Source organism: Bradyrhizobium sp. SZCCHNPS1003, from assembly GCF_032381555.1.
Taxonomy (GTDB): Bacteria; Pseudomonadota; Alphaproteobacteria; order Rhizobiales; family Xanthobacteraceae; genus Bradyrhizobium.
The window spans coordinates 220,001-276,959 of the sequence record NZ_JAUHIU010000011.1 but is presented as its reverse complement, the minus strand read 5'-3'; the positions used below and the strand labels follow the sequence as shown (position 1 = coordinate 276,959).

Here is a 56,959-nt window from a genome sequence, read left to right as displayed (position 1 = left end):
GGCTGCTCGGTATGGCGCCGCCTTTGATCAGTACTCCTGCCTCCATGTTCTTCTCCATGGCGTGGCCTGTGAGGTTGGCGCTCGAAATGAAGCAGAAGCTTTCGTCCGCGACGGCAATTTTCGCGTGGACGCTTCCGCCCGCAAACTCATCTGCCTTCTGCGCCCATGAGTAAATGCGGGCAGTCGGTAAAGCAGTCTTCATTTTTCCGATCGCATCGAAACTTAGGTTACCGCCGTGCAAGCTGCTCGCCTCAAGCAGCATCGATATGGCCACGCCCCGCGCTGCCGCATGGCCTAACGCTTTCATGATCAAAACGACATCATAGGCGACGAAGCTCGTCATGAAGAGCTTCTGCTCGGCCACCTCTATGACCTGAAGCAGTGCTTGTTCCGTCTTGCGGGTCGCGACGAGCTTGCTCGACGGACCCGTCCAGACAAGTTCGATCTCCTGCTCGGCTTTGGCCTGGTGATATGCGGTGCTCGCTCCGGCCAGCATACCGGACAGTTCTGCCGGCGGTATCGGGGCGCCCGTCCAGGCCGCGAGGAGTTTTGCTAGCCGTGCCTGCGCATTCTGGTTCGGCGCCCAGCCCGACAGCGAACTCGCTTTTTCGGATGAAGCCAGCTTGCCGATCGCCGCCGCGAGCTGCTTCGCCTTGGCGGGCGGTGTGTTGGAGACGAGGTCGATGACCGCTTCAATAAGCCGTTCCATGCAGGCCTCAATCGAAGAAGGCCGCGTCTGCCACTTCCAAAGTCGGAACGACGAGCGCACGGTCAATGTAGCGGTTGCCCTTCTCGCACGAAGTTTCCGAGACGAAGGAGCAGGCGTGGCAGGCGGCGGCGTGCAGCGAACGGTCCGCTTCCGGATTGTGCTCCGAGCAGAGCGGATCGGACGAGCAAATGCCCGCGCGGCCCAAAGCTTGCTTGAGAAGCCGACCCAGATTGTCGGGTTTTCCGAGTTCGACGAGGCCACCGAGCGTACCGTCGGAATCTGCGGCCGCCGTATATATCAGGATTCCCGCCTGCGGGCTGTCGCCTTCGGTATTGGCGTAGATGCGCTCCCTGATGCTGGCGGCGTTGTAACCGCACTCCAGGGCGAGCTCGCGGATCAGGAGGTGTGACAGCGTATGGAGCATGGCATAGCGAATGCCCGGGAAGCCTTCGGCCGGATCGAGCTTGCGCGCGTTGCGCCAGCCGCGATGACCGGCTTCGATCTTGGCAAGACGCGACACAACCGCTGGCTCGATTTCCCACGCCTTTACGGCAGCTTCATCGAACCTGATGAAAATGCCCTCGCCGTGAACTTCCGTGGCAGGCACCCATTCGGGGACGCTTCTGGACAAGGCAGCGCGCGGAGGCCGCTTATTGACGTCGGTCGCCTCCTCTGGCGCTTCGACGCGGGTGAAGCCAATCAGGGCGTTCACTTCGCGCAGGCGCTCAAGAAGCAGGATGCTCGCGATCTTTTTCTCGAAGTCCTTGGGAGCGGCCGCGGTCTTGCTCAGAAAGTGTGGCCAGTCGGTCGGAGGATTGGGATGAGTGAGAACGGTCCACTCCGGCCCTTTGATGTCGGCATCGGTTACGCCTCCTCCCGTATTGCCGGCCTTGATCTGCTGGATGACTTGCCAGATCGCCTTCGGCGAATGTTTGTCGATACCGGATAGCGCGCCCGTCTTCTTGAGGGTCTTCACGGTGACGACGGCCTGCTCCTCGGACTCGAGATCGCTGAAGTAATCCCAGCCGTCTTGAACGAGCTGAACGATGGGATCGGATGTCAGCGGAATCGCCAGAGCCGAAAGCGTGATCGGGAACCAGCTGTTTGTTGCCCCTAACAGTACGGCCCGCGCTTCTTCCGTGCAGCCGGTGTCGAAGTGATCGACATGCGGGTGACGGCCGCGGCAGCCGGGTAGGTTCTCGCGGCCGACTTTCCCGAAGGCCTGCGCCATACTGCGGGCGGCGCCGCACTCGTCGCACTTGACCCAAAGATTTTCGGTCTGGAGCGATGCGTCGCTTTCATAAAAGCGCAGCGTGCCTTTGCAGCCGGACGGACCGTTGTGAACGAAATAGTGCCACGGGAAATCGTCGAGGTGGCCGCGGCGGCAGGCGAGCAGGAAGCGAGCAGGCACGGCATCGACGTCCCTTGCCGGCTGGTCGTTCTTCGAACCCCTGCAGTCTTTGTGAACGAAGCGCGTTCGCTCGGGGCGGAAACGATGCTCTTTGCACTCAAAGAGTCCCGTATCGTAGGCGGACAAGAGCCCGCATTTCACACATCGCAGCCATCGCGGAAAGGGCCGGACCGGAACGCCGATGAAGGCTTCGGCGGAGAACGGATCGACATTCTCGCTGCGCTGGAACGGCGGCATGCGAAGGCTTTGGACCTGTGGTCCCAGCTCGCGGCGCACGGCGGCCAGCAGGCGCGCCTCCTCCAGCGGAGGGCAACGGCTCAGTTCCCACTTGTCGATGCCGAGCGTAACGACGGATAGGCTCGGCAGATCGACGAGAGCGCCGGGCCCGTAGGTCCAAAGAAGCTGACTCGGCCTGACCTGGCCGACGGGAGTCTTGTCGCTGGTCATGCGTCGCCTCCTGCATCGTCTTTCCCGGCGGGCCGCGGATTCCATCCCGGATCGGAGCCGCCGATCCTGACGGTGCTCATGATGAGGCTCACGCCGGGTTCGACCTCTCGCATGGACATGGGAACAGTGAAATTGTCCCACGCCTGAATGCCGGGCCGCTTCAAGAGCGCGACGGTCGTGGACACATTCGGGCCCTTTTTCTCATAGGCGAGAGTCCGGCCACCCTTACCTGCTTCTCCTGCCCACTCGTCGAGACGCTCCTTGAGCTCGGTGGAGGCGAGATTCTTGATGTCTGCCTGATGCGAGATTTGCCACGCCCTGTCCACGAGCAGATCGTGCGCTTCGATCGCTTCCGTTCGATCGGGCTTATCGAGAGCCCCCGCTCCGGCGTTCGGGTTGAAGAGAGGATTCTCGAGGCGCATGACGCTCAGCATCGTTCCGGTGAGCCCGCGATCCATCGCGCGCGGGGAGAACGGCGTGACGGATTGCGCCTCGACGTGCTTGTAGAAGGTCGCGTGATAGTGCTCGAACGTCTCGTAGTGCGAAAGGTCGCGCGGACGCGCCCATGTGAGCACGGTGCAAACGATGCCCGGAAAGGAGCGGCCGACGCGGCTTGTCGCCTGAATGTATTCGGCCGTTCCCTTGGGCTGGCCGTTCACGACCATGAGCCCGAGACGGTTCACGTCGACGCCGACGGAGAGCATGTTCGTCGCCAGCACGACATCAATCGATCGCGGTTCGCTCTCGTCCCATACGGTGACGTAGCGTCCGAGCGCGGCGTCATAGGACGCCTTGAACTTGATCTCGAGCTGGTCGAGGTTCTTCGGAATATCGCGGCTCGAAACGCGCGAGGTGAGCTCGCGAATGTTGCTCACGGCGCGCTGCTCGAGGCCCGGCCGGTCAACGTCGCTCATCTGCACGCGATAGGATCGCGTCTGCACGTCGTCTTCGGCGAGGCGGCGCATGCCGCCGAGTTCGCGCAGGGAATTGAAGTAGCCAACCGTGGTCAGATACGGATCGGCCGCTTGCCCGAAGCGGTTGAACAGCGCCTGTGAGGCGGTCAAGAAGGCCGTATACACGCGGATCAGCATGGCGGGGCGCGAGCTGCCCGGCGAGCAGATCCCGAGATAGCGCCGTCCCGGCATCGAAGCGACCGGGCGCTGGATCGAGAAGAAGTTGTCCTCGACGTCGAGGCCGTGCGGCGGGAACACAGCGACGCGACGCATGAACACATTGTTGACCTGCTCCGCCGCCTTCCGCACCGTCGCGGTCGAGGCGACGATCTTGGGCTGGACCGTCTTGCCGCCGAGCTGCCAACTGCAAAGCTCGTCGATCGCGGTTTCGTACAGGCCGACCATTGTGCCGAGCGGGCCGCTGATGAGATGGAATTCGTCCTGGATGATGACGTCGGGCGGCCTCAGGCGAGTGATGTTGCGAACGGCCGTATTCGGCAGCCCCTTGTATGTCTTGTGATTGCCGGTGCAATCGGCCTCGGGCCAGAGAAGGCCGTGCCGCGGGCATTCCGTCGCGGCCATACCGAAGAGCGTCCGCACCTCGCCTTTCCACGCCATGAGGGCGAACTTGTCGACCGTCGCGATCATCATCGACGGCGGGCGATGATAGATCTCCTCGTCCACGACGAGGACGGGAATGCCGGGCTGCGCCTTCTTGCTCGACTTGCCCTTTGAGAACTCGCACCCGCCCTTCTTGTCACCGCAAAAAAGGATGGTCCGCTTGCGCGCGGTATCGACCTCGATGTCCTGTTTCGGATCGACCTCGCATCCGCACCACGGACAGCTCGTGAGCTGCGCGGGAGACGTGCCGCCGGCGTCGAACTTTTCCGGGTCGCGGATGTTGCGGATAACCTGGTTGCTTTCGGCTGTCGTGCCGGGCGTCACCTTGTTGCCGACCCATAGCCCTATCGTGAACGGCTCCCCGCCCCACGATTTGTCGCCATTTGCCAAAGCTTCCTGCCGCAGAAGCTCCATCGCGCAGATCAAGGTCGAGGCGCGCTGGAATTGCTGGAGCGTCAGCAGGCGCAGCGTATAGCGCATGATGACAGTGAGACCACGGGTCCCATCGTAGCCGCCGAGCACGCCTTGCAGCCGTCGTATCGCCATCGCGAACGCGGCGACGCCGAGATACGCTTCGGTCTTGCCGCCGCCCGTCGGGAACCAGAGAAGGTCAGCATAGGCGTCGAGCGGCGCGGTCCGGTCCTTGTGTGCGGGATCGGCGAGCGACGGGATCGACAAGAGGATGAACGCTAACTGGAACGGCCGCCACGACCTGTTGCGGCGCTGCTCGAAATCGGCGAGAGCCTTGCCTTCGCCACGGCGCTGCGAGAGCGCATAGAGGCTGTGAATGCGCTGCCTCGCCATGGCGAGGTTCGCGAAGCGGAATGCCGCAAGGGCCTTTTCGTTCTTCGCATCGGCGAGGACGGCGATGCCTTCGTCCAGCCGTTTGCGGATTTCATCGCAGCGATCCAGCGCGGCCTTGGCCTGTGCGTCGTGACCGGTGACATCCTTGCCGATGCGGGCGCGCTGCTCCGCGATCCAGTCTCCATAGTCGCCCGGGAGCACCGATAGCGCGGCGACGAGGTCTTTCCGTTCGAGCCCGGCCAAGACTTCCATGTCGAGATGGCCCTTTTCGACCATGTCGCGCATGGCGGATCGGTCTTGCGGTCGCAGGCCCGGCGTCTCTGTGACGGGCACCTCGTACTGGGGCATGACGACGGTGCGCACCTCGTCGGCCTTCTCCGAATTATCAGCTACCGTATTCGCGTGGACCGAGACGCCGTGGCCGACCGCGAATTCGACCTGCTTGCGGTAGATCATCTCAAGCGCCTTGCGCTCTTCGTCATCGTCCTTCGTGGCCAGCGCCGCGCGCCGCCTGAAGATCGCCTTGCCGTCCTGCGAGCGGACGATCAGTTCGGGCTGAAAGAGCCAGGCTGCGTCTTTGTTTTCGCCGGGCTCGGTCTGCGCGTTGACAAGGAACAGCGTGATCAGCCGGTCGCCATTGGCATTCTTCGGCCGCACCGTGCCCTGAACCCTGACATCCGGACGATCCTTGTCGGGCGGGCGGTGGGAGATCACGCCATCTGTGAGGTCAAACGTCAGCTTGCCGCCGCAGGGCATGCGCTGCCAGACCTTCGATTTGACTTCGGTCGTTTCTTTCCGGATGACGTTGCCTTCCGCGTCCTTGATCTTCTTGTTGATCGCCTTCGTATGTTCGTGATCGTAGAGGCGCTCGTATTGGCCCCATCGGGCTTCGATTTCGATTTGATTCACGTCACCGTCGACGCAGAAAGTCAGGCCGAGGCTCGACGGCACAAGCGACTGGTTGCTCGTCGCATCGATCTCGTCGGCAGACTCTGCTTCGGCGTCGACGCGGCCTGTCGTGCTGTCGAACTCCGCCCCCGGCTCGTGACGGCCCGTGTGAACGCCGAGGTCGCCCGGCTCTTCGTCTGCATCTTCCGCGGTGGTCAGGCCTCCCTCGACGGCGTCCTTCTCGACTTCGCGCGGCGCGAGCTTGCCCACGAGGTAGCGGTCCCGCACGCTCATATCGATGATGCGCTCGTGCGGGCCGTTCGCGGGCCCGAGAAGGTCGTCCATCACCGCGAACTGCAGGAGCTCCCGGATATAGGAGATGTCTTCGTTCTCCTTGCCCTTGCGCGAGCCGATCAGCGGAACGTCATCGGGCGTCCCCCCGGTCAGTTTCTTTACAGCGGCGAGGAAATCGTTCCACTGCAACCGCGCTGTCTTTCCCGTGGGCATGGACAGTCCAGTCGAAGCGATGGTCGCGTTTCCGCCGATCTCGAGCACGCTCTCGAGATAAAGAACCGTGCTCTCTAGATCGGAGCGCACGCGCATCACGCGCCCGACGCGCGTCGCCATACCGGACGGGTCGGCGATCAAAAGCCAGTCGCTATGGGCGATCGCGGCGTGCAGCTTGCGTTCACCCGCAAGCGTGAGAGTGAACCCCGGAAGCAGCTTCCCGCCTTTGTCGACGGCGAGCCACGCGTTCTTGCCTGCCGTACCGTTACCCGCTGCTGCTTCCGCCATGTTTCCCTCCCGGGAATTCTCGTTCCAGGAGCGCACTCAATAGCTCCGGTGTGTTGAAACCGTTCGACGTCACTATGTCCGAGATATCCTTGCCGCAGAGAAATATGATCGGATGTTTGTCTTCGCGCACTTCCTCGTATGCCTGGCGTCCCACGACGGATGTCGTGACGAGCACTCCGAACTGCCTGTGCTTAATCCGCGAGATCAGGCGCGAGACTTCCCGTACGCCGACCGTGCTTGCCCCTTCTCCGCTCGACGCTGGCCGATAGCACTTGGCTTCGAGTGAGAACTCCGCGTAGACGGGATCGTCGCTCAAGCCCAGCAAATAGCGCCCGATGGCATCGCGCCCGCCGTCGGCCGACGCCCGTGTGATCTCATCTATGATGACACGCTGATCATGCATTTGAAAGACCCGCGCCGCGAACGCCTCGAAGGCGACCGGCGCTTCCTTGAAGTGCTCGTAGATGACACCGAGCAGCTCCCGCTTCAACGGTGTATCGGGCAGCTGTTCCTCTGCACTGCGGATGACGGTCGTGCTCTCGGATGCGAGCGGCCGGTAGCTCCCGCTCTGCACCCAATCGATCCAAGCCTTTGGAGCAAGAGGACCGAGCGTCCGCCCTGCCGCGATGTCTTGAAGCCAAGCGCGAGGCACTACAGGCACATCAAGCACCGTGAACACGGCGCGATAGTTCTGAAACCGCTGACCGCCGGTCGTCTTCCAGACAGCAACCAGATCACTCGTTGCGGGCAGGCCAGGAAAGCCCGGAACAGCCAAGCCCTTGAACTGCACCGACCGGGCACTCGCCGGCGTCGGGTGCTTCTTGAAGACAAAGAATGGAGGGATGAGCCCGCGCTGGCTGGGGTTCGCGTGCAATAAATCGAAGACACGGCGCAGGATGCGGTTGCCGCTGCGCGGCGTCTCGTGGAGCTCGTGTCCCGGCGTCTTGTTGTCGCCAAAGTAAGAGAACTGACCCGTACTCAGCTCCAGATGATCTGGCCAATCGCGATCCTCGCCGCTCGTATAGAGGACAACGAACTTCTTGTCTTCGCCCGCTCCAGCGGCCCGGAATCCACCTTGGTTTCCGCTGCCGGGCATTGTCTTGGCAATAGCATCACTGCCGGAGTCCCTGGTCTGCCCACCTTCGTAGATGGCATCCACGATCAGATCGGAGGAAGGGCAATCTTGATGCGCGACCACCTTAGGCACCGTCTATATGCCCCTTCTTATTTCACGAGGAGCGAATAAGCCTTCCTCCAATGGTTCGTCCTGGTCGCCTTGGGTGATGGACCCAGGCGCTTCCTCCTGCTTTTCCGAACGCTCTCGGTTCAGCATTGCGAGGCGCTTCAATATTTCGAGCCTCGCTGTCTCGCTGACCGTGAACCGCACGTTGCTGCCTGCGGGAAGATAGGCCACCTCTTGAAATGCTTCTTCCGTGCGGACATCATCCCAGCCGTATCGCGCAAGAACTGTTCTGTTGATCTCAGCCTGCTGTCGCCGGAGTTCGAGCAGCCGCGCGTCGTTCCGAGTTTGGTCGTGGAAGGCGTTGTAAACACCCGTAAGCCCGGCACCCAGCTCCTCCATCAAAGATTGCCGGGACTTGAAGAATTTCTCCCCGAGCCGATCGAGAGCTGCGTCTCCGTCAGACATCATCCCGTCAGCGAAGGGAAACGTCTCGAAGATCTCACCGTTTGTATAGGAGAGACTGTGAAGGTCCGCCCCCATCGAGGTCTTCTGATGCCATGCCCAGACAGCATGGATGTCCGAAGACAATAGGGCGAAGACCGAAAACCTATCATCGGCGAGGACGTAAAGCTGATCGGAGAATAGAAAATTGTTGTCCAAGAACGTGAAGGCGCAATACTTCGTCACTCTTCGCGATATTGCGAGAACGCGAGCGTAGCGCCTGACATCACCTTGCCATCCCCTGGGGTGCCGTATGAAATGATGACCGCGCCCAATTGCATGGTGAAGGTCTGGTCGAGGACGTAGTGGGCGCCACCAGTTCCCGCTCTTGCGCGTCGCCCTTGCGTCTATGAGAGAAAAGGGCGCCTCGTGTTTTTGCGCCTTATTCAGCGGCCAATCCCAGAAGTTCACTACCCAGTATGCTGGCCGCTGATCTGGAAATGAATTGATCTCGTTTCCGCCAATGAACGGAAACACGACTTCCTTGTTGCTTGTGTCTTTCTCTAGGAGTGCTTGTGCTTCACCGTCTCGAAGTTTGAACGCCTCATTGTTCAGAATGATGCCTTGGAACATCTTGCGAGTGTTTTCGGACAACGTCCGGGGCGTAGGAAGCGCGACATCGCCGAGATGAGAGTCAATGCGAGCGACAGCCTTGTCGTCGAGACGGAGCGGGCCAGCCCAAGGACTCTTCGCAATGTGGATCTGGTGCACAACAACCGCGGCCTTGCCTGGCCAAGGTATGTTTGTGCGTGCCGCGTGAACCGTGGCTCCCGCATTGATTATTTGCTCAAGCCCGATTTCTCGATTCTTGCCTTCGGAGAAATTGCGACGAGCAAGAAATCCGAGATACCCGCGAGTTGACAAAAGACGAAATGCTCGCAGAAAAAAATAAACCACTAAATCTGCTGTCGCGGGATCACCGAAACTCAGTCTATGAGCAAGATACTCCTTATAGGATACGCCAAGGACCCCAGAAATACGTTGACCACCGAGAAAGGGAGGATTGCCTACGAAAGCATCGAAGCCGCCTCGTTTGGATGCAAACACCTCCGGGAATGAAAGCGGCCAATGAAACGGAGTGCTAGCCGATGCTAGATCGAGCGCTCGTCGTCGCAATGCTTCGAGCGCGGTAGGTGACCCGGCGACCGCCTCGCCAGCTTCAACAGAGAGGTCTACGACATCGATCGGGCGACCTTCGGCCTTGAGCACTTGGGCAAACAGCGCGTCGGCGATCGCATGTGGCAGCGTCAGGCGCTTGGTCGCTTCTTCATTGAGGTCCGCCATGGCTGCAATATCGCGGATGTCACGTATCGGACGCGTCCGCAGCGCCGCGCGAAGTGCAAGAGCCTCTTCGATAGCCTTGTCAATGTTCGAGGCGAAAAGGCGTTTGGAACTGGAGTGCCCAGGCTTTAACTCGAGGTATTTTAACTGATCGAGCGACTGCAGTCCGAGCAGGCTGTCTCCGCTGCGAAGATTGTGGTCCAAAAAGCCAAACGGGCGGCCCTTGGCCAAAGTGACTAGCCAGATCGACAGCTTCGCAAGTTCGACGGCCAGCGGGTTCATGTCGACGCCATAGAGGCATCGTTCCGCTATCGCGCGCTTGGCAATCAATAGTCGCTCGGCGGGATCGGGACGAAGAGGCTCGTTCGCCCCGAGCGCATCCAGCACGTCGCCCTCGGCTGTGATGGCTTTGCCTTGCGCCTCCGCCGCCTGCCAGGATTCGACAAGACGCTCAGACAGCCATCGGCAGACTTGGACAAGGAACGCTCCCGAACCCATGGCCGGGTCGCAAATCTTCAGATCGAGCAGCTCCGACGGCGTCTTGAGCTTCCACTCGTCGCGCGGCTCGCCTTCGGAGGGGCCAATATAAACGAGGGGCTCCAATGTCTCCGTTACGATGGCCTCTGTCAGAGGCTTGGGCGTATAGTGCGTGCCCGTTTCCCGCCGGTCGGAACTTGTTCTGACCATAAACGTGCCCTTGGGGTACACGAGCGGATAGCCCCACGGATCGGTTCGAAGCAGATGGAAGTACGGCTTTATCCGATCGCGCAGATCGCGGTCGCCGTGGCACGCGGCCAGAAGCCTTTCGGTGGACGCGTCGTCGACTTGCCGGCCCAGATCATTGCGCACGCGACTCGCAGCACTGCCCGTCCGCTCTTTGAGCAAGTCTTCTAATGCCTTGCCACCCTTGGCAGCAGCGGCGTCGAGCTCGGGCAATGAGACCCACGGATTGTCGGCACTCTTGGTCGCAGCAAGATCGAGCGTAACTTCGGCAGCGCGGACGGCCGTGCGCTCAAGGAGGCCTTCGTACACGTAGCCGATCTGTTCGACGTCGAGAGCGAGGTATGAAAGTGTCCGGCCCTGAAAGAGCTGCACTGCTTCGAGCAGCAGCAAGACTGTTCTATTGTCGATCGGCAGCGGCTTCGCAGGATCGGATTTCCAGTTCGAACCTTTGGTGCGGCCCTCCAGAAACGGGTATCGGTCGGGATCGAAAAGCGATCCGCCCAAGGCAGGCAGACGCATGGAATCATGATCGATGCCGCCGTACACGGCGCGGAACATCGAGAGGAGCCGAGACCACGCATCCCAACGGCGTTCGAGGATTTCATCCGAACTCGCGCGCAATTGCAGGCGCAGCGTCGATATTGCGTAGTTGGCCTCGTAACGAGGGTCGCCCATCAGCAATAGGCCGCGCTCTTCCGCCGATAGCAGGAAGACGATGCGCATCATGACGGTGAGGCCGGCCTCGTAGAGTTCCGTAGGCTCGATTCCTTCGAGCAGCTCGCGCTTGCGGTCGACATCCGCCCGTTCGAGTCCCTGGATCAAAACTTCGACCGCGCGCCGGACTTGCTCGCCGAGTGCGTCGGTGACTTCGTCCTGATGTTCCAGCGACTTGTCGAGGAGCGCGGGCAGTTGCTCGCTTCGGTCGACGAAGAAGCGCCTGATGCCGAGCAGATTAACGAAGGCCTGCAGGGTGAGCGGCTCCTGCCCCCAGAGCCGCGCATACCAGTTCGCCATTGTCGTCGCGGCATTTACCGGCGCGTCGACGAACATCCAGTGCTCACCGTTGGTAACTAGACCGAGGCGCGCTCCGGTGGCCCTGCACAGCTCGACCATGCGTTCGGCGGGCGAGGCGGCCCAGGCATCGCCCTTCCTTGCATCGCTCAGCGAGATGTCCGGGTCGTACGCGGCCACCAGCATAAGCGGCTTGTCTTCGGCATCGACGACCGCATAGTCGGGACGGAGGGTGACGCCGTGTTCGGGCAGCGCGTACGCCAGCGTCTCGGGCAAGGCAGCACGAGGCTTGAGCACGTCGCCCTTGCCTTGTTCGTCGAGTTCCAGGCCCTGCTTCAGGACGAGATCGATCCAGGCCGGGTGAATCTTCGGGAGCAGCGGATCGTCGAGGTCGCGCGCTTCGCGCCACTCGTCGTATGCTTGGCGAAGCATCGTCTTCTTCGCCGAATCCAGTCCGCCGAGCCCCTGAGGAAAGGCCTCCTTCAAGACCGGTTCGGCGAGAAACGGCCCGGACACATCGATCAGTGACAGCCATTCGGAGTGGTGCGTGCGATCGCTCATGCGGCGCGCCTCCACGGGTGATCTTCGGGGACGAGCAGGATGACGGCGACAGGGAAGGTGTTGACCTGATATCGGGCGAAGCGCTTGCGGATCGCCTCGATCTCCTCCTGCTTTTCGGCGGGGATGCGGGCAAGCCGATGCTTCAAGCCGTCGATATCGCGCCGGACCTGCAAGCGCTCGTCTTCATGAAGCGTCTTGATCCAGTCGAGCTGCTCGGGCTCGTCTTCCTTGCGAAGCTCGGCGGTGATGGCGCGCTCAAGCTCGTCCAGCACCGCGGTTATGTTGGCGATCTCCTGCTGCTCTCGGGCTTCGAGGGAATTTTCGAGATTCCGAAGTCGCTCTCGCGAACGCGCCTCTATAGCCAGCTGGATGCCTTCCAGCGACCTCTCGAAACGCTGCTTCAATCCTTCGAACAAGCGATCGGTGGCCTCGATCGAAACCGCCTTGTCCAACCAGTCATTGACCTGCGTGACGCGCGTTTCGCGGCCGAACGCATTGTCCTTCAGGAAACCGCCAGCAACCGTGAGCTCCTCGTGCAGACGGTGGTGGTTGCCGCCGGTCACGACGAGGCGCGATATCACCGCGACCGCGAGATCATCGACCATCGATGACGGCAGCGCGCGAACATCGACGCGGTGGAGTTTCTTGACGTCATTCTGAGCCCAGACTTCGGCACGAAGTAGCCGAAGGCACATTTGCACGAGGCGGTGATTGAGGTGAACGAGAACGACATCGTCTCGGCCCTTGGCAACGGCATGATCGAAGGTGATCGGACGTATCTTGCCGGTGTGAGGATGATGGAGGCCCTCGCCGCAGCGCGACCACGAACCGGTGAGAGACGGCATTTCGAACACCGTGCCCGCCGGTGCGCCCGCAAGGTCGACCGGCTTGAGCGGCGGCCTCTTGTCGAGAGCGAGCGCGGTCTTCACTGCCGCACAGATGCGCGCAGGGGTCAGGTGGAAATCCTTCGAGGTTTCCTGAAGCCGTTCATGCAGTTTGGTTATGCGCTCCTTGAGCTTCTGCTCAGCTCTCACAAAGCGCCTTACTTTCGCGGCGCGCGCTTCGGCTTCGCGCGTGTCGAGTTCGCGGCGGCTGCCTTCGATCAGGCCAGCCATCTGCGGCGCGATCACCGGGTTGACGCTGCCCATGTCCTCGCGCATCGCCTCGAGTTTTTTCAACGCGCGAATGATGTCCTCGCTGTGCCCGCCGAAAGAGCCGTCGGCCGCCGCGCCGCCGTCCACGGGATGCCAAATCAGCACCTCCGCTTCCTTTTGACCGTGGCGGTCGATGCGGCCGTTGCGCTGCTCCATTACGTTGGGATTGTACGGAATCTCCACGTGGATAAGGCAATTGCAGTAATTTTGGAGATCGATGCCTTCCGAGGCCGCGTCGGTCGCGAGCAAGATGCGCACGGGAGCATCTTCGGGATTGGTTTGGAACGCGGCTTTGACCCGTTCACGTTCCTCGTGATCCATGCCGCCGTGAATCAGGGAAAGGCCGTCCCCGCCAAAGCCGTGGGACGCGAGGATTTGCTGCAGCCACTGATGCGTCGTCCGGTACTCGGTGAACAGAATGACCCTTCGGCCGTTCCAGTCACCTGAGGTCTTGAGGTTGGCCTCCAACCAATCGATGATCGCCCTGGCCTTGGAGTCGATGCGGCGGCTTGCTTCCTGCGCCCACTCTCGCATTTCATCGATCATGCGCTCTTCATTAGCCGTCAGCGGTGCGCTGCGCTTGGTGGCTTCGTCAACCGCTTCGGCTTGAGCGGCCTCCACTTCGGCGTCGTCGGCATAATCCTCCTCCGCCTTGAGGATCGCTTTGCGCAAGATGCGATCCGACAGCTCGTCAGCTTTCCCAGCAGCTTTGCCGCTCGTGAGTGTCGCGTAGTGCCGCTCCAAGGTCGATGCAAAGGCGGCTGGAGACGAAAAGAGGCGCTTCTTGAGAAGGTTGTTGATGAAGCTGGTAGCGGCTGTCCCTGCTTGTGCGCACGTCTTTTCACGGCTGGCGCAGTAGGCCTCAAGCAGCTTTTGCATCCGGCGCTCGTCCGCGGTGAACGGCACGGCCAGCGCCTGCAAGTTTCGTTTCGGGTAGAGCGGCTTGCCGGCCTTGTCCAAGAGGTCCGTCTTGAGGCGCCGAACCATGACCTGCGAGAGCTGTTTGTCGTCGGGCAGGATGTTCCTCGAGAAGCGTTGATCGTCGAGGAGTTCGAGCAGTGACGTGAACGACTCCGTGTAACCGTTATGCGGCGTCGCAGTCAGAAACAGGCGATGTTGGAAGTGAGGCGCGATTTTTCGGATGAGCTGCGTGCGCTGACTCGCGAGCACGTAGTGAGCTGAGCCGGCAGGCGCGACGTTGTGCGCCTCGTCGACGACCAAGATATCGAACTTGCGTGGATAGCTGGATCTGACGGGCAGGACATCGCGCAGCATGCGCAGCGCTTCGCCGGACTTGATCCAATCGATGGAAGTGATCAGCCGCGGAAACGAGGTCCAGGGATTGGCGTGGATGCCACGGCCGCGCCGAAGCTCCTTGACGTATGCGGGGTCGACGATCTTGAACTCCAGACCGAACTTCTCCTGCATCTCGACGCGCCACTTCTCTTGGAGCGACGCCGGACATACGACGAAAACGGTACGGGCGCGGTGCCGTAGAAGTAGTTCTTGTATGACGAGGCCCGCCTCTATCGTCTTTCCGAGACCGACGTCATCCGCGATCAGAAGATTGGCGCGAGCCATATCGATCGCCCGAACGAGCGGGTCGAGCTGAAAATCTTCGATGCTGACGCCACTGCGGAACGGGGCCTGGAGGAAACCTCTGTCGGCGTTGGTTGCCGCACCCCATCTGACGGCGTCGAGGAACGCCTCTAGCCTTTCTGTATCGTCTCGGCCCGTGATCGAAGGCAGGCCAGCGCGCTCGATAACGTGAGCGCCCGGCTCGATCTCCCAAATAACCTCAAGCTGCTCGCCCAGGCAGTCCTCGTCTATCGAGGTGAGTGTAAGACGGTTCTGCGGGGCGGTGAGCTGTTTGCTTCCGTTTAATGCATCAGTCTCGGCGACAATCCATTGACGCCTTCGGACCTCGACGAGTTGACCCGGCTCGGGAGCGGACCGGACAATGGCGCTCTCGGCGACCGGACGCTTCTGAGCTGCGTCGCTCATTCGACGGCCCTTCTAGCGGGTGATCTGTAGTCGTTTACGTGTTGGATGATTGACTCGCCGATGGCTTCAGCGAGCTTGACCGGAACTGCATTGCCGATCAGTCGGCCGATCGTCTTGCAGTGTACCGGCTCCCCTTTGGCAACGAATTTGTAGCCCTTGGGGAAGCTCTGAAGGATCGCGCCTTCGCGCAGAGAGATTGCCCTGTCCTGTTCGGGATGGCCGAAGCGGCCACTGCCGAAGCCGTAAAACTGAGTGGTCATGGTGGGTGCAGGCTCATCCCATGACATCCTGCCGTAGACACTGAAATACGATTTGCCGGTCTTTCGCTTATGGCACTCCGCTATCAAGTCGCGCTTCCAGTCGTGCCAGGTGCCGCCCGGCGTCGAGGCACGGATTCGCTTCATGTTGAGCGGGGAAAGGGTGGCCGCTTGATGAAGCGGGTCGCGCTCGCATGTTTCACCAGCTTCGATCGGCGGCAGCTCTGCGATAGCATCACCAACGGTTTTGACTTGCTTGATCTTGGGACGGGCGAACTCGATCGGTCCAAGCCTCGAAGCCAGCAGCACGAGCCTTTGCCTTAGTTGCGGGACACCGTAGTCGACGCAGTTGACGACCTGGTGGCTGACATGGAAGCCGAGCTGCGCGAGAGCAGAAACGAAGTCACGGAAAACCTGCTGCTTGCGAAGATTCGGAACGTTTTCCATCGTTATCAGATCGGGCTCGACCTTTTGGGCGAGGCGTCCGAAGTGCGCGAGCAAATGCCATCGCCCGTCGGATGGGCCCAGCTTCTGCTTGTATGTCGAGAAGGGCTGGCAGGGCGCACATCCGGCAAGCAGCGTGAATTGCGCTCCACCGATGGCCTCGATTAGACGTGACGGTGAGAGACTCACGACAGACTCGAGCAGAAACTCGGCGTCGTTGTTGGCGGTGAACGGATATTCGCAGGCAGGGTCAATGTCGACGCCCAAACGGACGTTGATGCCCGCCTTCTCGAGGCCTCTCGTGAGACCTCCGACGCCACAGAACAAATCGACGGCACGGATCAGTGGTTTGCCGACTCCACGCTTGCTCTTATTATGGCCCCCGCTCAGTCTCATCGCTTTTTTGCAATCACTCTATCTATTGCCACACGCCGCTGCGGCCCCTGCCTTACCTGGCGCGGCAGAAAGGTGCGCGAACTCTTCCACGGAAATCACAACGACCGCCGGACCAGTGCTCTTCTATAGATCACGATGCGATCAAAAAGAATCCCATCGGCGTCCGCGTCTAGCAGCAAGCCGAAGCCATTCTTAGCGGCCGGGCAGCATAGTCTTCATGCTGTGTCCCGAAAGCTTCGAAGAGTGGGCATAGAGGACAGAGTGGTCGCAATTTTCAAGCGTGGACCGCCTTGTCCACAGGGCTTGCGTGCAGATCGTCACGAGGCAGAAAAGGCGTTCGCACGATGCCGGAGTGTCTTGAGCGGCAGGGAAGCCCCCGGCCGGGGTGCCCGGCCTTGTTCGTAGGTGGCGGGCCCGAACAATTCTAACGCCCGCCCCGGACTAGCATTATGAGGACGCCTACGCGCCACAAACTCATCATACCATAGCACGCAATCAGACAGGCGTGGCTCGGATTGTCGCTGCCGTCCGCGGACACTTATTCAACGAATATTCGACGGTTTCGGCCGCACGCAGCTAAGTATCTGATTTTATTGGCGCTCCCTAGGGGAATCGAACCCCTGTTTCAGCCTTGAGAGGGCCGCGTCCTAACCGCTAGACGAAGGGAGCGTGAGGTGAACCGCATAGCCTCGAAATCGCCGCGCCGCAAGACGGGGGATAGGAAATTTCGTGGGGTGAGTGCCTCGAGGGTCTTTCCCTGTGGAGACCCCCACCCCCGACCCCTCCCCGCAAGGGGGAGGGGAGTGGACTGCCCGGGTGGCGAAGGGATCGGCCATCGATGGAGAGAGCCCGCCACGCCGGCGGTGCGCTCCCTCTCCCGCTTGCGGGGGAGGGTTGGGGTGGGGGCGCGGCGGGCGGCGGTGCGTGTGGAGAGAGTTCCCCCACCCGCATCGCATCTTTCGATGCGCTGCGAGCTCTCAGAGCGAGCTTCGCTCGTCTCGCCCCGCAGGCGGGGGAGGCGCTGACTGCCCGTGTCGAGAGAGATGGGCCGAAATGGGCGGGCGAAACCGCCCCTGCCCTTACGGCTCCACCGCGAAGCGGAGGCGGCCGGTGGGTTTGAGGGTCTTGGCGTCGAAAGTGCGGATCTCGGTGATGCCGGAGATGTCCAGCGTCACGGCCAAGCGGTCGCCGGCGGTGCCGGTGGCGACGATGCGGGCGCCCTTGGGCAGCATGGCGGTGAGGTCGGGGCCCGAAGCTGTGCTTCCATCGCCGCGGAAAAGGCGGTAGCCGATGGCGACCAGAAGCACTGCGATCGCGATCGAGGTGGTCACGCCCGCGATCATCATCATGCGCCGCAGCCGCGCCATCAGCTGGGCCTGCTCGGGCGATGACGGCTCGGGCGCAACGGTGGAATTCATGGACATCTCGACTTCACAATCCCACGGTCTGATGACGGTCACGGTCGCCGGCGACGAAGGCTCGCCACGGCTCGATCGCGTGCTCGCGGCCCGGCTGCCGGAGCTGTCGCGGTCGCGGCTGAAGGCGCTGATCCTGGCCGGTCAGGTCAGCCTCCGCGCCGAGGCGGTGCGGGACCCCGCTTATCACGTCACAGCCGGCGACACGATCACAATCGACGTGCCGGAAGCGGTGCCGGCCGAGCCCGCGGCCGAGGCGATCCCGCTGAAAATCATCTACGAGGACGACGACATCGTCGTCATCGACAAGCCGGCCGGCCTCGTCGTGCATCCCGCGGCCGGGCACGAGACCGGCACCCTGGTGAACGCGCTGATCGCGCATTGCGGCGCCAGTCTTTCCGGGATCGGCGGGGTGAAGCGGCCCGGCATCGTGCACCGGCTGGACAAGGACACCACCGGGCTGATGGTGGTCGCGAAGAACGATCGGGCGCACGCCTCGCTCAGCGCGCAGTTCGCCGACCACGGCCGCACCGGCGCGATGGAGCGCGGCTATCTGGCGTTTGCGTGGGGGGTGCCGCACCGGCCGCATGGCACCATCAACGCAGCCATCGACCGGCATCCGCATGCGCGCGACAAGATGGCGGTGCGCCCGCGGGGGCGCGAGGCCATCACCCATTACGAGGTGCAGGAGAGCTTTCTCGGCCGCGACGGCAAGCCGGTGGCGTCGCTGATCGCCTGCCATCTCGAGACCGGGCGCACCCACCAGATCCGGGTGCATCTGTCTCACCTCGGCCATCCGCTGCTCGGCGATGCCGTCTATGGCCCGCATTTCAAGACCAAGGCGAACCAGCTCGCGCCGGCCGCGCGGGACGCGCTCGCGGCGCTCGGACGGCAGGCGCTGCACGCCTATCTGCTGGTCATCGAGCACCCGCGGACGGGAGAAACAATGCACTGGGAATCGGAGCTGCCGGAGGATCTCATGCTGTTGAGGAGCGCCCTGCGAGCGGCGCTATGACGCAGCGCCTTCAGAAAAACGCAAGCATGCCAGCAGGTTATGGCAGCCACACGGGGACGTGACCCCCGGAATCCTTCCACCGGGGGGCGAAAATGGTGTATGTTGCGCCTGCGTCGAATGGTCGACGCATGGAACGTCGCAAACCGGCCGGCTTTAACCAAGCGACCGCTTTGCCTGGCCCGCCGCTATCGGGGGCCTGAACCAACTGGAGGGCGCTCGATGGCCCGTACAGCTACACTGCCGGTTCTCAATGGAGAATCCGGACTTTCACGCTACCTCGCCGAGATCCGCAAGTTCCCGATGCTGGAACCGCAGGAGGAGTACATGCTCGCCAAGCGTTGGCGCGAGCATGACGACAGCGACGCAGCGCATAAACTCGTGACCAGCCACCTCAGGCTCGTGGCCAAGATCGCCATGGGCTATCGCGGCTACGGCCTGCCGATATCCGAAGTCGTTTCGGAAGGCAATGTCGGCCTGATGCAGGCGGTGAAAAGGTTCGAGCCCGAGAAGGGCTTTCGCCTCGCCACCTACGCCATGTGGTGGATCAAGGCGTCGATACAAGAGTACATCCTGCGTTCCTGGTCGCTCGTGAAGATGGGCACCACCGCGAACCAGAAGAAGCTGTTCTTCAACCTGCGCAAGGCCAAGAGCAAGATCTCCGCGCTGGATGAAGGCGATCTGCATCCGGATCAGGTCAAGCTGATCGCGAAGCGCCTCGGCGTGACCGATCAGGACGTGGTCGACATGAACCGCCGCCTCGGCGGCGACGCCTCGCTGAACGCGCCGATCCGCGACGACGGCGAAGCGGGCGAATGGCAGGACTGGCTGGTCGATACCTCGCCCAACCAGGAAGCCATCATGGCCGAGCACGAGGAATATGACCACCGCAGGCAGGCGCTGAACGGCGCGATCGGCGTGCTCAACGCGCGCGAGCGCCGCATCTTCGAGGCGCGGCGCCTGGCCGACGAGCCGATGACGCTCGAGGACCTGGCGGCCGAGTTCGGCGTGTCGCGCGAGCGCGTGCGCCAGATCGAGGTGCGCGCGTTCGAGAAGGTGCAGTCCGCCGTCAAGGGCGCCATCGCCAAGCAGGAGGCGGCGGCCCTGGAGGCCGCGCATTAGCGGCGCGGCTTGCGGCTTGAAGGTGGTCTTTGGATGCGATCGGAGCCGGCGGAGACGCCGGCTTCTTGTTATGTGATCAGTTTGTTATGTGATCAGTCCGGCGCAGCGCGGGCGAGCCCGGCGAGCGCACAGCCCTCGCAATAGCGGGCATCCTTGTAGTCGATCCAGTTGTGCGCATAGATCCGCTCCCGCGGGATCTGATAGCGCAGCCGGAGCAGCTTCGAGAGAATGCGCCACGCGGCGATCTGGGCTTCGGTGGCGGGCCGGGTGACGTCGGGATAGTTGCCGGCGAACTCCACGCCGATGGAATTATCGCGGACGACCTTGCGATAGGTCGGGCCGTTGTCGATATAGCGGTTGTCGTTGCGGTTGGCGCCGTCGCCATGCAGCGTCACCAGGGTTTCCGGCACCGCCCAATACACCGTGCCGTCGGTTTCCACCCACACGGTGACGCCGCGCCGTTTCGGGTTCTTGGCTTGCGCCAGCGCCCCTGATCGCGCCGATCCCGCCGGCCCTTCGGTCTGGTGGACGATGATGTTGGTCCAGGGATGGGCCTGGGCCGGATCGCCCCACGGCGCCAGCCAGACCATCTTCAGCCCGGGGATGACCGGCGTGCCGGACGAGCGGGCGAGCGACGTGAGATCCTCGGCCGAGACCGGCGCAGGAAGAAGAAGCAGCGCGAGCGCTGCGCGGAGGAAGAACAGAACCGGCCTCATGGCCGGCAACGATAGCACCGGCTACCCGGCGGTGGCATCCTGCCGGCGCGGCGGCGCCATCATCGGCTCGATCTGGTCCGGCGCCAATGCCGGCGTCTCATGGTCACTGGCGAAGACGGCATAGCGGTTCTTGCCCTCCTTCTTGGCGGCATAGAGCGCCTGGTCCGCCCGCGCCATCAGCCGGTCGGGGAAGGCGCCGACATCCTCGGTCCATTCGGCGATGCCGATCGAGACCTCGATCGGCACCTCGGCGCCGGCACAGGCCTCCGCATCGTCGCGGCAGACCTGCAGGATGCGCCGCGCGATCATCGCGCCTTCGCGCAGGGCGGACGCCGGCAGCACGATGCAGAATTCGTCGCCGCCGGTGCGCGCCAGCATGTCGCCGGGGCGCAGCCGGGTCTGGGCCATCAGCGTGAAGTGCTGCAGGCAGGCATCGCCGGCGGCATGGCCATGGGTGTCGTTGATGGTCTTGAAGCCGTCGAGGTCGATCACCAGCAGCGCGAACGGCCGCCGCGAGCGCTCGGCGCGCGCGCATTCCTCGCTCAGGCGCTGCATCAGGTGACGGCGGTTGGCGACGCCGGTGAGATCGTCGAGCAGCGCGAGATCGGCGACCTCGTTGCGCAGCCGGTCCACCGCCATCAGCAGGAAGCCGAAGTTGAGCGACATCGACAGGAAGATCAGCAGCAGCACCGCGGCGGCCTGGCCGCTGGTGGAGTGGCTGAAATTGAAATCGGCGCCGACGAACGCCCCGATCGACCGCGCGGCAAACACCGCGATGATCAGAACCGACAGCAGGCCGGCCAGCCGCGCTCCCGGATTGACGGGCCCGCGCCTCGCATCCAGCACCAGCCGCGCGATGATCGCCATGGGGACCGCCTGCCCGATCGAGTAGCACAGGATCCTCAGCGGGCCGTGGTCGTACACGTATTGAAAGAATGCGATCGACGCACAGGTCATCGCGACGACGATCAAGCTCAGCCGCCACGACGCCCTGTAGCCATAGAAGCGCTCGACGCCCATCGCCGCGAGGCAGATCGCGAAGGTCATCAGCGAGCCGCCGGCCAGCAGCGGAACGAACGAGCCGAAATAGAACCGCGTCAGCGCGAACGTCGCCGCCGGCGCGCACATGAACGCAGACGCCGTCCAGTACCGCGCCGAATCCAGATTGGGATAGCTGCGCATCACGTAGGCCCAGATCAGGCCCAGCGCGAGGAAATTGACCACGAAGGCGGTCCATAGCGTCGGAACGTTCAGCATCCCGACAGCAGGACGCCGCAGCTCCTGTCCTCGATGTTCAATAGCGCCGCGCTCATGAGCTACCCTGTTGTTCGCGGCAACATGGGCGCGGCGCAGTTAACGGTTCCTCAAGGTCGCAACCAAGATTGCGCCTTGGTTTTGAATCAATGAAGACACCTTTTACGATCCGCTAACCTTGTCACGACCTGCGTGCCAGCGGCGCAACTGGCCGGCGAATGCATCGAGCTGTGGATAAGCGCAACCGCGCTGGTGACAGCGTGAGGCAGAGCTTCGCGAATCTGCTGGGATCGACACCCGAGGCTAATGCATGGCTGGCGTGCGCCAGCGAAGCCTCGAAGTCGCGTTGCAATCCATCAACTCCTGACGAGGATGCCATGGCGAAGAAGGCGAAGAAGGCCGCGAAGGCCACCAAGAAAGCTGCGAAGAAGACCAAGAAGGCTGCCAAGAAGAAGTAGTTGCACTTCCGGGTGGGAGCGCGGCTTCCACCCGGCTCTCAGTCGGCTCGGCCGCTAGCCAATCCCACGTCTCCACCGGTCGGCATTTGCCACGCATCACCCTTTGAGCGACGCTGGCGGAGCAAGACCTTGGCCTCACCCGATATCGGGCGCGCGCTCGAGCGTCACCTCAGCCTCGCGCAGCACATCGAGCGGCGCCCACGGCTTGCTCCAGAACTTCGTGCCGCCCGGCAGCGGCTGCGACAGCGGCCGGCCAGAAGTGACGACCACATTGATGTGGGGGTGACGCGCCTTGGCGAGATGGGCAAGCTCGACCCCGTTCATGCGGCCCGCCAGATTGACGTCGGTCATCAGCAGCACGATGCGATGACCCGGCTTGTTCAGGACGAGTTCGGCGGCCTCCGCGCTCTCACACGCGATCACGTCGTACTCGCTCTCTTCGAGCAGCAGCGTGATCATCTCGCGCTGCGCCAGATCGTCTTCCACGATCAGTGCGGTGGCACGGAAAGGTTGCGACTGTCCCATGCAGGTCCTCCACGAATGTGTGCTCGTAAAGTAATGTGAGTTAAAAGCTGAACAGCCGGATGGTTCGGTTCCAATCAGAAAAAGTGGCAGAAAACCCAGCTGCAATTGGAACAGGCACGTAGATCCGGTCGATCAGGGGAGTGAAGCGACAATGACGATCATTCGAGGCGCATCTGCCGCCGTGACAGGCGCAGCCAGCGGCATTGGCCGTGCGCTGGCGCAGGAGCTGGCGGCGCGCGGTTGCGATCTCGCGCTCGCCGACCGCGACGAGGCGGGCCTCGCAAGCCTCGCCGCCGAGCTCGCCGCGAGCGGTCGCAAGGTGACCACGCACCGGCTGGACGTCAGCGACGTCGCTGCAGTCAACCAGTTCGCGGAGGACGCGGCCCGCGCGCATCCCGGCCTCAACATCGTCGTCAACAATGCCGGCGTGGCACTGTTCGGCAGCTTCGCCGAGATCGATCAGGCGGAGATGGAGTGGCTGTTCAACATCAATTTCTGGGGCGTCGTGCACGGCACGCGCGCGTTCCTGCCGCATCTTTCGCGCCAGCGCGAAGCGCATGTCGTCAACCTGTCCTCGATCTTCGGCATCATCGCTCCGCCCGGCCAATCGGCCTACGCCGCGGCAAAGTTCGCGGTGCGGGGATTTTCCGAGAGCCTGCGTCACGAACTCACAGCCGCCGGCAGTCCCGTGCGGCTGTCGGTCGTGCATCCCGGCGGCATCGCCACGGCGATTGCGCGCAATGCCCGCGCCGGCCAGGGCATGACCGACAATGCGCGCCGCGTGCAGGCCATCGAGCGGTTCGAGCGGCTTGCCAGGACCAGCCCGCGCGACGCCGCGTTGCGGATCATCGAGGGCGTCGAGCGCAATGAGCCCCGCATCCTGATCGGCGGCGATGCGCGCTTCATGGATCTCCTGCAGCGGTTCATGCCGGGCACCTATTGGCGCGTGATGGCGAAGCGGCTCGAGAAGGCGGCCGCGAAGCAGGCGTGAGCCACGGGACAGGAGGCGCCGCCCCGCCTCGCGCTCTCGAGACCACGGCACCAGGACACAGCTCATGCCGGTCGGACACGGGAATCACCCCCGTGGCGGATACGGCCGGGGCGACGGGCGTGTCGGCGAGCTTGATACTTCAGCCACCCAACGACCGGTCAGGCCGCTCTGATATGGGCCAGGAACTGGTTGACCTCGCTGCGCAGCCGGGTCGACTGCTGCGCGAGCTCGCCGGCCGCCGACAGCACCTCGTTGGCGGCGTGGCCGGTCTGCACGACCCCGGACGTGACGCCCGCGATGTTGCGCGTGACGTCCTGGGTCTTGCCGGCGACGACGTTCACATTGCCGGCGATCTCGCGGGTCGCGGCGTCCTGTTGCGCGATCGATGAGGCGATGATGGTCGAGATCTCGTCGACCTCCTGGATCGTGGTGCAGATCATACCGATGCTCTGGACCGCGGCGGCGGTTTCGGCCTGAACCGCGGCGATCTGAGCACCAATCTCTTCGGTCGCCTTGGCCGTCTGGGTCGCCAGTGTCTTGACCTCGCTGGCGACGACGGCGAATCCCCTACCCGACTCGCCGGCGCGCGCGGCCTCGATCGTCGCATTCAGCGCCAGCAGATTGGTCTGGCTGGCGATCTGGTTGATGAGTGCGACGACCTCGCTGATCTTGCTGGCGGCAACGTTGAGCCGCTGCACCTTGTCGTTGGATTGCTGCCCTTCGTCCGCGGCCTTGCGAACCACGGACGACGCACGCTCGAGCGTCTTGCTGATCTCGTTCATCGAGGATGACAGCTCTTCGGCCGCCGAGGCAACGGTGTTGACATTATCCGATGCGGAGCCGCACGCCTGCTACACCGTCAGGGCCTGCTGCTTCGATTGATCGATCGTCACCGACATCGAACGGGCGGTCGCCTCCATTTCAATGGCCGCAGCCGACACTGCGTCGACAACGCCGCGGACGCTGGCCTCGAAGCCATCGGCCACCTCCATCAGCATGCGGCGCCGGTCCTCCTCGGCACGAGCCTGGGCCTTCTCCTGCTCCGCCTGCAGATCCCTCATCCGGATGGCGTTGTCCCTGAAGACCGAAACGGCGCGCGCCATCTGTCCAACCTCGTCCTTGCGCCAGTCGGCCGGGACGCTGACGTCCAGGTTGCCATCGGCGAGTTCGCGCATGGCGCTCGTCATCTGGACGATCGGGCGGGAGATGCTGCGCGCGATCAACAGCCCGGCGAGCGCGATCAGCACGAGGCCGGCCAGCGTCATCCCGATCGCTAGCGCCCCGGCGCGATTGCGAGCCTGGATGAACTCGCTGTTGTCCATGATGATCTCGACGGCGCCGATCGGCTTGCCGGAGAAATCCTTGATCGGGCCCAGCAGCGCGACCACCGGAACGCCTTTGAGCTGTCCTTGGCGCGACAGGAAGCTGCCGGCCGATGCCTCCCGATAGTCGCCGCTTGCGAAGAAGGAGGTCTCCCCGATCGTTGTCGCGAACAGCTTGAAGCCGTTGTCGCCAGCCAGGCGGAACGCGACGTCGACATTCCGGCTGCGCTTGAACTCGTCGAAGAAGTTTTGGCCAAAGGTCAGGCCGAACTCGACCGAGCCCAGATGTTTGCCGGCGGAAACGATCGGTACGACGCCGCGGAGGCCGAGGCCGGCAACGCCGCCCTCCAGCCCGACGATCGGCTTGCGGTCGGTGTTGGCGGCCACCACCGTCTTGCGGAAGCCCGACAGATCGTCGCCGAACTTGGCCGGCTGGTGCACGCGCAGGAAGGACATCGCCGGCGGCGTGTGAAACTGAAACTGGTCGACACCGTAATCGGACTTCATGCTGGCCATGCCCGCGCCGAACAGCCGCATCAAGGCGTCGCGGTCGTTCTGCGCCATGGCGTCCTGGACGGCGGGGATCTTGGCGACCACCGCGCTCATGGCTTCCGCGCGGGTCGACTCCAGCTGCAGGCGCGAATTGAAGGCGTCATATTGGGCGTGGAGCTCGCGCTCATTGGCGCGGTCGATGATGCCGCCGATGATCCACATGGCGACCAGCAGCACGAAGAGGGCCGTCGCGGCCGCGCCGACCACCAGAGAAAGGGTGATCCGGGTTCTCAAGCCAACAAGCTTCAGCATGCAATCCTCGAACGTCGACCGGTGTTCGAGTATTGCAGCGTTGCAACTAATTATTCCTGAACGAATCAACCAATGGAGTGGACCAACAACAAATTAGCTGCTGCGGGCGAGAACGGCTATCGAAGCATTCCGCCGCACACTTTGCTCTTAGCCTGCCGCAACCCACGCTGGTTGCAGGTCATTTCATCTCAACCAGAACAGATCCGTTCGGAACGTCCTGACAGAGCAGAACGTCCGATCTGTCGGACAGGGCGCGTTCAGGCGACAGGACCGCCGCGCGCCCGCCAGCGGCTCATGCCGCCGGCATAGTGGCGGATATCCTGCCGCCCCGCCGACAGCGCCCGCCGCAGCGCGGTGGCCGAGCGGCCGCCCGCCTGACAGATCAGAACCACCGGCTTGTCGTGCACGAGGTCGCCCGGGTCGAAACGCGACAGCGGGTGATTGACGGCGCCGGGAATGTGTCCGCCCTTGAACTCATGCGGCTCGCGCACGTCGACGATGACGCAGCTCCGCTGCTGATGCGCCCGCACCAGCTCGTCATGCTCGATCGCCGGCACGCTGGTCGATCCGGTCAGCTTGCTGAACAGTCCTGATAGCATGGGAGGAACCTCTCACTGATTGACATAGGGGGCACTCGGCGACTCCGCCTACCCCTGTGTCCGCTTCGCCTTGGCCTCGGATGCTTCGACCCAGAAGAAGAACGCACCTGCGCCGATCGCGAGCGCGGCGAACCAGGCGCCATCCGGCACGCCGGTGATGTCGGGCAGCCGCACCTTGCCGAGCGCCCAAACATTCAGGACGTGAGCCTTCACCCAGTCGAAGCTCAGCGCATAGAGGATCGCGCCGACAATCATGCCGAAAGCGCCGACTGCGGCATGCACGCTGCCGCTGGCGATGGCGCCGAGCGCGGTGCCCGGGCAGTAGCCGTAGACCACCATGCCGACGCCGAACAGCGCCGCGCCGAGCGCGACCGCGAGCATGTTGGCGTCCTTGACGTAATATTTGGTGTTGCCGGTATCAACCAGCAGCAGCACGCCGATGCCGCCGACCAAGATCGCCGTGCCCATCACCTTCAGCACGGTGAAGTCGCGCAGCCGGAACTGGTTCTCGATCACGTTGCAGCTCGTGACCTTGCCCTGCTGCAGCAGATAGCCGAACACGGCGCCCATCAGCAGCGGGCCGGCGATGCTCATCAATGACGTCATGGCCATTCTCCTATGCTTTGCGGAACATGACGCGCGACGCCAGAAGGCCGGTCGCGAACATCACGGCGAGGAACAGCCAGCTCGACAGCGCCAATTGCAGACCGCCGGAGATGCCGTGTCCGCTGGTGCAACCGCCGGCCAGACGCGCGCCATACATGATGACGATGCCGCCGAGAAACGCGGCCACGAAGCGCTTGACCACAGACGGGCCAAAGCGCTCCTTCCAGACCTCCGGTACCAGTTCGAGGCGCCACGTGCCGGAGATGATCGCCGACAGGAATGCGCCGAACGGAATGCCGACCAGGAACCAGACGCCATAGTCCCATTTCAACGGCATCGACTTCCAATAGCTGTTGGCGGCGACGGCGTCGGATCCGATCACCGGAGCGGCAAACAGCGATGCGATGCGCGAAAACGCCGTCGTGACGCCGAGCGGGTCGCCGAACCCGGCAAAGGCCACCCAGCTGAGGACGCCGATGCCGGCGCCGACCAGATAGGGCGACCAGTCGATGCGCTTGGACTTGCCCAGATCCTTGACCATGACGTCGTTCATCATTGCCACGACGGGTCCTCCCTGCTGACGCGGCCCAGCGCCGCGACCGACTTACGTTACTATATGCATATATTCGAATTTCTGCAATTATAATTCAGCCGATGCCGACAGGTGAGGTGAAAAGGCGGGGCTCTGCGGCAGCCTGACTGCGAGGAAATAGCGGCACTGACGAACTCGGGGACGGCAGCCCCGAGCAAGCGCGGCGGAGCATGATCCGCCGCGACCCCACGCTCTGTTCATGTCCGCGCGGGCCTCGCAAGCCCATCGTCACCAGGCGACTCGGTAACGCAGCTTGCCGCGGCCGCGCGAAAGATCCTCGAGATGAGCCTCGCAAGCCACCGCAGAAGCGATGGCAGCGTGGCCGGCGCACCTGTCAGCACACCCGACGCGGGCCGGCCGAAATGGCGGCGAGATCGGATCTGCGCGGCTCTCAGTCGCTACGAACCCTAGGCGGCTCTCACGCCGGCGATGAACTTCTTCACTTCCATGCTCAGTCTGGCACTGTCGTCGGCCAGCGATTTCGCGGCGGACAGCACCTGGGACGCAGCGGTTCCGGTATCGACGGCGCCGCGCTGCACATCCGCAACGTTGGCTGAGACCTGCTGCGTTCCCGCCGCCGCGTGCTGGACGTTGCGCGAGATCTCCTGCGTGGCAGCGCCCTGCTGCTCCACGGCCGATGCGATCGTCGACGAAATCTCCTGCAATTTCTCGATGGTGATGCTGATGTCGCGGATGGCACCGACCGATTGCTGGGTGGCGGACTGGATGCCGGAGATCTGCTGGCCGATCTCGCCCGTGGCCTTCGCCGTCTGCTCGGCCAGCGCCTTGACCTCGGATGCGACCACCGCAAATCCACGGCCGGCCTCGCCGGCGCGTGCGGCCTCGATCGTTGCATTCAGCGCGAGCAGGTTGGTCTGTCCGGCAATCGTATTGATCAGCTCGACGACGTCGCCGATGCGGGCAGCGGACTTCGAGAGCTCGCTGACCTGTTCATTGGTCCTGCGGGCCTGTGCCACCGCCTCATTGGCCATCTGGGCCGAATCCTGGACTTGCCTACTGATCTCGTTGACGGACGCGGAGAGCTCCTCGGTCGCAGATGCCACCGACTGCACATTTGCGCAGGCTTCCTCGGAAGCCGCGGTGACGGACGTGGCCAGGTTCTGTGCGCGGCTCGCCGTGTTGCTGAGCCCGCCGGCGTGACCCTCCAATGTGCTCGATGCCGTGGACACGGTGTCGACGATCTCGCCGACCACGGCCTCGAAGCGGCCAGTGATCTCGTCAAGCCGCCGGCTGCGTTCCAGTTTCACCTCTGCCTCTTTCGAAGCGATATCGTCGGCCTGCTTCTTCGCGATCAAGGCGGTCTTGAAGACCTCCAGGGCGTCGGCCATCATGCCTACTTCGGTCTTCTGGCCGCGATAGGGGATCTCCGTCGCCAGGTTGCCCTCACCGAGCGCCTGCATCGGCCTGATGATGGAAGCGATGCACCGGGAAATATCGCGAACGAACCAGCTTCCGACGCCGATGCCGGCGAGAACGGCAAGGACGATGACCGTCGACATCAATGCAAATGCCTCGGCATAGCCATCCGCGGCGATCTTCGTCTCGGCGTCGGCGCCACGATTGTTGAGGTCAATCAGCTTTCGAAGATATTCGTCCGACTGATTGGCGACGCCCCGGACCGTCTTGTTGAACAGATCGCTTGCCTGCTTGGTCGCATTGCCGTTCCCTGCGCGCAGCACCTCGAGCACACCATCGGCAGCCTTGACATATTGCTCCCAGCCCCGCGACCAGCTCTCGAACAGGCTGCGCTCCTCGGAAGACGAGATCATCGCCTCATAGGAGCGGCGCGCCGTCGCAATGACGGCGAGCGTTGCCTTCATGTTGCGGTCGAGATTGTCCTTCTCCTCAGTCGTATCAGCCGTCATGTAGGCTCGGAGCTGCGCCCGATTGAGATTGATCGCCGAACGCAACTCGCCGAGCACGCGCACGCTCGGCAGCCAGTTCTTGGCGATCTGTTCGGTATGCGTGTTGATTGTCTGCATGCCGCGGACGGCCAGCAATCCGACGATGGTCATCGCCAGCAGCAGCAGCGCAATGACGGCCGCCATTTTTGCTCGAATGGAGAGTTGCGACATCTCGCGTGCCTTTCGTAGTCCCGGCGATTCGTATCGGTCCGCCGCATGATTGCGCCGTACCCCTCGCGACGGTAACACTCGACCTTCGCAAATTGGTTAACGAGCGGGATCTCGAGACTGGGATCTACCAACGTCATGTTCGGGCGCGATGGTCCGAATGCCCTGTTCGGCGCGCATCTCCTGTGGTCGACCCGCGGACTACGCGATCTGCGCTCCGGCGTGAACGACGCAAAGACACGTGTCTTCGGGTTCGATCCGATCTGATCAGACAATGTTTTTGTCAAAGGCTTGGAGTGCGCCGACACGCCAGGCGTCGACGAGCCTGTGACAGACAGGTCCCGGAGATTCATGGATGCTGCTCTTTGACGCTGCATTTTCAATGCCGCTCAGCAGAAGCAGGCTCGCTTCCGCAAGATGTCTCATGAAGGCATGACGGAGGGCGACTGAACCGGGCTCTGCGCCGGCTTGGCGGCGAACAGCCAGCGGTCGACGACAAAATCGGTGACGGCCGCACCCAACCACATGCCACCGAGCACGATCCACGCTGTGAGCGCAAACACCGATGCCCCCGTCACGCCGGCGCCGACGGCGCAGCCGCCCGCCAGCATGGCGCCGAATCCCATCAGGACGGCGCCGATCATGTAGCGGCGCATGCCGCGCCCATCCGAGAAGCCTTCGAGATTGAGTTCGCGCGCCAGCGCGGCCGCAACGAACGAGCCGATGAACACGCCCGGAATGATGCCGAGATCGAAGCCCGGCTTCAGCTGCGGGCTGGCGAGCACCTGCATCAGCAGTTCCGCCGAAGGACCGCTGAATGTGAGGCTCTTCAGCGGCACCGGCGAGAACGAGGCCTGGCCGAGCTGATAGGTGAGGAGCCAGCCCCCGGCGACCGCCGCACCCGCGGCCACCGCCGCGCGCAGGATCTTCGGGCCGACCTGAAACTTCGACACGGCGGCGAGCCCGGCCAGGAACCACAGCATGCCGAAGCCGAGCTTCTCGGGCGTGCCACCGCCGAACAGGCTCATGATGTCGCGCGACGGTCCGCCGTCGACGAGCCAAAGATTGGTGAGCCACTCGCGTGCCGGCGCGAGCAGGCCGCGATAGGCGGACTGCGCCGTCACCGCGAAGATCAGGCCGGACAGCAGCGCCCGCAAATTGCCGTTGGCCGAGAGCACCAGCAGACGGCTGGCACAGCCGCGCGCCAGGATCATGCCGCAGCCGAACAGGGTGCCGCCGATCATCGCGCCGGAAATGCTGCCCTGCTGCGCCAGCTGGCGCGCTTCGGAGACGTCGAGCAGGCCCATCGCCACCAGTGCCTGGGTGCCCAGCAGCGCCGAGGCGAAGGTGAGGAGCCATACCGCCAGCCGCGGACCGCCCTGCCCGCGCGCGAACTCGACCGTGGCCGCCCGCAGGCAGAAGCGGCTGCGCTGGGCGAAGAAGCCGAACGCGCCGCCGGCCGCGAGCCCGCAAAGCAGCGACACCAGCTCCTCACCCAGAAGGTCGATCAATGCGGTGAGCACAGGCGCTCCCGTCGTTCAGGCCTGCCGCTCAACATACCGGGCGGCATCGGCAAGGACGCATGCGCCCGTCACGGGCGCAGATAGGCGTATCCACTCTGCTGCAGCTCGGTGAGACGCACGACGCCGCCCTTCTCCGCCACCGCGAAGCCTGGCAAGAGATCGTCGAGCTTCACGCCTTGCGCCTTCATGGTGTTGGCACAGGCCTCGAAGCCGACGCCGGCCTTCATGAGGCGCTCGGCCAGAGCCGAGATGGTCTGGTCGGCCGAAATCGCATGAAAGGCCCGCAAGCCCGGACCGTGGATCACCAGGCGAATGTCTGCGCGTCCAGGTCCTCCGGTGCCATCGACGTGATTCTGGAGGTTGCCGAGAACGAACAGGGCGCGGTCCTGATCGGCGAGATGATAGGCGACGCGCTGGCGCGGAGACTCCGTCGCCGCGCGTGCGCGGCTGACACCGAAGATTCCAAACACACTGGCAAGACCAGCTTGCATCAAAGATCGACGTTCCATGGTGACTCCTAACGCGTGGCTGCAATGAATCCTGCGATGCGATCAGCGGCATCCTCGGCGGCGAGATCGCGAAAGAAGTGATCTGCGTCGTCAATCGTCTCCAATCGGACACGGCTGCCGGCGCGTGACGCCAGCGGCGCGAACGACGCTGCCACGTCCGGTACCGTCTTGTCTTGCGCTGCCGCAAGCACCAGAACCGGCAGGCTCACGTCGGCGATCAGCGCCGCCGTATCCTGGCGCCGGTCGGCGCGATAGAATGCTGCGAATGCGCGCGCCGTCACCTTGGCATCGCGGCAATAGATGAAGCCCGGCACCGACATCCAATCACCGCCGCGCCCGGCGGCGATCGCGGCCTCAGCCTTGTCGAGCAGCGGCGCCAATCGCTGACCGTAGCTCTCCGCATAGGCGTCTCTCAAGCCGGTCTCGATGCTCGCCGTCGCCGGCGCCAGCAGGATCACACCGTCGATCGCGGCCTTGGGATTGGCGACCAGATAGCGCGCGAGCTGATTGGCGCCGCGCGAATGTCCGAGCACGAAGACGTGCGACGAGGTCTCGCGCGCTTCGCTCAGCCAGGCGGCGATCTCGGCGATCGCATCGTCAGGCGCATAGTCATGGGGCTTGGCGCAATCGTACATGCCGGTGCGGCGATCGAGGCCGAGCACGAGATTGTGCGCGAGCGAGGCGATGCCCCGCTCGGCCAACGCCTTGGACAGACCCTGGATGGTCTCCATGTCCTTGTGCGCGAGCGTGCCGTGCGTCATCAGCACCAGCGGCACATCCGGTCCCGACTGCGCCGGCAGCCGGAGCGTGCCGAGCGCCGTACGCCCGCCGATCGCGAGCTCGCGCGGCTCCTCGGCCGCGAAGGCGATCGACGCAATGAACGAGAGGACGAGAGCCAGCCACCACCGCATCGCAAATTCCTTCAGGGACGCACGATCGTCCAGTTCTTCTCGGACAGCTCCAGCAGGGTCGCGACCCCGGTCTTGACGACAGTGACGCCGTCGAGCAGAGGCGGCTGCCGTCCCTCCTTGCTCGCGAGCGTCTCCAAGGTGTTGCCGCAGGCGATGAAGCTCACATTGGGCATCGACTTGGCGAAGCCGAGCACCCGCTCCTTCACCGGCGAGCGGTCGGCCAGCAACATGTCGAGGCCGCCATTGAAGGCGACGATCACGATCTCGACCTCCGCGCCCTCGCCCGAATAGTGGCGGGAGACATTCGCGGCCACGTCGAGCACCGCACGCATCTTGGCCGGATCCTCGTCGCTGATCTGCAACGCGAGCCTGTGTGGCTCGGCTGCAGTGGCGATGGACGCAACCCCGCTTCCGGCCAGGGCGACGGATGCGGCCGCCAACAGCATCTGGCGGCGGCTGCATCCGGCAATCCTCACTCGACGCCTCGCGGCTTGCCGTCCTTGTCTTCCGGCGTGACGTCGACCGCTGTCGCGCGTCCGGTGATCTTGACCGGCGCGATGCAGTTCTTCATGCACGGATCCTTCTGCCAGAACGCCTTCTCGCTCGTGCTCCGGTCATCCATGATGAACCCGCCCTCGTTCGGCATCTTGATCGTGGCGAGATTGCTGTTGCTCAACTCGAAGTTCTGATCGGTGATCACGTCGTTCAGATAGAGCACATAGGCAACCAGCGCGTAGTACTCGTCGACCTTCAGCGACTGCGGGCTGCCGAACGGCATCGCGTGGCGGACGTAGTCGAACAGCGTCGAGGCGTAGGGCCAGTAGGAGCCGACCGTCTTGACCGGATTGTCTGATGTCAGCGATCCCTTGCCGCCGGCGAGCACCGGCCAGCGGCCGGCACCCTCGCCGAATTCGCCATGGCAGCTGGCGCAATTGTCCATGAACAGCTTCTCGCCCTGGGCGACGGTGCCCTTGCCGACTGGCAGCCCCTGCCCGTCCGGACGCACGTCGATGTCCCAGCCGCGGATCTCCTCGGCGCTCGGCGCGCGGCCGATGTTGAAGCGCTGCGGCGGCTTGGCCTCGGTTTTGGCCTCGGTCTTCTCGCTCGGACCGCCGGCGAATGCCACCGAGCCCGCAAGTGTTGCCAGCGCCGCAGCGGCAATGATGAGCTTAGGCGACCTCGACATTCTCGACCTCACCGTTTGCCTGCACGTGCCAGGTCTGGATGCCATTGTTGTGATAGATGGAGTTGTAGCCGCGGACCTTGCGCAGCTCGGCCTTGGACGGCTGGACGTAGCCGGTCTCGTCCTGCACCCGCGACTGCAGCAGCAGCGGCTCGCCGTTCCAGTCGAACTCGTAGTAGAAGCGGGTCAGCGCCTTGTCGAGCACCGGGCCGTCGATCCGCGCCGGCCACCAGTTGCGACCGCCATCGAGCGACACGTCGACGCGCCTGACCTTGCCGTTGCCCGACCACGCCAGTCCCGAGACGATCGTAAAGCCCTTGCCATGCTTGATCGGCGCCTGCGGGCTCGGGCTGGTGATCACCGACTTGGCATCCATCGCCCAGGTGAAGCGCCGCGCCTTGCCGTTCGGCAAAAGGTCCGTGTACTTCGAGGTTTCCTCGCGGGTGTGCCAGGGCTGGTCGCCGACCTTGATGCGGCGCAGCCATTTGACCCAGAGATTGCCCTGCCATCCCGGCACGACCAGGCGCATCGGATAGCCTTGCTCGGGATACAGCGCCTCGCCATTCATCTTGTAGGCAATGATGCAGTCGTCGAGCGCCTTCTCGATCGGCAGGCTGCGATCCATCGACGCGGAGTCGGCGCCCTCCACCAACAGCCATTTGCCGTTGGTCTTGACGCCGGCCTCCTCCAGCAGCGTGCGCAGCGAGACGCCGGTGTACTGCACGCAGTGGATCATGCCATGCGTGAACTGGCAGCCATTGAGCTGGGCGCCGCGCCACTCCATGCCGGAGTTGGCCGCGCATTCCATGAAGTGGATGCGGTTGACGCGCGGGTAGCGCTTGAGCTCGTCGAGCGTCAGCAGCAGCGGTCGCTCGACCAGGCCATGGATCATCAGCCGGTGATCGGCCGGATCGACGTCGGCCACGCCGCCGTGATGGCGTTCGAAGCACAGCCCGTTCGGCGTGATGATGCCTTCGAGCTCATGCAGCGGCGTGAAGCTGACCGAGGATTCGCGCGAAGCCGTCAGCCATTCGACGTCGCGGCGGACGACGTCCTTCTCGAACTTCGACGGCTTGCCGTAGGGGCGCACAGCGACGCCCTCGCCGAGGGTGCGCGTCCATTCCGGCACGTTCGGCGGCTGGTTGGCCGGATTGCCGGCGCCGGCACGCGCCTGCGAGGCCAGCGCCGTGGCGGCAAGACCGCCGGCGGCAGTCAGGAAACCACGGCGCGACGCGCGTGGGGCTGAGGGAAGTAGTTTGTCCTTGGACATCGTCGTCACACTCCGGAGACTTTGACGGCCCGGTTGGGCTCGAGACGAACGGTTTTCTGGCGCTGCAGATAGCTCGACACGACCTCCCAGATCGGCGGCCCCTGCGTGCCCTCGTTGACGCTGGCCCAGCCCGCGACCTGATACTCGCGCGTCGGATCGATCGCGGCCCCGTTCTTGATCAGGCGCATGTCGGAGATGCGCTGCCCCTGCGGCTTGTTGACGTCGATGGCGTAGGACATGCCGCCGATGCGGACCATATCGCCGCCCTGCTGGTAGTAGGGGTCGACGTTGAACAGGTTGTCGGCGACGTCCTCGATGATCTCCTTCAGCCGCGTGCCGGTCATGCCCATGCGATAGACGGCCGGATAGGTGATCGCGGTGGCGTTGGTGACGTCCTCGAAGGTGATGTCCTGGCCCGGCATCACGCTGGTGCCCCAGCGGAAGCCCGGCGACAGCGCGATCTCCGCATCGCGCTCCTGCAGCAGCGCCTGGCAGATGAGGTCGTCGAACGTGCCGTTGAAATTGCCGCGGCGATACAGCAGCGTCTCGGTCCGGCCCAGCGGGCGGGCGAGATCGGCGGCAAACGGCTTGCGCACCTCGGCGATCTTGGCCGCCATCGCCGGATCCGGCGTGATCACGTCGGAGAACAGCGGGATCAGCTTGTAACGATAGCCCTTCACCTCGCCGTCCTTGACGTCGAGATCGAGCCGCGAGACGAACTTGCCGGAGGAGCCCGACGCGATCAGCAGCGTCTTGCCGACCTTCACGGCCTCAGGCAGCGCATCATGGGTGTGACCCGTGAGAATGACGTCGAGACCCTTGACGCGGCTGGCCAGCTTGCGGTCGACGTCGAAGCCGTTGTGCGACAGCAGCACCACGAGGCCGGCGCCGTCCTTGCGCGCCTTGTCGACCTGGGTCTGAACATCCTCCTCGCGCACGCCGAACGACCAGTTCGGAATCATCCAGCGGGGATTGGCGACCGGCGTATACGGGAAGGCCTGGCCGAGCACCGCGATCTTGACGCCGCCGCGCTCGATCATCGTCGAGGCTTCGAACGCCGGCTCGTTCCATTCGGTGTCGCGGATGTTGAGGCCGAGGAACGGAAAGCCGAGGCCATCGACCGCCTGCTTGACGCGCTCGGTGCCGTAGGTGAACTCCCAATGCCCCGTCATCGCATCCGGCTTCAGCAGCGCCATGCAGTCGATCATGTCCTGGCCGCGGGTCTTCAGCGACGACCATGATCCCTGCCAGGTGTCACCGCCATCGAGCAGCACGACCTTGTCGCCGCGCTCGGCGCGGATGGCCTTGATGACGGTGGCGGCGCGGTCGAGCCCGCCGATCCGCCCGTAGGTCTTGGCGAGCGCCTCGAAATCCTCCGAGGTCAGCGCATAGGCCGACGACGAGCCCGGCGCGATGCCGAAGCGGGCGAGGAAATCCTTGCCGGTGACATGCGGCGGCTGGCCCTTGGCGTCACCGACGCCGAGATTGGTCGACGGCTCGCGGAAATACAGCGGCATCAGCTGGCCGTGGATGTCGGTGACATGCACCAAGGTGACGTTGCCGACCGGATCGAACGCCAGCAGCTCCTTCTCGGTCAGCTTCTGCTGAGCAAAGGCGCGGGTCGCACCCGCAAGACCGGAGCCACCCGTCAAGGCAGCCGCCGCCAATGCGACCTGAACGAATTCGCGACGCGATATCATGATGTATCTTCCTTGTGTCCGCGACTAGTTGCGGACCGACGGTGTCTCGACGGGCAGCCCGATGCCGCGCCAGGCGACGTAGACTTCGAGCGCGAGGAACTCGTCCGACAGCGGCTTGTAAGGCACGCCGCGAACGTCGAACATGCAGCCCTCGAACCGTTCATGCAGCGGGATCAGGCGCTGATCGCGCAGCCGGTAGGTCGGAAAGCCGTTGGTCTGGCCTTGGCTCAGAAAATCGGCGCGCATGAACTTGCCGTTGTTCTTCTCGTGGCAGGACGCGCAGGCAAGATCGAGCTGCCCGACCCGCGTATAGTAGATCTCCTTGCCCTTCTCGAACCATGGCGACATCGGACCGTCGGTCTTCACCGCCACCGGCATGCCGCGCGACTGGTAGCGGACGAACGCCGTCATGTCCGTCAGTTCCTTCGACTTGAAGGCCCAGGGCTGCGCCTTCATGTGCTCGGTACGGCAGATGTTGATCTGCTGCTCGAGATTGACCGGCTTGTTGAGCTTATCGCTCCATTTGGGCATGGCGGCGCCGACGCCCTTCATGGTCTTTTCCGCCTCGCCATGGCAGCTCATGCACGACTTGCCTTCGCTGCCGTCGACCGTCTTCCAGACGTCGGCGGCCCGCTCCACCGCGAGGAAGCCGGGATTCTCCAGGTCGTCATCCTGGAGCGCGCGCGTTTCCTTGGTGCGGAACTGATAGCCCGAGATGATGGTCTTGAAGACGTGACCGGGAGGCGCCGGAATGCCCTTCCGTTCGACCTCCTGGCCGAACGTCGCGGCTGCCGACAGGGCCAGCGCGGCCGAAGCCAGGACGGCGAGAGAACCGTAGCGAATGGACATCCGTCACTCCTCCTAGCGATCACACGCGGCCGATCAGGCCTTCAACGCGATCTTCTCTTCGGCCGTCACGACTGAGCCATCGTCATCCGTCCATGCGAACTTGAACGTGCCTTCCTCGTCGATCCTTGCGTCGAACTGGATGTACGGGTTGGCGGAGATCGCCGGCTCCAGCGCGCAGGAGAACACCGGCTTGCCGTTGAACTCGCATGTGAACTTGTTGATGATCTTGCGTGGGATCGGCTTACCCTGCGCATCCTTGCGCTGACCCGATTCCATCAGATGCGAGACCAGCGTCTTGATCTGGATGATCTCGCCCTTCTTGGCTTCCTTCGGAAGCTTGATGCGCGGCTTGTCTGCCATGTTCGTCTCTCCCCTGTCTCAGCCGCCGCAGCCGCCGATGGTGACCTTGACGGTCTTACGCTCCGTGAAGAGCGAGCCGTCGCTCATCTTCGCGACCGCGATCACGTTCTGGGTCTGCGCCAGACGGATGCGGATCGATGCCTCGGCCTTGCCGGACATCGGCGTGAACATCAGCGTGGCGACGCCGGCATTCGGATTGCCGTCGGCCACGAACAGCACTTCCTTGACGTAGTTCTCGGCGGTCATCGGGCTTTCGACCGAGAGCGCGAGCGGCACGGTGTTGCCGTTCTCCGCGATCTCAGGCAGATCGAGCGTGATCTTGCCCTTGGCCGCTTCCTTGCCGCCGGTGAACTTCTTGATCATCTCGGCCGCGTCGTTGCTCGGCTCGGCGTTGGCGGCCATCGGCAGCACCGTCAGGGCGACGAAACCGCCGCCGAGAAGGAACGCCTGTCGTCTGTTGATTGCGCCCATGCATCATCCTCCAGAGGCGGTTATTTCAATGTTTCGAGAAAGGCGACGACGTCCTCGACCTGCGCGGCGGTGAGGACGGGTTTGCCGACGAACTCCGGCCTGACGCGATTGAGTCCGTCGTTCTTGTAGAAGGCGGGCATCACCGTATCGGTGAAGATGCGCTTGGGATCGGCGACGATCAGGCGCAATTGCGCCGTGTTGTAGCGGGTCGGGACGCCGTCGAGCGACGGACCGAACTCACCGTGAAACTCTTCGGACTTCAGCGACGACACCTGATGGCAGGCGAGACAATTGCCCAGCGTCCGCGTCAAGAACACCTTCTTGCCGGCATCGGCATTGCCGGGCGCACCCGTCAGCGATTTCGGAATGGCATAGTCGACGACATCGAGCCTGATCGGCTCGTCACCTCGCGCGGCTGCCGACAGCAACACGCAGAGCAAGGCGGCCGGAATCAAACGGCGCATGTTTCCACCCTGACCGACGAGGCGTCCCCTCGCCTTACGATGACATGACGGACTTACGATCCATCATATTCAAGAATTATGATTTGATAATGTGATCGGTGTCAAGCGTATTTCGATGCCGCAGTGCACTCAACCCTTGGTCGAAGCGAGATAGTCGCGGAATGTGCCGCGCTCATAGGCCTTGTCGCGCACGAAGCGGAACATTGCGAGGAAATGCGGCGGCTTGAGATAGCCCGGCGCGCGAGCCACCTCGCGCGCGAGCGGCTCCTTCGCAGAGACGCCCTCGGCCGATGGCGGAAAGAACTGGAACGTCGGCGTGAAGCGGATCGCGTAACGCTCGGCGAGCTCCTTCTCGGTGAACTCCTTGCCGTCGAAGTCGATCACCTTGCGCGCGCCGAGCAGGTTGAGCTGCAGCACTTCGAAATTGGCACGGATGTAGTCCGTGATCTCTTGATCGGCAAAGTTCACCAGATGCGTCTCGCGGCAATACGGGCAGCCGCGCAGCTCCCACATGATCGCAAGCCGCTTGCCTTCCGACGCCGCGCTTTCGAGATCCTCGCGCAGGTCCAGGAAGCTGTTGAGAAACCAGGACTGGTGATAGAGCCCGTCGTCGCCGAGCGCCGCGTCGGCCTGCGCCGGCGCTGACGCCAGGCCGACGGCCGCCGCGGCAGGCAGCAGCGCAACCAGATCGCGCCGTGTCATCGTCCGGTTCGTCGTCATCAGCCTGCTCGCGCGCTTTGCCAAGTCCACTTTGCCAAGTCCACGGAATTTCGATACATGATATTCGAATAACAGAATGTGAAAAGGACATTCGATGCTGCGCCGCGTCATCATGCTGTCGCTCGTGCTGTCATGCCTCACGCATGGCGTCCGTGGGCACGCCGAAGAGAACGCGGATGTTGCTGCCTTCATGCGCTCGGCGATGGCCAGCCTGCGCACAGCCGCGAGCTATGGCCGCACCGGCAATGTGGGCCTGGCGCAGATCGAGCTCGACGACGCCCGGATCGCCTGGGCCAGGCTCAGCCGGCTCGCCGAGCGCTCCAATGCGCCCTATTCGGCCAAATCCTTTGCAGAGCTGATCGCCACCGGAAACGATCGCCTGAAGCAGGCGGACGAAGCGCTGACCGCAGGTGACGGCGCGCGCGCTGCGGCGGCCATTGCCGCGTTGCGCCGGTCGCTTCACGCCCTGAGGCAGGACGCCGGCGTGGTCGAGCTCAGCGATTGCGTGTTCGAGCTGTCACCCGTCATGGACGCGTTGCGCAACGCAGCTGCGCGGTTCGCAGCGGGCAAGGCCGAGCCCGGCGAGGTCGTCCAGGCCGGCACAGCGCTGCGCGACCGGCTGCAACGCTGCAACGGCCTCGCCGCGCCCGACGTGGCGCGCCAGGCCGAATTCCGCCGCCTGATCGACGGCGCCACGACGAGTGCCGGCGAGATCGGCCGCGCTGCGCGCGAGAGCGACGCCGGCCTGGTGCATCGCTATGAGATCGAGCTGCAGTCCTTCGTCAATCTATTGGACTTCCGCTTCGGCTGATCAGCCGATGGTGGCGAGCGACGGAAAGCGCTCGAAGATCCATTCCGACATCCGCGGGATCACGCCGGCGAGAAAGGCCGCGCCGGTCAGGACGAGAAAGCCGCCCATCGTCTTCTCGACCAGGGGGAGATGCGGCTTGATGCCCTTGAGCATGGTCATGAACTGCCCTGTGAAGGCCGCGGCGATCAGGAACGGGATGCCGGTCCCGACCGAGTAGGCGGCGAGCAGCAGCGCGCCCTTGCCGACCGTCGCCTCCGCGCCTGCCATCATCAGCACGGCGGCAAGGACCGGCCCCGCACACGGCGTCCAGCCGAAGGCGAAGGCAAGTCCCATCACGAACGCACCGAGCAGACCGGCCGGCTTGCTTCCGACGTCGATCGTCGCGCTCCGGTACAGCAGCGGAATCCGGAGCACCCCGAGGAAATGCAGCCCCATCGTGATGATGACGAGGCCGGCGAGGATGCCGAGCTGGCTGAGATGGCCGGCGATGAATCGCCCGAACACCGAGGCGGTGGCGCCAAGACCGACGAACACCAGCGAAAAACCGCCGACGAAGCACAGCGCCGTCAGCACCGTCCGCCGCCGCTGGGCCATGCTGGTTTCGCCGATCGCGTCGGCCGCCGAGACGCCGGCCATGTAGCACAGGAACGGCGGGACCAGCGGCAGAATGCACGGTGACAGAAACGACAACAGACCCGCGGCCAGCGCGGCCCCCAGCGTGACGTCGAGATCCATCTTTCCTCCCGGTCGGCCAGCGCTACGTGCCCGGCCTGCCGGGCAGGATTCGGAAATCGCGCACTAGTACATATTCGAATTTAATGATAGATTGACCGACAAGTCCAGAGAGGATCTCGGCATGTCCAGCAGAAGTGCATCGCGCGGATTCGCAACGCTCGCAGGGGCGGTGGTGACCGGCATTTGCCTCTCGGCCCCGGCGTTTGCCTCCGAGCTCGTGATGTTCGAACGTCCGGGCTGCGGCTGGTGCGCCCGCTTCAACGCAGAAATCGGTCCGATCTATGCCAAGACCGACGAAGGGCGCGCGCTGCCGCTGCGACGGGTCGACCTTGCCAAGCCGCTGCCGACGGATCTTTCCGGCATCGATCCGGGAGCGTTCACCCCGACCTTCGTGGTGGTCGAGCAGGGCCGCGAGATCGGACGCATCCGCGGTTATCCCGGCGATGCGTTCTTCTTTGGGCTGCTCGGCCGCATAATGAATGCTACAAGCGGGGCTCCGGCCCGCTCCTGACGCCAACCGAGGGATTCAGAATTCATGCCGCTGCCGAAGTTGAAGGACATCGAAACCTCTGCCGAGCTCGAGCAGATGATCGAGAAGGCGCGGGAAGCCAGCGAGATGCTGAAGGCGCTGTCCCACGAGTCCCGACTTTTGCTGCTCTGCATCCTCGCCGAAGGCGAAAAATCCGTCACCGAGCTCGAGCAGTTCCTGGGCGAGCGGCAGTCGACCGTCTCGCAGCAGCTCGCCCGTCTCAGGCTCGACCGGCTGGTCACGACGCGGCGCGAGGGCAAGACGATCTACTACAGCCTTGCGAGCGAAGATGTCCGCAAGATCCTGACGGCGATCTACGACGTCTATTGCGAGCCGGTCCGCAAGCGCCGCCGCTGAGAGGTTGGCCCTCGCGGTCTCGGGCTTCGCATCGGCGCGCCCTGTAGCGGCGCGAGAGGTCTGGCGTCCCCGCCGTTCCTGGCGCACAATGCCAGGAAGCCAACGAGGATGTCGGAGAGGAATGCTCAGCCCATCAGCACTGACGTTCATGTGTGGGCTGCTCGCGGGCGCCGTTCTCGGCGTCGCCGGTCGCGCCGGCCGCTTCTGTACGCTCGCGATGCTGGAGGACGCGTTCTTCGGCGCCGATACCCGACGACTCAAATCCTTCGCGCTGGCGGCCGCGGTCGCGCTGGTCGCAACCCAGTTGCTCGCCAGCTTCGGCCTGATCGACCTGTCGCGCTCGATCTACTTGACGTCGTCCATTCCGCTCGGCGGCGCCATTCTCGGCGGCCTGTCGTTCGGCATCGGGATGGCCCTGGTCGGCACCTGCGGCTTCGGAACGCTGGTCCGTATCGGCGGCGGTGATCTGCGCGCCATCGTCGTGTTTCTGGTGCTGGGCGTGTCAGCCCTGGCCGCGATGCGCGGGCTCACGGGATTCCTGCGCATCTCGCTGATCGAGCCGCTCTCCATACGCCTGCCCGAAACGATGACCCAGGGCATGGATGTGCTGCTGTCGCCCGCACTTGGCTCATATGCGCGGCCGGCAACCGTTTCCGTCGCAGCGGTCGCGCTCGCGGCCTGGGCATTGGCCGACGGGCGCCTCGTGAGATCGCCGCGCCTGCTGCTCTCCGGCCTCGCCGTAGGCTGTGCGGTGGCGTTCGGCTGGTTCGCCACCAGCTGGCTCGGCAATGACGATTTCGATCCGGCGCGCGTGGCATCCCTGACCTTCGTTGCCCCGCTCGGCAATACCGTGCTCTACATCGCCACGCTTTCGGGCAGCCGGGCCGATTTTGCGATCGGCTCCGTCGCCGGCGTGATCCTGGGCTCGTTCGTCGCGGCAATGTTTTCGCGCGTCTTCCGCTGGGAAGCCTGCGATGACGCGCGCGAGCTGAAGCGTCACATGACCGGCGCGCTGCTGATGGGCACCGGCGGCATCATGTCGATGGGCTGCACGATCGGACAGGGCCTGTCGGCATTCTCGACGCTGGCGGTCTCGGCGCCGTTGACGATGCTGGCGATCACCTGCGGCGCACGGCTCGGCCTCGAATACACCATGACCGGAGAATGGCGCCCCGCCGTGCGCAATCTGTTGCGTCTGACATCGTGACGGTGGCTGCGCTCTCGCAATGCGCAAGCTTGCCCCCACGCCAGGGCAATGGCGTTGTACCGCAGGCAGACGGATTGTGGATTTCGCCGTTGCCTCAATACTTCAGTTCAACGCGAGCTACGTAGAATTGTCCTCCGGCTCACACGGTCGTGTGCGCGCCGTCCTGGTGATAATCCCCGGATCTTCCGATGCCACGCTTCATGGGGAGACGGCACTGTCCTCAGCTGCACAGCAGCTCACAGGGAGGACGCGGCACAAACCAAAACTCCCGCAGCCTCGTCGGCTACGGGAGTTTCGGTCTCAGTGGTTGCGGGGATAGGATTTGAACCTATGACCTTCAGGTTATGAGCCTGACGAGCTACCGGGCTGCTCCACCCCGCGTTAACTTGTGCGTCACCTTCAGAGAAGCGCCGGGCGGTCCTGGCAGACGCCTGAGGCGCTGCCGATCCATCCCAAAGGCTTCCTGAGAAGGCTTGAGCCCGCCGGCCGGGTCGGCCATCGGGTGCGGGCGGTATGTACCAATGCGAGGCCGGTTTGGAAAGGGCTTTCCGCAAGTTTTTTTGCCGGATTGTGACACCGCCCGCTACGAGCCTCGTTGCTCGAATTACATCGATAATCCAATCTCTTATGAGATCGGCCTGTTTGCCCGCCAGCATGAGGCGCACGGCCCAGGCTGGGAACGACGACAAAGTTCCTCGAAGGGCGGCGGCAGGGATCGACGAACCACACACCCGCCAAACGGCTTGGCTCTACGCTATCGCCAGGCGGCGCAAAACCGATGCCGTGCTTGCCAAGGGTTCCGCAACGCGGCAGCTTTAAGCCAACCAGAATGACGGCCCTGCACGCGGCCGCGGTACACGCGAGGAGACGTCCATGGACCAGTCCCTGAAGAGCCCAGCCCTCTCGGCGCTCGACGACGCGTTCCACGCGCAGGTCGAGGCCTCCCGCAATGCGCCTCCACCCGCCCTCGCGGCGCGGCTGGACGGCCTGAAGCGGCTGCGAGCGATGCTGTCGGACAACGAGAAGCGCCTGGAGCAGGCGATCTCGGCCGATTTCGGCCACCGCTGCGCCGTCGAGACCACGATCGCCGAGACGCTGTTCCTGCAGGCCGAGATCAGGCACACGCTCAAGGTGCTGCCGCGCTGGATGGCGCCGCGGCGCATCGCCACCGCGCTGCAGTTCTGGCCGGCGCGCAACCGCCTGATTCCGCAGCCGCTCGGCGTGGTCGGCATCATCGCGCCGTGGAATTACCCGCTGCAGCTCACGCTGGCGCCGGCAATCGGCGCGCTCGCCGCCGGCAACCGGGTCATGATCAAGCCGAGCGAACTGACGCCGCACTTCTCGGCGCTGCTCAAGGAGCTGATCGCGGCGAATTTCGACCCGGCCCAGCTCACCGTCACCGGCATCGACAACGGCATCGCGGAGGCCTTTGCGGCGCTGCCCTTCGATCATCTCGTCTTCACCGGCTCGACCCGCGTCGGCCGCATCGTCGCTGAGGCCGCCGGACGCAACTTGACCCCGGTGACGCTCGAGCTCGGCGGCAAGTCACCGACCATCGTCGACGTCTCCGCCGACATCGACGAAGCCGCGGAGCGCATCGCCTATGCCAAGCTGCTCAACGCCGGCCAGACCTGCATCGCGCCGGACTACGTGTTCGTGCCCGAGCCGCAACGCGACGCATTCGCGGGCAAGCTGCACCGGCAGATGCTGCAGATGTTCGGCACCAACCCGGCCAATGCCGATTACACGTCGATCATCTCCGAGCGGCACTATGCCCGGCTGGAAGGATTGCTGCGCGATGCGATCGCGCGCGGCGCCAAGACGCTGAGCACGACCAGTCCGGAAGATCCGGCCTGGAAGAAGCTGCGGAAATTTCCACCGACCGTCGTGGTCGGTGCAACCCCGGACATGGCGATCATGCAGGAGGAGATCTTCGGTCCCCTGCTGCCCATCATGACCTATCGCCAGTCCGACGAGGTGATCCGCCACATCAACGCCCACGACCGGCCGCTCGCGCTGTACTGGTTCGGCACTGACGCTGCGGCCCGTGATACGGTGCTGGCGCGCACCGTCTCCGGCGGCGTCACCATCAACGACTGCCTGCTGCATTTTGCGCAGATGAACCAGCCGATGGGCGGCGTCGGCGCCTCCGGCATCGGCCACTATCACGGCGAATGGGGCTTCAACAGCTTCAGCAAGCTGAAGCCGGTATTCTACCGCTCGCCCTTCAACCGCATGAAGGATCTCTATCCTCCCTACGGCGCCAGCATCGCACGAATCGAAAAGCTGCTGCGATTCCTGTCCTAGCCACACCAATCGTCATTCCGGGGCGCGCAAAGTGCGAACCCGGAACCCCGAGATGATGGGGTGCAAGCCTAACCCAATGGTTTCGCCAGCTGCGCGCGGCGCCGCCCTTGGAATGACATTCAAACAACAAGCAAGACAACATCAGGGAGAGATGCGTGACGGACGAGGTCGATTTCATCGTTGTGGGCGGCGGCAGCGGCGGCGCAACGGTTGCTGGCCGCTTGTCGGAAGATCCGGCGACATCCGTGGCGCTGCTCGACGCCGGGGGACGCAACGACAACTGGATCGTGACCACGCCCTACATGCTGTTCCTGATGGTCGCGGGGCCCGTGAACAACTGGTCCTTCACCACGGTGCCGCAGAAGGGCCTGGACGGGCGCATCGGCTATCAGCCGCGCGGCCGCGGGCTCGGCGGCTCCTCGGCGATCAACGCCATGGTCTACATCCGCGGCCACCGCGCCGACTACGATCATTGGGCTGCACTCGGCAATACCGGGTGGTCGTATGACGACGTACTGCCCTACTTCAAGCGCTCCGAGAACAATGCCGAGTTCGACGGCGAGTATCATGGCCGATCGGGACCGCTGCCCGTCAACCGGCTGCGGACCGACAATCCCGTGCACGAGATTTTCCTCCAGGCCGCGCGCGAAGCGCAGTTTCCGATCCGCGACGACTTCAATGCCGAGACGCAGGAAGGGCTCGGGCTCTATCAAGTCACGCAAGCCAATGGCGAGCGCTGGAGCGCGGCGCGGGCCTACATCCAGCCGCATCTCGGCAGCCGCAGCAACCTGCGAGTCGAAACATCGGCGCATGCCTCGATGATCCTGTTCGAGGGCAAGCGCGCGGTCGGCGTGAAGTATCGCCAGGGCAAGGAGGTCAAGGAGATCCGCTGCCGGCGCGAAGTGATCCTCGCCTCCGGCGCGTTCCAGACCCCGCAATTGCTGATGCTGTCAGGCGTCGGCGACGCAACTGCACTGGCGCGGCTCGGCATCGCCAGCGTCCACCATCTGCCGGGTGTCGGACAGAACCTGCAGGACCATCCGGATTTCATCTTCGCCCACACCTCCGACAACCCCAACTTCTCTTCCCTGTCGCCGAAAGGCCTGCGTCGGCTGCTGGCGGGCATCGGCCAATATCGCCGCGAGCGCCGCGGCGTCCTGACCTCGAACTTCGCCGAATGCGGCGGCTTCCTGAAGACGCGGCCCGATCTCGACATCCCCGACATCCAGCTGCATTTCGGCATGGCCGTCACCGACGATCACGGCCGCAAGCGCCACGGCAATGGCTTCTCCTGCCATTTCTGTCTGCTCCGGCCGAAGAGCCGCGGCATGGTCGGCTTGAAGAATGCCGATCCGCTCGCCGCGCCGCTGATCGATCCCAACTTCCTGGGCGAGGCCGAGGATCTCGAGACCATGGTGGCCGGCTACAAGACGACGCAGCGGCTGATGCAGACGCCGGCGATGCGCAGCCTCGGCAAGCGCGACCTGTTCACGTCGGACGTCAGGACCGACGACGACATTCGCGCCGTCCTGCGCGCCCGCGTCGATACGGTCTACCATCCTGTCGGCACCTGCAGGATGGGCGTCGACGATCCACTCGCCGTCGTCGATCCCAAGTTGAAGGTGCACGGTCTCTCCGGCCTGCGCGTGGTCGATGCCTCGATCATGCCGACCCTGATCGGCGGCAACACCAATGCGCCGACCATCATGATCGGCGAGAAGGCCGCCGACATGATCAGGAGCGAGCTGAAAGGCTGAGTCCGCTTGCCATCGAGGGATATCAACCTGCGGATCAGCAGGGCCTCACGTCAGTAGGAAGCCGCCGTCCACGGTGACAACGCTGCCGGTCATGTAGCGCGAGGCGCTGGACGCCAGCAGCAGGATTGCGCCGTCGAGATCGCTCTCATGGCCGACGCGCCGCTGCGGGATGCGCTTGATCAGCTTCTCGCCCGCAGGCGTCTCCCAGACGTCGTGATTGATGTCGGTGTCGATATAGCCGGGCGCCAGTGCGTTGACGCGGATGCCGCTCGCCGCAAACTCCAGCGCTAGCGCCTTGGTCGCCTGCACCACGCCGGCCTTGGAGATCGCATAAGGCGAGATGAACTTGACGACGCTGAAGCCGAGCACCGAGGCGATGTTGATGATGTTGCCGCCGGCCTTGCGCGCCGTCATGCGCCGCGCCGCTTCGGTTGCGGCGAAATAGGCGCCCTTCAGATTGGCGCCGATCACGGCGTCCCAATCCGCCTCGCTCTGCTCGACCGCGAGCTTCTCCACCGCGATGCCGGCGTTGTTGATCAGCACCGTGACGGGCCCGAGCGCGGCTTCGGCGACATCCATGCCCCTGGCGATCGACGCCGTGCTCGTCACGTCCATCTCGACCGCGGCGGCGCGACCACCCCTCGCCCTGATCTCCTCCTCCAACGCCTTGAGCTTGCCGGTCTGGCGCGCCGCGAGCGCAACGGCGGCGCCATGCGCCGATAGAACCCGTGCGAACTGCCGGCCGAGTCCCTGGCTCGCGCCGGTGATCAGGATCACCTCGCGGCTGACATCGAACAGGTCGGACATGGTCCCTCCCACAGTTTCCTCATTTGTTGCAGCGCATTGATACAGACGATTTGAAGCAGCGCAAACCGGAATCGTTTACCGGGCCCGGCCTACAACCGCGGCGGAGCAACCATGAACGCTTTCGACCTCGCCGCTTGTGCCGCACTGATGGTTGCCGTCTACAGCGGCTTCTCGACCGGGCTGTTGCGCAGCGCCATCACGATTCTGGCCTACCTGCTCGCGATGCCGCTGGCGATGGGCGCTGTCGCGGCGATGAGCCCGCAACTGCGCGACATGCACGGGACTCCGCTGGCACAGAACTGGCTGCAGTTCTTCGCCGCCTTCGTCGTCATCGGCATGGCGCTGGGCAAGATCGGCCGCATCCTGCTCGACGAGGCGATCGGTTCCGAAGCCGGCTTCGGCGACCGGCTCGGCGGCGCTCTGCTGGGCGCAGTGCGCACCGGCATGGTCGCGACCACGCTGGTGCTGGTGTTCGACAGGATCGTTCCCCCCGAGCGTCAGCCGCGCTTCCTCGAGGGATCACGCCTGCGGCCGATGCTCTCGCTCGCAGGCGCAAAAGGCTTCCGCTCGCTGCCTCCGGAGGTCGCAAGCCTGATCGACCGGCTGAAGCAGGAACGGCGCATCTGACGGACACGGCGGCGCCGCCTCTCCCGTCATAGCGAGCCATGCAATTCGGCACAGGCCGGCTGCTCTTATCAGCGGCAATTCGGTTGGCTAGAATGCGCCCATCTTCCTTCCAGCCTCACTGACATATCGGAGTGATCAATCGTGGATCTCGGGATCAAGGGCCGCCGCGCCATCGTCTGCGCCTCCAGCAAGGGCTTGGGCCGCGCCTGCGCCATCGCGCTCGCCAATGAGGGCGTGCATGTCACGATCACGGCGCGCGGCGCCGAAGTGCTGGCGAAGACCGCGGCCGAGATCCGCGCGGCCAATCCTGGCGTCACCGTGACGGAAGTGGCGGGCGACATCACCACGCCCGAGGGCCGCGCCGCCGTGCTGAAGGCCTGCCCGGATCCGGACATCCTGATCAACAATGCCGGCGGCCCGCCGCCCGGCGATTTTCGCAACTGGACCCGCGACGACTGGATCAAGGCGCTCGACGCCAACATGCTGACGCCGATCGAGCTGATCAAGGCGACCGTCGACGGCATGATGGCGCGCAAATTCGGCCGCATCGTCAACATCACCTCGGCCGCGGTGAAGGCGCCGATCGACATCCTCGGCCTCTCCAACGGCGCCCGCGCCGGCCTCACCGGCTTCGTCGCCGGCCTGTCGCGCAAGACCGTGATCAACAACGTCACCATCAACGCGCTGCTGCCGGGGCCGTTCGAGACCGACCGCCTGCTCTCGACGGCAAAGGGCGAAGCCGAGAAGCGCGGTGTCACGCCGGAGCAGATCCTCGCCGACCGCGCCAAGACGAACCCTGCAGGTCGCTTCGGCGATCCCGAGGAATTTGGACTCGCCTGCGCCTTCCTGTGCGGCGCCAAGGCCGGCTACATCACCGGCCAGAACATCCTGCTCGACGGCGGCGCCTTCCCAGGCACGCTGTAAGACAGACTTCCTTGGGCGGTCTGGCGCGGAAACCTGCTACGCCAACCCCGGGCTTTCACCTCGCCCCGCTTGCGGGGAGAGGTCGGATTGCATCGCAAGATGCAATCCGGGTGAGGGGGGCTCTCCCGCGAACGCGGGTGTCTGTGGAGAATCCTCCTCACCCAACCCTCTCCCCGCAAGCGGGGCGAGGGAGCGCAGTGCCGGCGCAACAGGAATTCGAATCCAACTAATAAAGCTGTGAGTTCTGTTTGCCATCCGCGCTATGAATACAGCGACTCTACCTTTCCGAACGACCTACCGCTTCGTGGTCTCGTCCTCGTCGCGCTGGCTCGGGCTCGACGAATCCGCCGTGGTGCGGCCTTCCGTCCAGTCGATGCCGAAGGCGTCGAGACCTTCCGCAAGCAGATCGCCCAGCATCGGCTCGCCCAGCAGATAGCGCGCGGTGTGGCGGTCGCGCTGGCCGGCGGCCTCGCGGCGCAGATCGTCCCACTCGTCGATATCGCCGTCGCCGCGGCCGAGCCGCATCAAGGCGACGAGATCGGTCTGCTCGTCCTCGGTCATCGCGTTGATGAAACCGGTGATCTCGCGCACCACAGGATCATCGCCGCTATCCTGGAGCACGTCGACCATGTCGTCATCGACGGCATTCGAGCCGGATTCCTCATCGGTCGCCTGCTCCTTGACGTCGAACTCGCGCGCCTTTTCGATCAGGAAGGCGACCTTCTCGGGCGATATCGTCAGCTCTGGCATGGCGTTCTCCTCATGGACGGAATGCAGCAACGCTTGTTCCGGGCAGTTGATCCATTGCGCCGGAATAAGCCACGCGGCATCGTGACCGGCATCAAGAATACGACGAGGAAGCGCGCATGTCTTGGACGATCGGCCGGGTCAGGATCACCAAATTCGTCGAGCTGGAGACTGTCGGCGGCACCCGCTTCATCCTGCCGCAGGCAACGCCCGAGGCGATCCGCGAGCTGTCCTGGCTCGCGCCCGATTTTGCGACCGATGAAGGCCGGCTGAAGATGTCGATCCACACCCTGGTGCTGGAAACACCGACGATGCGGATCGTGGTCGACACCGGGCTCGGCAACGACAAGCAGGGCCGCAGCGTGCCAATGTGGAACAACCGCGCGACACCGTTCCTGGAGACGATGAGCGCTGCTGGCCTCCCGCCTGAGAGCATCGACATGGTGATCTGCACCCACCTCCATGTCGACCATGTCGGATGGAATACGCGGCTGATCGACGGCCGCTGGGTCCCGACCTTTGCCAATGCGCGCTACGTCTTCGGCCGCAGCGAATATGAGCATTGGCGCGATCACAGCGAGGCCGCCGACGAGACCGCGACCTTCGCCGATTCCGTGCAGCCGATCGTTGCGGCCGGACGTGCGGAGCTGGTCGGAAGCGAGGCTGTGATCACCGACGAGATCACGCTGATCCCGACGCCGGGCCACAGCCCCGGTCATGTCGGCCTGCACATCCGCTCGGATGGCGCGCAGGCCCTGCTCACCGGGGACGTCGCCCATCATCCCTGCCAGATGGCGCATCTCGATTGGAGCTCGACGGTCGATTCCGATCCGGCGCAGGCGATCGCGACCCGGCGGGCGCTGTTCTCGCGTTTTGCCGACACTGAGACGCTGGTGATCGGCGGCCATTTCCATGCCGGCCATATCCGGCGGGACGGCGCCGCTTTCCGCTTCGAGGCATTACAGGGCAGCGGCGACGCATAGCCCGCGAGGTTGAATTTCCTCCCGCCATGCTCCATGACAGGGCTCTGGAATACCAGGGAATTGAGGGAGAGAAACCAATGAAGCTTGTTCGCTACGGCGAGAAGGGCGCGGAAAAGCCGGGCCTGATCGACGCATCCGGCCAGTTGCGCGACCTGTCGGCGCATGTGAAGGACCTCGACGGCGCTGCCTATGCGCCGGAGTCCCTGAAGAAGCTCGCCGCGCTCGATCCGGCCTCCCTGCCCGCCGTCGCCGGCAAGCCGCGGCTCGGCGCCCCCGTCACCGGCATCTCGAAATTCGTGGCGATCGGTCTCAATTACTCCGACCATGCCAAGGAGACCGGCAACCCGATTCCGGCCGAGCCGATCTTCTTCCTGAAAGCCAACACCGCGCTGTGCGGCCCCTATGATCAGGTCGAGAAGCCGCGTGGCTCGACCAAGCTCGACTGGGAGGTCGAGATCGCCGCCATCATCGGCACCCGCGCCAAATACGTCTCTGAGGCGGAGGCGCTGAACCACATCGCCGGCTACACGATCTGCAACGACATCTCCGAGCGCAACTTCCAGATCGAGCGGCTTGGCCAGTGGACCAAGGGCAAGTCGCACGACACGTTCGGCCCGGTCGGCCCGTGGCTCGTCACCAAGGACGAGATTCCAGACGTGCAGAACCTGTCGATGTGGCTCGACGTCAACGGCCAGCGCCGCCAGACCGGCACCACCGCGACGATGATCTTCTCGATGGCGAAGTGCATCTCCTACGTCTCGCAGTTCATGACCCTGCTGCCCGGCGACATCGTCACCACGGGCACGCCTCCGGGTGTCGGCATGGGCATGAAGCCGCCGACCTTCCTCAACGTCGGCGACGTCGTCACGCTCGGCATCGAGCGCCTCGGCGAGCAGCGCCAGGAGATCATCGAGGCGTAAGGCGCGATATCGACTTGTGAGTCATTCCGGGATGGCGCGTAGCGCCAGACCCGGAATCTCGAGATTCCGGGTTCGATGCTTCGCATCGCCCCGGAATGACCAGCCAGAGGACACTACCGATGAAACTCACCTTCTCGCCCGCCTCGCCGTTCGCCCGCAAGGTGCGCATCGCCGCCATCGAGCTCGGGCTGATCGACAAGATCGAATTCATGGCCGCAGCGGTGACGCCGGGCCAGGCCAATGAGGAGTATTCGAAGATCACGCCGCTGAAGAAGCTGCCGGTGCTGATCCTCGACAACGGCGACGTGATCCTGGATTCCTATGTGATCGTCGAGTATCTCGACGAGCTCGCCGGCGGCAACAAGCTCATTCCGGCATCGGGTCCCTCGCGCTGGAAGGTGAAGAGCGAGCATTCGATGCTGCAGGGCATGCTCGATTCGATGCTGTTGTGCCGCTACGAGGCGATGGTGCGCCCGGAGGGCCTGCGCTGGCAGGCGTGGTCCGACGACCACTGGAACAGAGCCTGGATGGGCATGGCGCGCTTCAATGCGCAGCCCGACTTGATGACGCGCCCGTTCGACATCGTCTCGATCGGACTCATCTGCGTGCTCGGCTATGCTGATTTCCGGTTTGCGGATTGCGGCTGGCGCAAGGCGTTTCCGACGCTCGACGCGTTCCACAACAAGATGCTGGAGCGGGAATCGGTGAAGGTCTCGGTGCCGCCGGCGGCTTGATCGCCGAACAGGAGCTGACGTGACGCTGACATTCTCGGTTGCAGACACGACCATTCATCGCATCATCGAGCAGGAAACCACGTTCCTGCCGGCGCGCGAGATGTTTCCGGAGCTGACGCCGGAGATGCTGGCAGCGGAACGCAGCGCGCTGCAGGCGGCCGGTGCCCTCGATGCGCAGGACACTCTGATCCTGTGCTTTCAGTCCTACGTGGTGAGGACGCCTCACCACACCATCCTGATCGACAGCTGCATCGGCAACGACAAGCCGCGCGCGCGGCCGGTCTGGAACATGAAGACCGACGACACCTACATGCGGGCGCTTGCGACTGCGGGCGTGTCGGTCGACGACATCGACGTCGTGATGTGCACCCATCTGCACACCGATCATGTCGGCTGGAACACGCGGCTCGACAACGGCCGCTGGGTGCCGACCTTTCCGAATGCGCGCTACGTCTTCGCGCAGCGCGAATATGATTACTGGGTGGCGCAGAACGCCAAGGCCGAGGTGCCTCCATTCGCCGACAGCGTGCTGCCGGTGGTCGAGGCCAAGCGCGCCGACATCGTGAAGGATGGATTCGCGATCGGCGATCACGTCCGCCTGCTGCCGACGCCGGGGCACACGCCCGGCCATGTCGCGGTCGCCGTCGGCAAGGGCAAGGACGACGCGGTGTTCTCCGGCGACCTGATGCACTCGCCGCTGCAGCTTGGGCTTCCCGAGCTGTCACCGAAATTCGACGTCGATCCGGCGCAGGCCGCAGCGACGCGGCGCACCTTTCTCGATCGCTATTGCGACACGGCGACGCTGTGCTGCACGGCCCATTTTCCCTCGCCCTCGGTCGGGCGCATCAGGCGCAAGGGCGACGGCTTCGTCCGCGAGACCGTGTAACGCTCGCAGATCTCAGTCGACGATGAACAGCTTGGCGCCTTTCGGCGTAAAGGACCGATGGGCAGCGTCACCGAAGTCGGAGACTTGGTAGCTCATGCCCGCCGACAGAGTGAACCTGCGACCATCCTTGAGCTCGCTCTCGAGCTCGCCTTCCGTCACCAGCAGGATGTGGCCGCGATCGCACCAATGATCGGCAAGATAGCCCGGCGTGTACTCGACCTGCCGCACCCGGATGTCGCCGATCATCAGCGTCCGCCAATAGGCCGTGCCCTGCTCTCCCGGATGCTCGGTCACGGGAACGGCCGACCAGTCGGTCACGGTGAAGGGAAGGGTCGGAATTTTCATCGGCGCGCTCTGCTCGGAGATGGGTTGGCGGGGTCGAGACCGCGCCACCGCATAGAGCGAACCGCGCTGGAGATCAAACCCGCCTTCCAGTAGCGTTCTGCCGTCAATCGAACAGGCTGGGCGTATGGTTCACCGCAGCGCCCTCGATCGCCAGCATCCTCAGCTTGGTGTCGACGCCACCATTGGCGGAGAAGCCGCCCGGCTTGTTGCCGGCCGCGAGCACGCGATGGCATGGCACCACGATGGGACACGGGTTGCGGCCCAGTGCCTGACCGACCTCGCGCGACAACTCGACGCCGCCGAGCTGTTTGGCGATGTCGCCATAGGTCAGGGTCCGGCCCGGCGGGATCCGGCGCGCGATGTCGTAGACGCCGCGCTGGAATGCGCTGACGCCGTCGAGATCGAGAGCCACGTCGGTGAGATCATCCGGCTCTCCGGCCAGTAGCGCCTTGACGCGGGTGATGACGCGCTGCACATGCGCCGGCGGCTCATCCTCGCCGATGCCCGGGTGGCGCTGCTGCATCCGGGTCCGGGTCTGCGCGACGCCGCCCATCGGCAGTTGCACCGCGTTGATTCCGCGCGGTCCCCAGGCGATCGCGCAAGTGCCGATCGCGGTCTCGAAAAGTGCGTAGAAGTGGTCAGACATGGCGGGCTCCATCGTCGATCTGCCCCGTATCATCTGCCAGTCAAAATAGGCTTGGAGAATGTTGCGATCCACCCGGATTCTGCCAATGTCGACAGCGGAAGCACAGTGACGCCCATCGGCAGGCCGAGAGGATGGGAGCACGACGCAGAGGCAGCCCGGTGCAAAGAGCGGGAGCCCCGTCCGAGGAAGCCAAGGCGAGGGAGAAGGACATGAAGCTGACCCCGGAGCAGATTGCATTCTTCAACCGCGAGGGCTGGCTGTTCCTGCCCGAGCTGTTCAGCCCGGAGGAGACCGCGTTCCTCGCCCACGAGGCGGAGGCGATCTACGCCGCCAACAGGCCCGAGGTCTGGCGCGAAAGGAGCGGCGCGCCGCGCACGGCGTTTGCCGCCCATCTCTACAACGACGCCTTCCGCGTGCTCGCGGCGCATCCGCGCATGATCGAGCCGATCGAGCAGATCTTCGGCGAGAAGGTCTACATGCATCAGTTCAAGATCAACGCCAAATCGGCCTTCACCGGCGATGTCTGGCAATGGCACCAGGACTACGGCACCTGGAAGCGCGACGACGGCATGCCGGAACCGCGCGCGATGAACATCGCGATCTTCCTCGACGAGGTCATGCCGATCAACGGCCCCTTGATGCTGGTGCCGCGCAGCCAGCATGCCGGCGACCTCGAGGCGTCGCACGATCTCGCGACGACGTCCTATCCATTGTGGACCTTGGACGAGGCGACGGTGACGCGGCTGGTCGCGGAAGGCGGCATCGTCGCGCCAACCGGAAAGCCGGGTGGCATGCTGATGTTCCACGGCAATCTTGTGCACGGCTCGGCCGGCAACATCACACCCTATCCGCGCAAGATCGTGTACCTCACGCTCAACGCCGTCTCGAACCATATCCGCAGCCCGACGCGGCCGGAGTACATCGCGCATCGCGACTTCACGCCGATCGAGACGGTGCCGGACGATGCGCTGCTACAACTGGCGCGGGCGCATCGCGAAGCGGCGGAGTAGAGCACAGCACTCGCCACGAAAAATGTCGTCATGCCCGGGCTTGACCCGGCCATCCATCAATCAGGACGACGGCCCCCGTTGGGGATGGATGGCCGGGTCAAGCCCGGCCATGACGGGGAAACTGATAGCCGCCCTACCGCGCCTCCAAGAAACGCTGGAATTCTCCAATGAACCTCCACGCCCTCCTCCAAGCGCGCAATGCCTCCGGCAAGCCCGTCCGCGTGGCACTGATCGGCGCCGGCAAATTCGGCTCGATGTTTCTGGCGCAGGTACCGCATGTCGCGGGCCTCGAGGTCCCCGTCATCATCGACCTCGATCCCGAGCGCGCCCGCGACGCGTGCCGGACGGTCGGCTGGAGCGCCGAGCTGATCGCGCGCACGAATTTCAGCCCCGATGGTTCGAAGGCGACGGGTGACGGCGTTGACGTCGTTGTCGAAGCGACCGGCAATCCTGCTGCCGGCATCCGCCATGCGCGCGCCGCGATCAAGGCTGGCAAGCACATCGTGATGGTCAATGTCGAGGCCGACGTGCTGGCCGGGCCGCTTCTTGCGGAAGAGGCGCGCAAGGCGGGCGTGGTCTATTCGCTGGCCTATGGCGACCAGCCGGCGCTGACAGCCGAACTCGTCGACTGGGCACGCGCGACCGGCTTCCACGTGGTCGCGGCCGGCAAGGGCACGAAATATCTGCCGGCCTATCACGACGTGACGCCGGACGGCGTCTGGCAGCATTACGGGCTGACGGCGGGCGAAGCACAGTCTGCCGGCATGAACCCGCAGATGTTCAATTCCTTCCTCGACGGCACCAAGTCGGCCATCGAGATGGCCGCGATCGCCAACGCGACCGGGCTCGACGTGCCCACGGACGGACTGCTGTTTCCACCCTGCGGTGTCGATGATCTGCCCCATGTCCTGCGCCCGCGCGACCGCGGCGGCGTGCTGGAACGATCGGGCATGGTCGAAGTGGTGTCATCGCTGGAACGCGACGGACGGCCGGTGTTTCGCGATCTGCGCTGGGG

At 64.1% G+C, this 56,959-nt stretch carries 52 protein-coding genes and 2 tRNA genes (2 of these 54 cut by a window edge); 18 read left to right on the top strand and 36 right to left on the bottom strand.

Features of this window, described 5'->3' with window-relative positions; translation table 11 throughout:
• From drmC to QX126_RS20160, 9 genes are all read right to left on the bottom strand, one after another.
• Window positions 1–709, bottom strand: the 5' portion of a protein-coding gene (gene drmC, locus QX126_RS20200; RefSeq protein ID WP_315783156.1) for a DISARM system phospholipase D-like protein DrmC. Its footprint begins 53 nt before the window's first position; the window shows 709 of its 762 coding nt (coding positions 1–709); the start codon lies at window positions 707–709; its stop codon lies off the left edge, out of view.
• A gap of 7 nt (window positions 710–716) precedes the next feature.
• Window positions 717–2,567: a DUF1998 domain-containing protein gene (locus tag QX126_RS20195; protein ID WP_315783154.1), complete on the bottom strand. Its 1,851-nt coding sequence runs from the start codon at window positions 2,565–2,567 to the stop codon at window positions 717–719.
• Window positions 2,564–6,628, bottom strand: a complete 4,065-nt coding sequence (drmA, locus tag QX126_RS20190; protein WP_315783152.1) for a DISARM system helicase DrmA — start codon at window positions 6,626–6,628, stop codon at window positions 2,564–2,566. The genes QX126_RS20195 and drmA overlap by 4 nt, the downstream gene beginning before the upstream one ends.
• Entirely contained in the window at window positions 6,606–7,835 is a 1,230-nt protein-coding gene (locus tag QX126_RS20185) for a restriction endonuclease (RefSeq protein ID WP_315783150.1), read from the bottom strand. The genes drmA and QX126_RS20185 overlap by 23 nt, the downstream gene beginning before the upstream one ends.
• A gap of 3 nt (window positions 7,836–7,838) precedes the next feature.
• The gene (locus QX126_RS20180; protein WP_315783148.1) at window positions 7,839–11,888 is read right to left on the bottom strand and encodes an Eco57I restriction-modification methylase domain-containing protein; all 4,050 of its coding nucleotides are present in this window, start codon (window positions 11,886–11,888) and stop codon (window positions 7,839–7,841) included.
• Entirely contained in the window at window positions 11,885–15,046 is a 3,162-nt protein-coding gene (gene drmD / locus QX126_RS20175; RefSeq protein WP_315783146.1) for a DISARM system SNF2-like helicase DrmD, read from the bottom strand. Before drmD ends, QX126_RS20180 begins: the two co-directional genes overlap by 4 nt.
• The gene (locus QX126_RS20170; protein ID WP_315783144.1) at window positions 15,043–16,143 is read right to left on the bottom strand and encodes a DNA cytosine methyltransferase; all 1,101 of its coding nucleotides are present in this window, start codon (window positions 16,141–16,143) and stop codon (window positions 15,043–15,045) included. The genes drmD and QX126_RS20170 overlap by 4 nt, the downstream gene beginning before the upstream one ends.
• 594 nt (window positions 16,144–16,737) lie before the next feature.
• Window positions 16,738–16,812: transfer RNA gene (locus QX126_RS20165), tRNA-Glu, on the bottom strand.
• A gap of 410 nt (window positions 16,813–17,222) precedes the next feature.
• Window positions 17,223–17,561 (bottom strand): hypothetical protein, encoded by a 339-nt coding sequence (locus QX126_RS20160; RefSeq protein WP_315783142.1) that lies wholly within the window; start codon window positions 17,559–17,561, stop codon window positions 17,223–17,225.
• 31 nt (window positions 17,562–17,592) lie between these two features.
• On the opposite strand from QX126_RS20160, the gene QX126_RS20155 reads away from it, so the two are divergent.
• Window positions 17,593–18,573, top strand: a complete 981-nt coding sequence (locus QX126_RS20155; RefSeq protein WP_315783204.1) for an RluA family pseudouridine synthase — start codon at window positions 17,593–17,595, stop codon at window positions 18,571–18,573.
• Between the two features lie 219 nt (window positions 18,574–18,792).
• Window positions 18,793–19,692 (top strand): RNA polymerase sigma factor RpoH, encoded by a 900-nt coding sequence (rpoH, locus tag QX126_RS20150; RefSeq protein ID WP_315737032.1) that lies wholly within the window; start codon window positions 18,793–18,795, stop codon window positions 19,690–19,692.
• Between the two features lie 92 nt (window positions 19,693–19,784).
• Here rpoH and QX126_RS20145 read toward each other — a convergent pair whose 3' ends face one another.
• Window positions 19,785–20,408, bottom strand: coding sequence for a peptidoglycan recognition family protein (locus QX126_RS20145; RefSeq protein ID WP_315783140.1), 624 nt, complete (start codon window positions 20,406–20,408; stop codon window positions 19,785–19,787).
• A gap of 21 nt (window positions 20,409–20,429) precedes the next feature.
• The gene (locus tag QX126_RS20140) at window positions 20,430–21,665 is read right to left on the bottom strand and encodes a GGDEF domain-containing protein (protein WP_315783138.1); all 1,236 of its coding nucleotides are present in this window, start codon (window positions 21,663–21,665) and stop codon (window positions 20,430–20,432) included.
• 227 nt (window positions 21,666–21,892) lie between these two features.
• Here QX126_RS20140 and QX126_RS20135 point away from each other — a divergent pair, with 227 nt between their 5' ends.
• Complete coding sequence (locus tag QX126_RS20135) at window positions 21,893–22,120, top strand: hypothetical protein (protein WP_315783137.1); 228 nt, start codon at window positions 21,893–21,895, stop codon at window positions 22,118–22,120.
• 135 nt (window positions 22,121–22,255) lie between these two features.
• Here the strand turns inward: QX126_RS20135 and QX126_RS20130 are convergent, their stop codons facing one another.
• Window positions 22,256–22,645: a response regulator gene (locus QX126_RS20130; protein ID WP_315736285.1), complete on the bottom strand. Its 390-nt coding sequence runs from the start codon at window positions 22,643–22,645 to the stop codon at window positions 22,256–22,258.
• Between the two features lie 151 nt (window positions 22,646–22,796).
• On the opposite strand from QX126_RS20130, the gene QX126_RS20125 reads away from it, so the two are divergent.
• Window positions 22,797–23,636 (top strand): SDR family oxidoreductase, encoded by an 840-nt coding sequence (locus QX126_RS20125; RefSeq protein WP_315736284.1) that lies wholly within the window; start codon window positions 22,797–22,799, stop codon window positions 23,634–23,636.
• A gap of 158 nt (window positions 23,637–23,794) precedes the next feature.
• Here the strand turns inward: QX126_RS20125 and QX126_RS20120 are convergent, their stop codons facing one another.
• From QX126_RS20120 to QX126_RS20035, 18 genes are all read right to left on the bottom strand, one after another.
• A complete protein-coding gene (locus QX126_RS20120) occupies window positions 23,795–24,418 on the bottom strand; it encodes a methyl-accepting chemotaxis protein (protein ID WP_315783136.1) in 624 nt (207 codons plus the stop codon).
• 69 nt (window positions 24,419–24,487) lie between these two features.
• The gene (locus QX126_RS20115; RefSeq protein ID WP_315783134.1) at window positions 24,488–25,762 is read right to left on the bottom strand and encodes a cache domain-containing protein; all 1,275 of its coding nucleotides are present in this window, start codon (window positions 25,760–25,762) and stop codon (window positions 24,488–24,490) included.
• A 257-nt stretch (window positions 25,763–26,019) separates the two neighbouring features.
• Entirely contained in the window at window positions 26,020–26,361 is a 342-nt protein-coding gene (locus QX126_RS20110; protein WP_315772279.1) for a rhodanese-like domain-containing protein, read from the bottom strand.
• A gap of 48 nt (window positions 26,362–26,409) precedes the next feature.
• Window positions 26,410–26,967: a YeeE/YedE thiosulfate transporter family protein gene (locus tag QX126_RS20105; RefSeq protein WP_315772277.1), complete on the bottom strand. Its 558-nt coding sequence runs from the start codon at window positions 26,965–26,967 to the stop codon at window positions 26,410–26,412.
• 10 nt (window positions 26,968–26,977) lie between these two features.
• Window positions 26,978–27,520, bottom strand: a complete 543-nt coding sequence (locus tag QX126_RS20100) for a YeeE/YedE thiosulfate transporter family protein (protein WP_315756100.1) — start codon at window positions 27,518–27,520, stop codon at window positions 26,978–26,980.
• Window positions 27,521–27,966: 446 nt separating this feature from the next.
• Entirely contained in the window at window positions 27,967–29,655 is a 1,689-nt protein-coding gene (locus QX126_RS20095; protein ID WP_315783132.1) for a methyl-accepting chemotaxis protein, read from the bottom strand.
• A 419-nt stretch (window positions 29,656–30,074) separates the two neighbouring features.
• Window positions 30,075–31,175, bottom strand: coding sequence for a YeeE/YedE family protein (locus QX126_RS20090; RefSeq protein WP_315783131.1), 1,101 nt, complete (start codon window positions 31,173–31,175; stop codon window positions 30,075–30,077).
• A gap of 68 nt (window positions 31,176–31,243) precedes the next feature.
• The gene (locus tag QX126_RS20085) at window positions 31,244–31,684 is read right to left on the bottom strand and encodes a DsrE family protein (protein ID WP_409997641.1); all 441 of its coding nucleotides are present in this window, start codon (window positions 31,682–31,684) and stop codon (window positions 31,244–31,246) included.
• An 8-nt stretch (window positions 31,685–31,692) separates the two neighbouring features.
• A complete protein-coding gene (locus tag QX126_RS20080; RefSeq protein ID WP_315783129.1) occupies window positions 31,693–32,595 on the bottom strand; it encodes an alpha/beta hydrolase in 903 nt (300 codons plus the stop codon).
• An 11-nt stretch (window positions 32,596–32,606) separates the two neighbouring features.
• A complete protein-coding gene (locus QX126_RS20075) occupies window positions 32,607–33,041 on the bottom strand; it encodes a hypothetical protein (protein WP_315718331.1) in 435 nt (144 codons plus the stop codon).
• Between the two features lie 26 nt (window positions 33,042–33,067).
• Complete coding sequence (locus QX126_RS20070; RefSeq protein ID WP_315778329.1) at window positions 33,068–33,826, bottom strand: cytochrome c; 759 nt, start codon at window positions 33,824–33,826, stop codon at window positions 33,068–33,070.
• On the bottom strand, window positions 33,765–35,048 hold the full coding sequence (gene soxC / locus QX126_RS20065; protein ID WP_315778328.1) for a sulfite dehydrogenase: 1,284 nt from the start codon (window positions 35,046–35,048) through the stop codon (window positions 33,765–33,767). Before soxC ends, QX126_RS20070 begins: the two co-directional genes overlap by 62 nt.
• A 5-nt stretch (window positions 35,049–35,053) precedes the next feature.
• Window positions 35,054–36,748 (bottom strand): thiosulfohydrolase SoxB, encoded by a 1,695-nt coding sequence (gene soxB, locus QX126_RS20060; protein WP_315783127.1) that lies wholly within the window; start codon window positions 36,746–36,748, stop codon window positions 35,054–35,056.
• A gap of 24 nt (window positions 36,749–36,772) precedes the next feature.
• Complete coding sequence (gene soxA / locus QX126_RS20055) at window positions 36,773–37,597, bottom strand: sulfur oxidation c-type cytochrome SoxA (RefSeq protein ID WP_315736273.1); 825 nt, start codon at window positions 37,595–37,597, stop codon at window positions 36,773–36,775.
• Between the two features lie 33 nt (window positions 37,598–37,630).
• Window positions 37,631–37,957, bottom strand: a complete 327-nt coding sequence (gene soxZ, locus QX126_RS20050) for a thiosulfate oxidation carrier complex protein SoxZ (protein WP_315718309.1) — start codon at window positions 37,955–37,957, stop codon at window positions 37,631–37,633.
• Between the two features lie 18 nt (window positions 37,958–37,975).
• Window positions 37,976–38,428, bottom strand: coding sequence for a thiosulfate oxidation carrier protein SoxY (gene soxY, locus QX126_RS20045; protein WP_315718310.1), 453 nt, complete (start codon window positions 38,426–38,428; stop codon window positions 37,976–37,978).
• Between the two features lie 20 nt (window positions 38,429–38,448).
• Window positions 38,449–38,892: a sulfur oxidation c-type cytochrome SoxX gene (gene soxX / locus QX126_RS20040; RefSeq protein WP_315772266.1), complete on the bottom strand. Its 444-nt coding sequence runs from the start codon at window positions 38,890–38,892 to the stop codon at window positions 38,449–38,451.
• A gap of 129 nt (window positions 38,893–39,021) precedes the next feature.
• Entirely contained in the window at window positions 39,022–39,612 is a 591-nt protein-coding gene (locus QX126_RS20035) for a thioredoxin family protein (protein WP_315783125.1), read from the bottom strand.
• A gap of 94 nt (window positions 39,613–39,706) precedes the next feature.
• Between QX126_RS20035 and QX126_RS20030 the strand changes: the two genes are divergently transcribed.
• Window positions 39,707–40,423 (top strand): hypothetical protein, encoded by a 717-nt coding sequence (locus tag QX126_RS20030; RefSeq protein WP_315736269.1) that lies wholly within the window; start codon window positions 39,707–39,709, stop codon window positions 40,421–40,423.
• Here QX126_RS20030 and QX126_RS20025 read toward each other — a convergent pair whose 3' ends face one another.
• A complete protein-coding gene (locus QX126_RS20025; protein WP_315778323.1) occupies window positions 40,424–41,158 on the bottom strand; it encodes a cytochrome c biogenesis CcdA family protein in 735 nt (244 codons plus the stop codon). It abuts the gene before it with no gap.
• A 121-nt stretch (window positions 41,159–41,279) separates the two neighbouring features.
• Between QX126_RS20025 and QX126_RS20020 the strand changes: the two genes are divergently transcribed.
• The 3 genes from QX126_RS20020 (at window position 41,280) to QX126_RS20010 (ending at window position 43,251) form a co-directional block, all read left to right on the top strand.
• A complete protein-coding gene (locus tag QX126_RS20020) occupies window positions 41,280–41,669 on the top strand; it encodes a thioredoxin (RefSeq protein WP_315778339.1) in 390 nt (129 codons plus the stop codon).
• A 24-nt stretch (window positions 41,670–41,693) separates the two neighbouring features.
• Window positions 41,694–42,044, top strand: coding sequence for a metalloregulator ArsR/SmtB family transcription factor (locus tag QX126_RS20015; protein WP_315718315.1), 351 nt, complete (start codon window positions 41,694–41,696; stop codon window positions 42,042–42,044).
• Between the two features lie 121 nt (window positions 42,045–42,165).
• The gene (locus QX126_RS20010) at window positions 42,166–43,251 is read left to right on the top strand and encodes a YeeE/YedE family protein (RefSeq protein ID WP_315783122.1); all 1,086 of its coding nucleotides are present in this window, start codon (window positions 42,166–42,168) and stop codon (window positions 43,249–43,251) included.
• Window positions 43,252–43,555: 304 nt separating this feature from the next.
• Here QX126_RS20010 and QX126_RS20005 read toward each other — a convergent pair.
• Window positions 43,556–43,632, bottom strand: a tRNA-Met gene (locus tag QX126_RS20005).
• A 492-nt stretch (window positions 43,633–44,124) separates the two neighbouring features.
• Between QX126_RS20005 and QX126_RS20000 the strand changes: the two genes are divergently transcribed.
• Both QX126_RS20000 and QX126_RS19995 read left to right on the top strand, forming a co-directional pair.
• A complete protein-coding gene (locus QX126_RS20000; RefSeq protein ID WP_315783120.1) occupies window positions 44,125–45,558 on the top strand; it encodes a coniferyl aldehyde dehydrogenase in 1,434 nt (477 codons plus the stop codon).
• Between the two features lie 155 nt (window positions 45,559–45,713).
• A complete protein-coding gene (locus QX126_RS19995; protein WP_315783118.1) occupies window positions 45,714–47,315 on the top strand; it encodes a GMC family oxidoreductase in 1,602 nt (533 codons plus the stop codon).
• Window positions 47,316–47,360: 45 nt separating this feature from the next.
• Here QX126_RS19995 and QX126_RS19990 read toward each other — a convergent pair whose 3' ends face one another.
• Window positions 47,361–48,122 carry an SDR family oxidoreductase gene (locus QX126_RS19990; RefSeq protein WP_315783116.1) on the bottom strand — a complete coding sequence of 254 codons (762 nt, stop codon included), beginning with the start codon at window positions 48,120–48,122 and terminating at the stop codon, window positions 47,361–47,363.
• Window positions 48,123–48,233: 111 nt separating this feature from the next.
• Between QX126_RS19990 and QX126_RS19985 the strand changes: the two genes are divergently transcribed.
• Window positions 48,234–48,749 (top strand): CvpA family protein, encoded by a 516-nt coding sequence (locus QX126_RS19985; RefSeq protein ID WP_315783115.1) that lies wholly within the window; start codon window positions 48,234–48,236, stop codon window positions 48,747–48,749.
• A gap of 141 nt (window positions 48,750–48,890) precedes the next feature.
• Entirely contained in the window at window positions 48,891–49,673 is a 783-nt protein-coding gene (locus QX126_RS19980) for an SDR family oxidoreductase (RefSeq protein ID WP_315753786.1), read from the top strand.
• A 294-nt stretch (window positions 49,674–49,967) separates the two neighbouring features.
• Here QX126_RS19980 and QX126_RS19975 read toward each other — a convergent pair whose 3' ends face one another.
• The gene (locus QX126_RS19975) at window positions 49,968–50,423 is read right to left on the bottom strand and encodes a DUF3775 domain-containing protein (RefSeq protein WP_315736261.1); all 456 of its coding nucleotides are present in this window, start codon (window positions 50,421–50,423) and stop codon (window positions 49,968–49,970) included.
• A gap of 116 nt (window positions 50,424–50,539) precedes the next feature.
• Here QX126_RS19975 and QX126_RS19970 point away from each other — a divergent pair, with 116 nt between their 5' ends.
• The 4 genes from QX126_RS19970 to QX126_RS19955 all read left to right on the top strand — a co-directional run bounded on the left by QX126_RS19970 (window position 50,540) and on the right by QX126_RS19955 (window position 53,943).
• Window positions 50,540–51,403 (top strand): MBL fold metallo-hydrolase, encoded by an 864-nt coding sequence (locus QX126_RS19970; RefSeq protein ID WP_315783113.1) that lies wholly within the window; start codon window positions 50,540–50,542, stop codon window positions 51,401–51,403.
• 77 nt (window positions 51,404–51,480) lie between these two features.
• The gene (locus tag QX126_RS19965) at window positions 51,481–52,323 is read left to right on the top strand and encodes a fumarylacetoacetate hydrolase family protein (RefSeq protein WP_315783112.1); all 843 of its coding nucleotides are present in this window, start codon (window positions 51,481–51,483) and stop codon (window positions 52,321–52,323) included.
• A 119-nt stretch (window positions 52,324–52,442) separates the two neighbouring features.
• The gene (locus tag QX126_RS19960; protein WP_315778313.1) at window positions 52,443–53,057 is read left to right on the top strand and encodes a glutathione S-transferase family protein; all 615 of its coding nucleotides are present in this window, start codon (window positions 52,443–52,445) and stop codon (window positions 53,055–53,057) included.
• A gap of 19 nt (window positions 53,058–53,076) precedes the next feature.
• Complete coding sequence (locus QX126_RS19955) at window positions 53,077–53,943, top strand: MBL fold metallo-hydrolase (protein WP_315783111.1); 867 nt, start codon at window positions 53,077–53,079, stop codon at window positions 53,941–53,943.
• 12 nt (window positions 53,944–53,955) lie between these two features.
• Here the strand turns inward: QX126_RS19955 and QX126_RS19950 are convergent, their stop codons facing one another.
• Together QX126_RS19950 and QX126_RS19945 are read right to left on the bottom strand one after the other, a co-directional pair.
• Window positions 53,956–54,288, bottom strand: coding sequence for a DHCW motif cupin fold protein (locus tag QX126_RS19950; RefSeq protein WP_315778311.1), 333 nt, complete (start codon window positions 54,286–54,288; stop codon window positions 53,956–53,958).
• A gap of 103 nt (window positions 54,289–54,391) precedes the next feature.
• Window positions 54,392–54,934 carry a methylated-DNA--[protein]-cysteine S-methyltransferase gene (locus QX126_RS19945; protein WP_315736256.1) on the bottom strand — a complete coding sequence of 181 codons (543 nt, stop codon included), beginning with the start codon at window positions 54,932–54,934 and terminating at the stop codon, window positions 54,392–54,394.
• 209 nt (window positions 54,935–55,143) lie between these two features.
• Here QX126_RS19945 and QX126_RS19940 point away from each other — a divergent pair, with 209 nt between their 5' ends.
• Window positions 55,144–55,944: a phytanoyl-CoA dioxygenase family protein gene (locus QX126_RS19940; RefSeq protein ID WP_315778310.1), complete on the top strand. Its 801-nt coding sequence runs from the start codon at window positions 55,144–55,146 to the stop codon at window positions 55,942–55,944.
• A gap of 167 nt (window positions 55,945–56,111) precedes the next feature.
• Window positions 56,112–56,959: the 5' portion of an NAD(P)H-dependent oxidoreductase gene (locus QX126_RS19935; protein WP_315783109.1), read on the top strand. Its footprint extends 460 nt past the window's final position; only the first 848 of its 1,308 coding nucleotides appear in the window; it begins with the start codon at window positions 56,112–56,114; its stop codon lies beyond the right edge, outside the window.

Excerpts from the sequence above, each read along its gene's own strand:
- QX126_RS20195 (WP_315783154.1), bottom strand. The coding sequence starts at position 2,567 with ATGACCAGCGACAAGACTCCCGTCGGCCAGGTCAGGCCGAGTCAGCTT.
- drmA (WP_315783152.1), bottom strand. The coding sequence starts at position 6,628 with ATGGCGGAAGCAGCAGCGGGTAACGGTACGGCAGGCAAGAACGCGTGG.
- QX126_RS20180 (WP_315783148.1), bottom strand. The coding sequence starts at position 11,888 with ATGAGCGATCGCACGCACCACTCCGAATGGCTGTCACTGATCGATGTG.
- drmD (WP_315783146.1), bottom strand. The coding sequence starts at position 15,046 with ATGAGCGACGCAGCTCAGAAGCGTCCGGTCGCCGAGAGCGCCATTGTC.
- QX126_RS20170 (WP_315783144.1), bottom strand. The coding sequence starts at position 16,143 with ATGAGACTGAGCGGGGGCCATAATAAGAGCAAGCGTGGAGTCGGCAAA.
- QX126_RS20160 (WP_315783142.1), bottom strand. The coding sequence starts at position 17,561 with ATGAATTCCACCGTTGCGCCCGAGCCGTCATCGCCCGAGCAGGCCCAG.
- QX126_RS20155 (WP_315783204.1), top strand. The coding sequence starts at position 17,593 with ATGACGGTCACGGTCGCCGGCGACGAAGGCTCGCCACGGCTCGATCGC.
- rpoH (WP_315737032.1), top strand. The coding sequence starts at position 18,793 with ATGGCCCGTACAGCTACACTGCCGGTTCTCAATGGAGAATCCGGACTT.
- QX126_RS20145 (WP_315783140.1), bottom strand. The coding sequence starts at position 20,408 with ATGAGGCCGGTTCTGTTCTTCCTCCGCGCAGCGCTCGCGCTGCTTCTT.
- QX126_RS20140 (WP_315783138.1), bottom strand. The coding sequence starts at position 21,665 with ATGCTGAACGTTCCGACGCTATGGACCGCCTTCGTGGTCAATTTCCTC.
- QX126_RS20130 (WP_315736285.1), bottom strand. The coding sequence starts at position 22,645 with ATGGGACAGTCGCAACCTTTCCGTGCCACCGCACTGATCGTGGAAGAC.
- QX126_RS20125 (WP_315736284.1), top strand. The coding sequence starts at position 22,797 with ATGACGATCATTCGAGGCGCATCTGCCGCCGTGACAGGCGCAGCCAGC.
- QX126_RS20120 (WP_315783136.1), bottom strand. The coding sequence starts at position 24,418 with ATGAACGAGATCAGCAAGACGCTCGAGCGTGCGTCGTCCGTGGTTCGC.
- QX126_RS20115 (WP_315783134.1), bottom strand. The coding sequence starts at position 25,762 with ATGCTGAAGCTTGTTGGCTTGAGAACCCGGATCACCCTTTCTCTGGTG.
- QX126_RS20110 (WP_315772279.1), bottom strand. The coding sequence starts at position 26,361 with ATGCTATCAGGACTGTTCAGCAAGCTGACCGGATCGACCAGCGTGCCG.
- QX126_RS20105 (WP_315772277.1), bottom strand. The coding sequence starts at position 26,967 with ATGACGTCATTGATGAGCATCGCCGGCCCGCTGCTGATGGGCGCCGTG.
- QX126_RS20100 (WP_315756100.1), bottom strand. The coding sequence starts at position 27,520 with ATGAACGACGTCATGGTCAAGGATCTGGGCAAGTCCAAGCGCATCGAC.
- QX126_RS20095 (WP_315783132.1), bottom strand. The coding sequence starts at position 29,655 with ATGTCGCAACTCTCCATTCGAGCAAAAATGGCGGCCGTCATTGCGCTG.
- QX126_RS20085 (WP_409997641.1), bottom strand. The coding sequence starts at position 31,684 with ATGGAACGTCGATCTTTGATGCAAGCTGGTCTTGCCAGTGTGTTTGGA.
- QX126_RS20080 (WP_315783129.1), bottom strand. The coding sequence starts at position 32,595 with ATGCGGTGGTGGCTGGCTCTCGTCCTCTCGTTCATTGCGTCGATCGCC.
- QX126_RS20075 (WP_315718331.1), bottom strand. The coding sequence starts at position 33,041 with ATGCTGTTGGCGGCCGCATCCGTCGCCCTGGCCGGAAGCGGGGTTGCG.
- QX126_RS20070 (WP_315778329.1), bottom strand. The coding sequence starts at position 33,826 with ATGGCATCCAGACCTGGCACGTGCAGGCAAACGGTGAGGTCGAGAATG.
- soxC (WP_315778328.1), bottom strand. The coding sequence starts at position 35,048 with ATGTCCAAGGACAAACTACTTCCCTCAGCCCCACGCGCGTCGCGCCGT.
- soxB (WP_315783127.1), bottom strand. The coding sequence starts at position 36,748 with ATGATATCGCGTCGCGAATTCGTTCAGGTCGCATTGGCGGCGGCTGCC.
- soxA (WP_315736273.1), bottom strand. The coding sequence starts at position 37,597 with ATGTCCATTCGCTACGGTTCTCTCGCCGTCCTGGCTTCGGCCGCGCTG.
- soxZ (WP_315718309.1), bottom strand. The coding sequence starts at position 37,957 with ATGGCAGACAAGCCGCGCATCAAGCTTCCGAAGGAAGCCAAGAAGGGC.
- soxY (WP_315718310.1), bottom strand. The coding sequence starts at position 38,428 with ATGGGCGCAATCAACAGACGACAGGCGTTCCTTCTCGGCGGCGGTTTC.
- soxX (WP_315772266.1), bottom strand. The coding sequence starts at position 38,892 with ATGCGCCGTTTGATTCCGGCCGCCTTGCTCTGCGTGTTGCTGTCGGCA.
- QX126_RS20035 (WP_315783125.1), bottom strand. The coding sequence starts at position 39,612 with ATGACGACGAACCGGACGATGACACGGCGCGATCTGGTTGCGCTGCTG.
- QX126_RS20030 (WP_315736269.1), top strand. The coding sequence starts at position 39,707 with ATGCTGCGCCGCGTCATCATGCTGTCGCTCGTGCTGTCATGCCTCACG.
- QX126_RS20025 (WP_315778323.1), bottom strand. The coding sequence starts at position 41,158 with ATGGATCTCGACGTCACGCTGGGGGCCGCGCTGGCCGCGGGTCTGTTG.
- QX126_RS20020 (WP_315778339.1), top strand. The coding sequence starts at position 41,280 with ATGTCCAGCAGAAGTGCATCGCGCGGATTCGCAACGCTCGCAGGGGCG.
- QX126_RS20015 (WP_315718315.1), top strand. The coding sequence starts at position 41,694 with ATGCCGCTGCCGAAGTTGAAGGACATCGAAACCTCTGCCGAGCTCGAG.
- QX126_RS20010 (WP_315783122.1), top strand. The coding sequence starts at position 42,166 with ATGCTCAGCCCATCAGCACTGACGTTCATGTGTGGGCTGCTCGCGGGC.
- QX126_RS20000 (WP_315783120.1), top strand. The coding sequence starts at position 44,125 with ATGGACCAGTCCCTGAAGAGCCCAGCCCTCTCGGCGCTCGACGACGCG.
- QX126_RS19990 (WP_315783116.1), bottom strand. The coding sequence starts at position 48,122 with ATGTCCGACCTGTTCGATGTCAGCCGCGAGGTGATCCTGATCACCGGC.
- QX126_RS19985 (WP_315783115.1), top strand. The coding sequence starts at position 48,234 with ATGAACGCTTTCGACCTCGCCGCTTGTGCCGCACTGATGGTTGCCGTC.
- QX126_RS19975 (WP_315736261.1), bottom strand. The coding sequence starts at position 50,423 with ATGCCAGAGCTGACGATATCGCCCGAGAAGGTCGCCTTCCTGATCGAA.
- QX126_RS19970 (WP_315783113.1), top strand. The coding sequence starts at position 50,540 with ATGTCTTGGACGATCGGCCGGGTCAGGATCACCAAATTCGTCGAGCTG.
- QX126_RS19965 (WP_315783112.1), top strand. The coding sequence starts at position 51,481 with ATGAAGCTTGTTCGCTACGGCGAGAAGGGCGCGGAAAAGCCGGGCCTG.
- QX126_RS19960 (WP_315778313.1), top strand. The coding sequence starts at position 52,443 with ATGAAACTCACCTTCTCGCCCGCCTCGCCGTTCGCCCGCAAGGTGCGC.
- QX126_RS19950 (WP_315778311.1), bottom strand. The coding sequence starts at position 54,288 with ATGAAAATTCCGACCCTTCCCTTCACCGTGACCGACTGGTCGGCCGTT.
- QX126_RS19945 (WP_315736256.1), bottom strand. The coding sequence starts at position 54,934 with ATGTCTGACCACTTCTACGCACTTTTCGAGACCGCGATCGGCACTTGC.
- QX126_RS19940 (WP_315778310.1), top strand. The coding sequence starts at position 55,144 with ATGAAGCTGACCCCGGAGCAGATTGCATTCTTCAACCGCGAGGGCTGG.